This is a genomic window from Acidovorax sp. GW821-FHT09A11 (assembly GCF_059418365.1).
The window spans coordinates 281,511-337,235 of sequence record NZ_JBWKPS010000006.1 but is presented as its reverse complement, the minus strand read 5'-3'; the positions used below and the strand labels follow the sequence as shown (position 1 = coordinate 337,235).

The window sequence follows — 55,725 nt, the reverse complement described above, 5'->3', positions numbered from 1 at the left end:
TTGGTGCGCAGGGGGTTCTTGAGCACCACGGTCATGAACATCTCGGGCGCGAAGAACGGCAGGCCGGTGAACTGCAGGTTGGCGCCGTCGGTGATGGTGTCCCCGAGCTGCACGCCGCCGTGGGTGGTGAAGCCGATGATGTCGCCCGCGTAGGCTTCTTCCACCGCCTCGCGGCGCTGGCTCATGAAGGTCACCACGCTGGTGGGGCGCAGTTCCTTGGCGGTGCGCTGCACCTTGAGCTTCATGCCCGGCATGTACTTGCCCGAGGCCACGCGCACGAAGGCGATGCGGTCGCGGTGGTTGGCGTCCATGTTGGCCTGCACCTTGAAGACCACGCCGGCGAAGCCCTCGTCCTCGGGCTGGATGGTCTTGACCACGGGCTGCTTGTTGACCTCGAGCGTGCTCACGCGCGGGCCGGGCGGCGGGGCCATGTCCACCAGGGCGTCGAGCACTTCCATCACCCCGAAGTTGTTCACCCCCGAGCCGAAGAACACGGGCGTGAGCTTGCCGGCCAGGAAGGCCTCGTGGTCCCAGGCGGGCGATGCGCCCACGGCCAGTTCCATGCTCTCCAGCGCCGCATCGAACTCGGCGCCGAAGCGCGCACGCAGCGTGGCCTCGTCGGACAGCGGGATGGCCTCGAAGTCCTGCGGGCGGCGCTCGCTGCCGGACTCGAACACCGTCATCGTCTGGGTGCGCAGATTGATGATGCCGCCGAAGGCCTTGCCCTGGCCCACGGGCCAGGTCATGGGGCAGCAGGGCATGCCCAGTTCGCGCTCGACCTCGTCCATGATGTCCAGCGGGTCGCGCACCTCGCGGTCCATCTTGTTCACGAAGGTGATGATGGGCGTGTCGCGCTGGCGGCAAACCTCGATCAGGCGGCGTGTCTGCGCTTCCACGCCGTTGGCCGCGTCGATCACCATCAGCGCCGAATCGACGGCGGTGAGCACGCGGTAGGTGTCTTCCGAGAAGTCCTTGTGGCCGGGCGTGTCGAGCAGGTTGATCACGTGTTCGCGGTACAGCATCTGCATCACCGACGAGGCCACCGAGATGCCGCGTTGCTTTTCGATCTCCATCCAGTCCGAGGTGGCATGGCGGCTGGCCTTGCGGCCCTTGACGGCACCGGCGATCTGGATCGCGCCCGAGAACAGCAGCAGCTTTTCCGTCAGCGTCGTTTTACCGGCGTCGGGGTGGGAAATGATGGCAAAGGTGCGGCGGCGCCGGGTTTCTGAGGCGTAGGACACAGGGGGGTTCCAGAAGGGGGTCAGGGCGCGCTGCGGCAGGACTCTGCGGCAGTCGGCGCGGCAGGCGCAGCGGCGCCCGGAAGCGGCGATTTTACCGGCGCCCGCTGCGAACCCTCTTCCGGCCGTTCTTCAACGCCCGTTTCCGTTCAGTTGGCCTGTGCCTGCGCCTGGGCGTGCCGGGCATACATCTTCTGCATGCCGCCCAGCCAGCGCTCGTAGTCCTGCCCCTTGTTGCGGAAGTATTGCGCCACTTCGGGGTGGGGCAGCACCAGGAAGCGCCCGTCCTGCATGGCGGCCAGCACGTCGCCCGCCACCTGTTCGGGCGGCAGGATGCCGTCGTGCGAGGCCGAACCGCCATCGCCCGTCACCATGGCGGTCTGCACCGACTGCGGGCACAGGCAGGCCACACCCACGCCCCGGCGGCCGTAGGCGATGCGCAGCCACTCGGCGAAGGCCACGGCGGCATGCTTGGTGACGGCGTAGGGGGCGGACTCGACGATGGTCAGTAGCCCCGCCGCCGAGGCCGTGACGAGGAAGAAGCCCTCGCCGCGCTCCACCATCTCGGGCACCACGGCGCGTGCGGCCCACACGTGGGCCATGCCGTGGATGTTCCACATGGCGTCCCACAGTGGGTCCTCGAGTTCGATGCCGCCCGGGCGGCCCAGGATGCCGGCGTTGGAGATGTAGGCATCGACCCGGCCGTAGCGCTCGCGCGTGGTGGCCACCAGCGCCTGGATGTCGGCTTCCTTCGACACATCGCAGCGCACGGCCAGGCCACCGATCTCGTCGGCCACGGCCTGCGCGGGCGCGAGGTGCAGGTCGGCCACGACCACGGCGCGGGCGCCTTCCTGCGCAAAACGCCGCGCGATGCTGCGGCCGATGCCGCTGGCGCCGCCGGTGACGATGATGACCTTGTCCTTGGGGTCCATGCAGTGCTCCGTCTGTGTTTTTTGGTGAGGGCGCCAGTGTCGGGCGGCCCGCGGGGCAAGGCAGCCGCGCAGGTGACAGGGCTTCAGCCCGGCGCGCTGGCGGCCTGCAGGATGGCGGCGCAGCACAGTTGCTCCACACCGTCGGCCCACTGCCGCATGGCGGCGGGATCGAGCTGCAGCAGCAGCGCATAGCGCCGCCCACCCCAGGCCGAGAGGTGCAGCGCCTGCAGCAGTGCTTGCCCGGGCGGGCGGGGCAGGTCGGTGCAGGCGGCAATCACCCGGCCCCAGGCGGCGGCCAGCTCTTCGTGCACGCGGCGGTGGTGCCGGGGCTCGGCCATCTGCGCCTCCAGCGCCAGCATGTCGGGGTGGAAGGGCGGCAGCCCGGGCGCATCCACGCCGCCCACCAGGCGCACGAGATGGTGGATGCGCTGCGTCCATGGCAGGCCCTCGGGCTGCACGGCCTCGCGGTCGATGGCGGCGAGCAGGGCCTCGACGCAATGGCGCACATAGCCCGACAGCAGCGCTGTCTTGTTGGGGAAATAGTCGTACAGCGTGCCGACGGAAATGCCGGTTTCCAGCGCCACGTTGCGCGTGGTGAGCTTGTCCCAGCCGTCGCGTTGCCAAATCCGAACAAAGGCGTCGTAGATGGCCTGCACCGTGAAGCGCGCCCGGGCCTGGCGGGGGCGCTTGAGCGGCCTGGGGGCCGCGCTGGAGCTGGCGGCAAGGGTCTTGCGCGGCGGGTTCACCGGTTTCCGAACCCACGCGGCGGCAGGGCGCCATACAGTGCCCTGAGTGTTTTCTCACCCTTGAAACGGAGACTTCCCATGACGCTGCTCACCCGCCTGTTGACCGACAGGAATGCATTGAATCACACCCGCACCGAGGAGCTCCCCCTTGCTCCACTGCAGCCCGGCGAGGCCCTGCTGCGCGTGGACCGCGTGGCGGTGACCACGAACAACATCACCTACGCCGCCTTTGGCGACGCGATGAAGTACTGGGACTTTTTCCCCACGGGGGAGGCAGGCTGGGGCCACATGCCCGTGTGGGGCTTTGCCGACGTGGTGGCCTCCGGCGTGCAGGGCGTGGCCGTGGGCGAGCGCTTCTACGGCTACTGGCCCATTGCGAGCCATGTGCGCATGGCGCCGGTGCGCGTGACGGCCCGGGGCTTCTACGACGGCGCGGAGCACCGCCAGTCGCTCACCTCGGCCTACAACCAGTACACGCGCACCAGCGCCGACCCGGCATACCGGGCAGGCGATGAAAACTACCAGATGCTGGTGCGGCCGCTGTTCATCACGTCGTTCATGCTGGCGGATTTCCTGCAGGACAACGGATTTTTCGGCGCGCGGCGGCTGCTGTTCTCCAGCGCATCGAGCAAGACGGCCTACGGCACCGCGTTCTGCCTGGAGGGGCCCGGGCAGATCGAGCGCCTGGGGCTCACCGCGCCGCGCAACAGTGCCTTCGTGCAGGGCCTGGGCTGCTACCAGCGCACGGTGGCGTATGGTGAGCTGGAGGCCCTGGATGCCGGTGTGCCCACGCTGTATGTCGATTTCTCGGGCGACGAGGATCTGCGCTCGCGCGTGCACCACCACCTGGGCGATGCCCTGGTGTACGACTGCTATGCGGGGTCGGCGCAGAACACGCACTTCCTGCGCGACACGGCCCTGCCGGGGCCCGCGCCCGTGTTCTATTTCGCGCCGGTGCAGATCAGGAAGCGCAATGCGGACTGGGGCCCCGAGGTGGTCAACCAGAAGTTCAATGCCGCCCAGCGCGCGTTCATCGACCGCGTCGGCAGCGCGCACCAGCCCTGGATGCGGGTGCGCGAACACCAGGGTTTCGCGGCGGCGCAGGCCCTGGTCGAAGACCTGCATGCGGGCCGCATCGATCCGCAGGAAGGCCACGTGGTCGTGCTGGCGCCGTAGCGCGGCCCAAGGCATCGAGGCGGGGCGCTCCCTCGCCTCCCGCACTTGCTTTTATAATCCGCCGATCCGAGGAGCGTTGCAGCGTCCCCAGCACTGGCGGGGCGTGAGGCTCGGAGTCATCTAGCAACGACGCTCATCCACTTCTCGTGTGGTGAGCCTTCCGTCTCATCCCCGCGCTGAATGTGGTCTTTCAAACATGCTTTGGAGCACACCATCATGAACGCACGCGTCAACGCCCCGGTCAACACCGACTGCATCATTGCCGACATCGGCCTGGCCGCCTGGGGCCGTAAAGAGATCCGCATCGCCGAAACGGAGATGCCCGGCCTGATGGCCATCCGCGAGGAATTCGCCGCCAAGCAGGCGCTCAAGGGCGCCCGCATCACCGGCAGCCTGCACATGACGATCCAGACCGCCGTGCTGATCGAGACGCTGCAGGCCCTGGGTGCCGAGGTGCGCTGGGCTTCGTGCAACATCTTCTCCACGCAGGACCACGCCGCCGCCGCGATTGCCGCCAGCGGCACGCCCGTGTTCGCCGTGAAGGGCGAGACCCTGGCCGAATACTGGGACTACACCCACCGCATTTTTGACTTCGGCCCCGCCGGCACCGAAGGCGAAGGCCCCAACCTGATCCTGGACGACGGCGGCGACGCCACGCTGCTGATGCACCTGGGCAAGCGCGCCGAAAAGGACGCATCGCTGATCGCCAACCCCACCAGCGAAGAAGAAACCTGCCTGTTCGCCTCCATCAAGGCCAAGCTGGCCGTGGACCCGACCTGGTACAGCCGCAAGAGCGCGCAGATCATCGGCGTGACCGAAGAGACCACGACCGGCGTGCACCGCTTGAAGGAAATGTCGGCCAAGGGCTCGCTGATGTTCCGCGCGATCAACGTGAACGACTCGGTGACCAAGAGCAAGTTCGACAACCTGTACGGCTGCCGCGAGTCGCTGGTGGACGGCATCAAGCGCGCCACCGACGTGATGATCGCCGGCAAGGTGGCCTGCGTGGCCGGCTACGGCGACGTGGGCAAGGGCTCTGCCCAGGCCCTGCGCGCCCTGAGCGCCCAGGTCTGGGTGACCGAGATCGACCCCATCAACGCCCTGCAGGCCGCGATGGAAGGCTACAAGGTCGTGACGATGGAATACGCCGCCGACAAGGCCGACATCTTCGTGACCACCACCGGCAACAAGGACGTGATCACCCACGACCACATGAAGGCCATGAAGGACCAGGCCATCGTCTGCAACATCGGCCACTTCGACAACGAGATCCAGGTCGCGACGCTCGAGCAGTACGAGTGGGAAGAGATCAAGCCCCAGGTGGACCACGTGATCTTCCCGGACGGCAAGCGCATCATCCTGCTGGCCAAGGGCCGCCTGGTGAACCTGGGCTGCGGCACGGGCCACCCGAGCTTCGTGATGTCGTCGAGCTTCGCCAACCAGACCATCGCCCAGATCGAGCTGTTCACCCACAGCGACTACTACGAGAACGGCAAGGTCTACGTGCTGCCCAAGCACCTCGACGAGAAGGTGGCGCGCCTGCACCTCAAGAAGGTGGGCGCGATGCTCACGGAGCTTTCCGACGAGCAGGCCGCCTACATCGGTGTGCCCAAGCAAGGCCCGTACAAGCCCGACACGTACCGCTACTGATCGTGCGGGTGGCTGTTGCTGCTCCTTTTTTGGGAGCGGCCAGCGCTTGTGGATAAAGCGGTAGAAGCCATTTTGGCTATGAAATCCATCGTCGATTGACGAGAGAGTGACGCATGCGCGCAGATGTTTTTTTGGTGGAGTCCGGCCATGCGGCCACGCGTTCGCAGGCACAGCGGCTGATTGCTGCAGGCGTCGAGTGGCGCCTGTCGCCGCTGGCGCCCTGGCAGAAGGTGGCCAAGAACGGCGATGACATCCCGTCCGTGGCCGAGGTGAAGCTGCTGGACGATGCCGAGGCCAAGTACATCTCGCGCGGCGGGCTCAAGCTGGAAGGCGCCTTGCGGGCCACGGGCCTGCCCGTGGCCGGGCTGCGCTGCCTGGATGTGGGGCAGAGCACCGGTGGGTTCACCGATTGCCTGTTGCAGCAGGGCGCGGCGCAGGTCGTCGGCGTGGACGTGGGCCATGGCCAGCTGCACGAGCGGCTGCGCAGCGATCTGCGGGTGGTTTGCGTCGAGGGCGTGAATGCGCGCTCGCTGACCGCCGAGGCGCTGCAGCAGGCGTGCGAGGACGCGCTCTCCGAAGCCGTCGATGTGGACGAGGACAACGAGACCCAGCCCGAGGCGCCCTACAGCTGGATGCGCAACGGCGGGCTGGTGGACGACGCCTACGATGACAGCGGCGACGCCAAGGACCAGGACATCGAAGCCTTCAAGTCCGAGCGTGCGCAGCGTGCCGAGGCGCGCGCGCTGGGCACGCTGCCCGTCCAGCGCCGGCGCCGCGCCGAATGCGCGGGCGTGGACACGACCCCGTTGTTCGACGTGGTGGTGGGCGACCTGTCCTTCATTTCGCTGACCCTGGTGCTGCCTGCCATCGCCGCATTTCTGCGGCCCGACGGCCACCTGCTCATGCTGGTCAAGCCGCAGTTCGAGCTGCAGCCCGGCCAGGTGGGCAAGGGCGGCATCGTGCGCGACGAGGCGCTGTACGCCGTGGTGGAAAAGCGCATCCGTGACTGCTGCGCCGAACTGGGCCTGGCGGTGCACGCCTGGCTGGACAGCCCGATCCAGGGCGGCGACGGCAACCGTGAATTTTTTGTTTATGCGAGGAGGGCCACATGATTGCTGCCAATGCCCAGGGCATCGGTTTCCCGGTGAGCTTCGAGTTTTTCCCGCCCAAGACGCCGGAGGGGGCCGACAAGCTGCGCACCGCGCGCCAGCAGCTGTATGCGCTGCACCCTGATTTCTGTTCGGTGACCTACGGCGCGGGCGGTTCCACGCAGGAGGGCACGTTTGGCACGGTGCGCGAAATCCTGGCCGAGGGGGTCGGCGCAGCCTCGCACTTCTCGTGCATTGGCGCCACGCGCCAGTCCGTGCGCGAGCAGCTCGCCATGCTCAAGGACATGGGCGTCAAGCGCCTGGTCGCGCTGCGCGGCGATCTGCCCAGCGGCTATGGCGCGGGCGGGGAGTTCCACTACGCCAGCGACCTGGTGGCCTTCATCCGTGCGGAGACCGGCCGGGACTTCCATATCGAGGTGGCGGCCTACCCCGAGGTCCACCCCCAGGCCAAGTCGCCCGAGGCGGACCTCAAGGCGTACATCGCCAAGGTGCAGGCCGGAGCGGACTCGGCGATCACCCAGTATTTCTACAACAGCGATGCGTATTTCCGCTTTGTGGAAGACGCGCAGCGACTGGGGGCCAATGTGCCCGTGGTGCCCGGCATCATGCCCATCGGCAGCTCCACCCAGCTGATGCGCTTCTCGGACGCCTGCGGCGCCGAGATTCCCCGCTGGATACGCCTGCGCCTGCAGTCTTTCGGCGACGACACGGCGAGCATCAAGGCCTTTGGCCTGGATGTGGTGACCGACCTGTGCGACCGGTTGCGCAGTGCCGGCGTGCCGGCCCTGCACTTCTACACGATGAACCAGAGTGCCGCGACGCTGGAGATCTGTCGCCGGCTGGGGATCTGATGCGCCAGCCGCGCGGCGATGCCGCGCTGACGGGCCCGGTGGAGGGCCGCCGGGCCGCCCTGTGGTGGAAGGTGCTCGGGGTGGTCTGCTGCGGTGTTTCGGTGTGGGGCTGCTCGTCCTGGGGGCGTGCGCAGGGGCTGTCCGCCGAGGCCGACGCACTGGCCCCGCACCTGCTGAGCGTGCCGGGCGAGGCCATGCTGATCGACCCGCCGTCGCGCCCCGGTGGGCGGGAGGATGGCACCGAAAGCCCGCAGGCCCCGCAGCTGCGCCTGCCCGCCGACGAGGTGGGCCTGGCCTCCTGGTACGGCGCGAAGTTCCACAAGCGCCGCACGGCCAGCGGAGAGCCCTTCGACATGAAGGCGCTCACCGCGGCGCATCCCACCTTGCCGTTCGGCTCGCGCGTGTGCGTGCGCAGCCAGGCCACGGGCCGTTCGGTCGTGGTCCGCATCAACGACCGGGGCCCGCACACGGGCAACCGCGTGATCGATCTGAGCCGGGGGGCCGCCGAGGTGCTGGGGATGGTGGGCCTGGGGCTCAAGCCCGTGGAGCTTTTTGCGCTGGACGAGGGCGAGCGGGACTGCCCCGCCCCCTGACCGCCGCCGTCAGCCGCCGGATTCGAGCGTGTGCGTGGCGTGCTTGTCTTGCGCCAGCAATTCCACCATCTGCGGCAGCGCGGTCTTCAGCGCCGCCTTCAGGGTGAAGGGCGGGTTGATCAGGAACATGCCGCTGGCCGGCAGGCCGGGGCGCTTGACGTCGCCCGCGGCGTTTTCAGTGAGCTTGCTGTTCTTGACCGTGAGCGTGGCATGCAGCCAGCCCTTGCCGGCCTTGGTGGCCAGCGTCTTGAGGCGGCGCGGCAGGTCGTGGGCTTCCGGGCGCGGGATGATGGGGTACCAGAACGCATAGGTGCCGGTGGCAAAACGCTTGAGCGAGTCGGCGGCCATGTCGAGCACCTTGGCGTAGTCGCTCTTGATTTCATAGCTGGGGTCGCAGAGCACAAGCGCGCGGCGGGCCGGCGGGGGCAGGAATTTCTTGATCCCCTCAAACCCGTCTTCGTGCAGGACGGCCACCTGGCGGCCTGCCTCCAGCTGGGCCACGTTGCCCGCCAGCGCCCGCAGGTCCGTGGGATGCAGCTCGAAGAGCTTGAGCTTGTCGTGGCCGCGCAGCAGGCGCTGGGCGATGAACGGGGAGCCCGGGTACACGCGCAGCGCACTGCCCTGGTTGAAGGCGCGGACCATGTCCACATAGGCCTGCAGGGCGGGCGTGAGGGCGGGCGCGGTGGGTGCAAAAAGCCGGACGATGCCGTCCGCGGCCTCGCCGCTGGTGCTGGCATAGTCGCCATCGAGCCGGTACAGTCCCGCGCCCGCGTGGGTGTCCAGCACGGTCAGTGCCGCGTCTTTCTCGGTAAGGTGTTGCAAGGCGGCGATCAAGACCGTGTGCTTGAGCACATCGGCATGGTTGCCTGCGTGGAAGGCGTGGCGATAACTGAACATGGCCCTATGGTAACGAGTGCGCCCCCGGCGCAGCGCAGTCGATGGGGCCATGGCCCGGCGGCAGGCCCCGGGCGCGCGGTCATGATCCGATGCGAATTTGTCATGGGCCCGGGCGCTGCCTGTCCCCACGGCGCGGCACAATCGGCGCTTGTCTGACCAGGGTGTGTAACTTTTTTGGCAGACCGGAAGCCTTTTGTTTCTGTCATGCATGCTGGCATGCTTCATGATTGCGATGAAAACGGCCTTGGCACCCGTTCGCTCACAATCCCCCGCCGAAGCCCGCATTCACGCCCCATTCTCTTCACCATGATCGCAAGTTCCAGCCAAGCCTCTGCCAGTGGTGTCAGCCATGTGGATGCGCTGCCCCCCGGCACCCGCCTCGCGGAATTCGAGATCCTGGCGCTCCTTGGCGTGGGCGGGTTCGGCATGGTCTACAAGGCCTTCGACCATTCTCTGCACCGGGCGGTGGCGATCAAGGAGTACATGCCTTCGGCGCTGGCGGGCCGTGCGCAGGGCCAGTCGCTGTGGGTGCGGTCGTCGTCCGACCAGCAGACCTTCCATGCCGGGCTGGCGTCTTTCGTGGGAGAGGCGCGCCTGCTGGCCCAGTTCGACCATCCCTCGCTCGTGAAGGTGTTCCGCTTCTGGGAGGCCAACAACACCGCGTACATGGTCATGCCGCTGTACACCGGCATGACGTTCAAGCAGGCCCGCGCCCAGATGCGCACCCCGCCCCCCGAGATCTGGCTGCGCAAGGTGCTGTGGTCGGTGCTCGGCGCCCTGCGGGTGCTGCACGACGGGAAAACCCTGCACCGGGACATTTCGCCCGACAACATCTTCCTGCAGGACAGTGGCCCTCCGGTGCTGCTGGACCTGGGCGCCGCCCGGCATGCGATCAATGACCAGGACCGCAAGCACACGGCCGTGCTCAAGGTGAACTACGCACCCATCGAGCAGTATTCCGATGGCGACGAGGAACTGCGCCAGGGCCCCTGGAGCGACCTGTACTCCCTGGCCGCCGTGGTGCATGGCTGCCTGTGCAACGACACCCCGCTGCCCGCGACCCTGCGTTCCATCCGTGATCGCATGGTGTCGTTCTCCCGGGTGGCAAGAACCGTCAAGCGCCAGTTCGGCGTGGAATATTCCGCGCCCTTCGTGGCGGCGATCGCGCAATCCCTGGCGCTCAAGCCCGAGGACCGGCCGCAGAGCATCGATGCGTTCCTGCAGCTCATGGAGATGACGTCCGCGCCGGAAGGAAGCGAACATTTCGATTTCCGCGCCGATCTGGGCGACATCTGGGTCGAGCCCGCCGACCAGCCCGGCCCGGGCCTGCTCACGCCCACGGTGGATGTGACGTCCGCGGCCAGCAGCGTGGTGGAGATACCGCCCCAGGCGCCGCGCGCCGCGGTGCAGGCGCCCGCCCGCGATGCGCGCGAGGACGCCCCCTCCGGGGAGGAGGCCGCGGCCGGCGGCGACACCGTGATGCTCGGGGGGCCGGACACGGTGGCCGCCGAGGCTGGAGACACAGTCTTCATCGACGCCGGGGATACCGTCGTGGCCGACGACTCCCGCTATGACGACCCTGCGGCCGGCCACCGGCACGGGGCCGCCGCGCGGCATGCGCACGATCACCGGCCGCGGCCGATGGAGCGTGAGGTTCCCCGTGCCGCAAGCAAGACGGCCAGAACGGCGCGGCGCTCCCCCGTGGTGGTCTGGCTGGGCGTGGCCGTTTTTGCCGTGGTGGCCTCGGCGGCAGGACTGCGCTGGGCCCAGAGCAGCAAGGCGCCGCACGACGACATCATCACCGAGATGGCCGAGCGGCCGGCTGCCACGCCGCCCGCCCTGGTGGAGACCGCGCTGGCCGACATGGCTGCGAGCGCGCCGGCTGCGGTGGCTTCCCTTGACGGCGCGGCGGGCGCTGCGGTGGCTGCATCCCTGCCTGCGCCTGCCTTTGTTCCGGCCTCCGCGCCGCGCACGCCGCCCCGGACCGCGAAGCGCGCGGCGCCCGAGCCCACACCCGTGCAGGCCGTGGTGCACGAGGAACCCCCGCCAACGCCGCCCCCGGTCGTGGCCGAGCCCAAGCCTCGCCCGCTGCCGCCGCGCGTGCCCAGTCCGCAGGAGGCCTGTGCCGACGCCAATTTCCTGGCGCGGCCCATGTGCATCCACCAGGAATGCCAGAAGCCGTCGCAGGCGGGGCAGGCCGTGTGCGTGGAAAACCGCCGCCGCTACGAGGCCGAGGAGCAGCGCCGCCGCCAGACCCCCAACTGAGGGTGGCCGCCGGGGCCTGGAGCACTGTGCGCACGGGCGGCTTGCGCCCCTGGCACGCAAATTCGTATAATCGAGGGCTTCGCAGCGCTTTGTGGTCCCGCGGCGGAGACATTTTCGCCACCTAAGAGGCTTCCTTCAGAGAAGCACCGACCGTGGAAAAGGACCCGCCAAACCCTCTTCATAAGAGAAAACTCATGACTACTACTTTCAGCGCCAAGCCCGCTGAGGTTGTGCACGAGTGGTTTGTGATTGACGCGACCGACAAGGTCCTCGGACGAGTAGCCAGCGAAGTTGCTCTCCGTTTGCGCGGCAAACACAAGGCCATTTACACGCCTCACGTCGATACCGGTGACTTCATCGTCATCATCAACGCTGCCCAGCTCAAGGTCACCGGCACCAAGTCCCTGGACAAGGTGTACTACCGCCACTCGGGTTACCCCGGCGGCATCACGGCCACGAACTTCCGCGACATGCAAGCCAAGCACCCCGGCCGCGCGCTGGAAAAGGCCGTCAAGGGCATGCTGCCCAAGGGCCCCCTTGGCTACGCGATGATCAAGAAACTCAAGGTGTACGGTGGTGCTGAGCATCCCCACACCGCCCAGCAGCCCAAAGTGCTGGAAATCTAAGGAGCCTTGAGATGATTGGTGAATGGAACAATGGCACCGGCCGTCGCAAGTCCAGCGTCGCCCGCGTGTTTCTGAAAAAAGGCTCCGGCAAGATCACGGTGAACGGCAAGGACATCCAGTCCTACTTCGGCCGCGAAACCTCGATCATGATTGCCAAGCAACCCCTGGCGTTGACCAACCATGTCGAAACCTTCGACATCCAGATCAACGTCCACGGCGGTGGTGAATCCGGCCAGGCCGGCGCTGCCCGCCACGGCATCACCCGCGCCCTGATCGATTACGACGCATCCCTCAAGCCCGTCCTGAGCCAAGCCGGCTTCGTGACGCGCGATGCACGTGAAGTCGAACGTAAGAAGGTCGGCCTGCACTCCGCACGCCGCGCCAAGCAGTTCTCCAAGCGTTAAGCTGGCTGGGCACTGCCGGACACCCGCCCCTGGGCGGATGTCCAACCCCTGCAAAGCGCTCCGTCCTGAATTGCTTTACAGAGCAAAAACCGCCTCCGGGCGGTTTTTTCGTTTAAGGTGCGCTCTTTTCTCCCGGGCCTCCCCGATGACTCCCCTGTTTTCACCATGCGCCTTCGCCTTCTGCGCCGCCGGCTGACGATCAGCGCCCCCCGGGTGGCCATCCGCAGCGCCTTGCCCTGGCCCCTGCGCTGGCTGGCCTTGGCGGTGGTTTTCGGGTTCTGCGCGGCGGTGGCGCTGTGGGCCTTCGAGTTCGGCAAGTCGATCGCGGGCCTGGACTCCGTTTCCCGGGACGAACTGCTCCAGCTGCGCGCGGAGGTGGCCCGCCTGCGCGGCGTGGGCCAGGAGCAGCAGACGGTGGCCCATACGGCCGAGAGCCTGCTCGTGACCGAGCGGGCCGCCAAGGAAAGCCTGATGGCGCAGGTGCGACAGCTCGAGGCGGACAATCGGACGCTGCGCGAGGACCTGGGGTTTTTCGAGAAGCTGATTCCCGCGGCAAAGACCGAAGGGCTCGCGATTCGCAGCCTGCAGGCCGAAGTGCTGGGAGGGATGCAGCTGCGCTGGCAGGTCCTGGTGATCCAGGCCGCGCGCAATGCGCCCGAGTTCAATGGCCGGCTGGAACTGGTGCTGGCAGGCACCCAGGACGGCAAGCCCTGGACGCAGACCCAGCCGGCCCAGGGGCAGCCCCTGCAGGTCAAACAGTACCGGCGCATCGAGGGGGTCCTCGATCTGCCGCCCAGTGCCGTGGTAAAAACCGTGACCGCCCGCGTGCTGGAAGGCACGACAGTGCGCGCCGTGCAGGCCATGGCCATCGACTAGTAGGAGCACCCGCAAGGCGCCCGCGATGGCCCCGGCCAGGCTGTCGTCGTCGAGAGAGGCCCCCGCCGCAAGCGCCGGGCCCGCGCAGAGGCCGCGCCGGTACGCCGTGGGCCTGGCATCCCGTTGTTTCCCATCCGCACGCTCCTTTCGGCCGGAGCGTGTCCTTTCAGGAGTTCTCACCCATGTTTTCCCGCAAAAAGCAGCCACCGATCAAAAGCCTGGTCGCCCAGGGCACCCGGATCGAGGGGGATGTGCACTTCGCAGAAGGGATGCGCATCGATGGCGAGGTGGTGGGGGACATCCGCGCGGGATCGGAGCAGTCCAGCATCCTGGTGATTTCCGAGACGGCCCGGGTGGAGGGTGCGGTGCACGCCGACCATGTGATCGTCAACGGGCAGGTGGTGGGCCCCGTGCATGCCGCGGAATTGCTGGAACTGCAGCCCAAGGCCAAGATCACAGGCAATGTGCACTACAAGGCGCTGGAGATGCACCAGGGCGCTGTGATCGCCGGGCAGATGTGCCCTGTGGCCGTGCTGGTGGAGGAAAAGCCCCCACTGAAGTTAGCGTCAAACAGCCAGTGAACTGAATTCCCGAGCGGTCTGAAGTACTATTCACCGCAAACATTGAACCCGGAGTACCCCATGAGCGCTGTTGCCGAAAACATCCAGACCGAAATGCCCGCCCCCATTCTGTTCACGGACAGCGCGGCGGCCAAGGTGGCGGACCTGATCGCCGAAGAGGGCAATCCTGACCTGAAACTGCGCGTTTTCGTGCAGGGTGGCGGTTGCTCGGGGTTCCAGTATGGCTTCACCTTCGATGAAATCACCAACGAAGACGACACCACCATGACCAAGAATGGCGTGTCGCTGCTGATCGATGCCATGAGCTACCAGTACCTGGTCGGCGCCGAGATCGACTACAAGGAAGACCTGCAGGGCGCCCAGTTCGTCATCAAGAACCCCAACGCCACCACCACCTGCGGCTGCGGCTCCAGCTTCTCCGCCTGAGGGTGTGCCTCTGCGCCGCGCCAGCGGCACGGAATGAAACGACAAGCCGCCCGGACGGGCGGTTTTTTCATGGGGATACCCCTTTTCGTTTTCCTGGAAAAGCCATCCTGGCGTGCCATGCAGCAAGACAGATCCCTGAAAGTGCTCCTGTGGCTGGTGGCCATCGGCTTCTTCATGCAGACGCTGGACGCCACCATCGTCAACACCGCGCTGCCCGCCATGGCCCGCAGCCTTGGAGAAAGCCCGCTGCGCATGCAGTCGGTGGTGGTGGCCTATTCGCTGGCCATGGCCATGCTGATACCGGCTTCCGGGTGGCTGGCCGACCGTTTTGGTTCACGGCGCGTCTATCTGTCCGCCATCGTGCTGTTCGTGCTGGGTTCGGTGTGCTGCGCGCTCGCGCAAAGCCTGACCCAGCTGGTGGCGGCGCGCGTGGTGCAGGGGCTGGGCGGGGCGTTGCTGCTGCCGGTGGGGCGGCTGGTGGTGCTGCGCACCTTTCCGCGCGAGCAGTTCCTGCAGGCCATGAGTTTCGTTGCCATTCCGGGCCTGATCGGGCCACTGATCGGCCCCACGCTGGGCGGCTGGCTCGTGGAGGCGGCGTCGTGGCACTGGATCTTCCTCATCAATGTGCCGGTGGGGCTGGTGGGCTGCATCGCCACCCTGCGCTTCATGCCGGGCGAGCCCGTGACCTTCGTGCCCCGCTTCGACCTGGCGGGCTACCTGATGCTCGCCTTCGGCATGGTGTCGCTCTCGCTGGCGCTGGACGGCCTGGCCAGCATGGGGTTGCGCCAGGCGGGCGTGCTGGTGCTGATGGTCTTCGGGCTGGCCAGCCTGGTGGCCTACTGGCTGCACGCGGCGCGGCGGGCCGACCCGCTGTTCTCGCCGCGGCTCTTTTCCATTGACACACTGCGCATCGGTCTGCTGGGCAACCTGTTCTCGCGCCTGGGCAGCTCCTGCATGCCATTCCTGGTCCCGCTGCTGCTGCAGGTCACCATGGGCTACTCGCCCCTGCAGGCCGGCATGATGATGCTGCCCGTGGCCATCGCCGGCATGTCGATGAAGCGCTTCACCACGCCGCTGATCACCCGTTTCGGCTACCGGCAGGTGCTGGTGGGCAACACCCTGCTCGTGGGCGTCACGATGGCCAGCTTTGGCCTGGCCGCTCCCACGCAGCCCCTGTGGGTGCATGTGGCGCAGCTGGCGGTCTTTGGTGCCGTGAATTCCCTGCAGTTCACCGCCATGAACACCGTGACGCTCAAGGACCTGGAACATGCCATGGCAAGCAGCGGCAACAGCCTGCTGTCGATGGTGCAGATGGTGGCCATGGGAATGGGCGTGGCGGCCGCAGGGGCGGTGCTGGCTGCGTTCACTGATTTCTTCCCTGCCGGCGGCGCCCAGGAGACGCTGAGGGCGTTCCAGGCCACGTTCGCATGCATGGGGCTCATCACCGTGGCCTCGGCGGGCATCTTCTGGCAGCTGTCGCCCCAGGACCGCGCCGGCAGCCGGGCCGCCGCCACGGCGGACGCCACGGACCACGGCTGAAGGGGGTTTCGGGGAAGGGGTCGCCAGGCCCGGCCCGGATCAGGCCGGGTAGACCGCGCCCAGCACGCGGGCGCCCACGGCCCCGGTGACGCTGGCCAGGTTGCCGGGCTGCCCGTGCAGCGCCTGCCGCGCCAGCCAGGCAAAAGCCGCGGCCTCGACCTGCAGGGCCGGCAGGCCCAGCGCATCGGTGGCGACGACCCGCACGGCGGGGCATGCGGCCTGCAGCCGCGCCATCAGGTGGGTGTTCAGGGCGCCGCCACCGCACACCGCCAGGGTGTTGCTATTCTCTTGATAGCTATTGGCACTGATGGCGCAAGCGCGGGCGGTGTATTCCGTCAGGGTGGCCTGTACGTCCACGGGGTCCGCCGATGCCCATGGCTGCAGATGCCGCGCGAGCCAGATGGGGTTGAACAGGTCGCGCCCCGTGCTCTTGGGCGGGGGCTTGTGCAGAAAGGGTTCGTCAAGCAGCGAGGCCAGCAGCGCCGGCAGCACCTGGCCGCTTGCGGCCCATGCACCGTCCGCATCGAAAGGCTGGCCGGTATGCTGCTGGCACCAGTGGTCCATCAGCGCGTTGCCGGGGCCGCAGTCAAACCCCAGCACGCTGGCCCCCCCGGCACCCAGCACGCTGAGGTTGGAGATGCCGCCGAGGTTGAGCACCAGCACGGTCTCGTCCGCGCGGCCGAACACGCCCTGGTGGAACGCGGGCACCAGGGGCGCACCCTGGCCGCCGGCGGCCACGTCGCGGCTGCGGAAATCCGCCACCACGGTGATGCCCGTGCGTTCCGCCAGCACGGCGGGGCTGCCCAACTGGAGGGTGTAGCCCGTTCCGTCGAATTCCTGGGGGCGGTGGCGCACCGTCTGCCCGTGGGCTCCGAGGGCGCGGATGGCGCTGGCCGGCTGTCCGCTGCGCTCCAGCAGCGCGTGCACCACCTCGGCATACGCGCGCGACAGCGCATTGCCCGCCAGCGCTGCGCGGTGCAGCTCGTTGCTGCCAGGGGTGTTCAGGGCGAGTAGTTCCGCCCGCAGCTCCGGCGCGAACGCCATGCTGGCGTGGTGCGTGACCACCATGCGGGGGCCGGAAAAATCCGCCAGCACCCCGTCGATGCCATCGAGCGAGGTGCCCGACATCAGGCCGATGTACAGATCAGACATGGCCCGGGGGATGTGCGCGCGGATGCTGCCAGCGGCTCAGTCTGCGCTGGCCTGTTCGACAAGCGCCGCAGCGGACAGCTGGATGCGCATGTTGGACGCCAGGCGCTCGAACGCGGGTCGCCCGGCCGCCGAGACGGGGGCCGCCGCTTCGCTCTGGGCGACGATGGTCTGCGGATCCTGGTGCACGCCGTTCACGCGGAATTCGAAGTGCAGGTGGGGGCCGGTGGCCCAGCCGGTGGCGCCCACTGCGCCCAGCGTCTGGCCCTGTTCTACGGACTGGCCCTGGCGCACGTCGATGCGGCTCAGATGGGCGTACACGGTGACGTGCTGGTTGCGGTGCTTGACGAAGACCACGTTGCCAAAGCCGTTCTGCACGCCGGCAAACTCGACCACGCCGTCGCCCACGGTGCGCACGGAGGTGCCGGAGGGGGCCGCGAAATCGGTGCCCAGGTGAGCGCGCCAGGTCTTCAGGATGGGGTGCATGCGCATCTTGAAGCCGCTGGTCACGCGCGAGAACTCGACCGGCGAGGTCAGGTAGGCGCGGCGCATGCTCTCGCCGTCGAGCGTGTAGTAGGCGCCCTTGGCGGCGCCCGGCTCCTGGAACCACAGGGCCTGGTGGGTCTTGCCGTTGTTGACGAACTCGGCGCTCAGCACCCGGCCGCTGGACAGGGGCTCGCCGTCGGCTTCCAGGGTTTCATACACCACCGAGAAGCGGTCGCCCTTGCGCAGCGAACGGCGAAAGTCGATGTTGCCCGAGAAGAGTTCGGCCATCTGCACGGCCACGCCGTCGGGGATGTTGGAGGCATCGGTGGCGGCGAACAGCGAGCTGTGGATGATGCCGCCCGCCAGGCGGCTGCCCACCGTCATCTTGGCGGTTTCGATGCGGGAGCTGAATTTGTCGCCGTTGCGCTCGACGATGAGCCGGCGGAAGCTGCCGCTGTCGTCGGGCACCCAGCGCACGGTCAGGCGGGTCAGGCGGTGGTCGTCGGTGGTCTCGGCCGACACGGCACGGCCGGTGCGCCCGAGCACATTTTGTCGCACAGGAGTGTCACCGCGCATGAACGCGGCGGCGGCCGGGTCGGCCACGCCCAGGCGCTGCAGCAGCGATTCGGGGGTGTCGCTGCTGCGCACCTGTTCGGAGCGGAACAGCGAGAAGCCCGGGGCGTCGAGCTCGCCCAGCACGAGGTTTTCGGCCAGCGATTCGACGGGGTAGCTCACCATGCGCACCGGCAGCTCGGCCGGGTCGGGCGCAAAGGACGCCACGGCGAACGCGCCGCCGCCGCCCGTCAGCAGCAGGGCTGCGACAGCGGCGGTGATGCGTTTGGGATGTTGTTGGATCGTGCGGGACAGCCGGTCAAGCAAAGCGGTGCTGGCGGTGCGGACCGTAGTGAGGCCGTGAATCAAAGGTCTATCCCCAGGGTGAGCGTGACTTCCTGAAACTCCCCCGTTGCGACGGCGGGGCGAGGCCAGGAACACAGGCTGCCAGGCATGTGGCCATGCGACAGCGTGAAAACAGGTCGAAACGGCGGGCCTACTAGAATCCGCCTCAAGCAATGTGGGCTGAAGTATAGCGGTGCATGCTGTCTAGACATCCCAAAAAACCCTTATGAATCAATCTGCTGTTACAACAACCCCGGTCTCTGATGGTGTAAGACAGGCCCTTGAAATCTCGCTGCGCGGCGTGCAGGAACTGCTGCCGCAGGACGAATGGGTCAAGAAGCTGGCGCGCTCGGAGGCCACGGGCCAGCCGCTGCGCATCAAACTGGGACTCGATCCCACGGCACCCGACATCCACATCGGCCACACGGTGGTGCTGAACAAGATGCGGCAATTGCAAGATCTGGGCCACCAGGTGATCTTCCTGATCGGGGACTTCACGAGCCTGATCGGCGACCCTTCCGGCCGCAACAGCACGCGCCCGCCGCTCACGCCCGAGCAGATCAAGGTGAACGCCGAGACCTACTACAAGCAGGCCAGCATGGTGCTGGACCCCGCGCGCACCGAGATCCGCTACAACAGCGAATGGAGCGAGCCCCTGGGCGCGAGCGGCATGATCCAGCTCGCCTCCCGGTACACCGTGGCGCGCATGATGGAGCGCGACGATTTCCACAAGCGCTTCACCACCGGCCAATCCATCGCGGTGCACGAGTTTCTGTACCCGCTGATGCAGGGCTACGACTCGGTGGCCCTGAAAAGCGACCTGGAGCTGGGCGGCACCGACCAGAAGTTCAACCTGCTCATGGGCCGCCACCTGCAGCAGGAATACGGCCAGGAGCCGCAGTGCGTGCTCACCATGCCGCTGCTGGTGGGATTGGACGGCGTGGACAAGATGTCCAAGTCCAAGAACAACTACATCGGCATCGCCGAAGAGCCCAACACCATGTTCGCCAAGGTGCTGTCGATCAGCGACACGCTGATGTGGGACTGGTACACGCTGCTGTCGTTCAAGAGCCTGGCCGAGATCGCCGCGCTCAAGGCCGAGATCGCGGGCGGGCGCAACCCCAAGGACGCGAAGGTGATGCTGGCCAAGGAAATCACCGCGCGCTTCCACAGCGCTGCGGCGGCCGATGCGGCCGAGCAGGATTTCATCAACCGCAGCAAGGGCGGCGTGCCCGATGAGATCCCCGAAGTGTCCCTGTCGGGTGCGCCGCTGGGCATCGGTGCCTTGCTCAAGCAGGCCAACCTGGCGCCGTCCGGCAGCGAGGCCAACCGCCTGATCGACGGCGGCGGCGTGCGGGTGGATGGCAGCGTGGTCAGCGACAAGGGCCTGAAGCTGGCCGCCGGCACCTACGTGGTGCAGGTGGGCAAGCGCAAGTTTGCACGGGTGACCTTGGCCTGATTTTCAGTCAAATTGGCCGCTGGCGCTTGATGAATAAGCGCGAGTAGCTATCAAAATAAAAGCGCTGACCCAGCCGGGTTCAGCGCTTTTTTTGTGGTCAGTCCAGGTTGTCGTTCAGGTCCGGGTCCGGCACATCCCCGATCGCCTCGCGCGTGGCCTGGGCCTGCACCTGCAGCCAGGCGCAAAACGCCTTGATCTCCGGCCGCTGCGCGCTGCGGGGCCCCACCATCAGCCAGTAGGCCAGCGGGGAGTCGATGCGGTGGCCGGGCAGCACCTCCACCAGGTCGCCTGCGGCCAGTGCATCGGCAATCAGCGGCATGCGCGCCAGCGCCAGGCCCTGGCCGGCGAGGGCGGCCTGCACGATCTGGTGGGCGTAGTTGAAATACAGCCAGCGCTCGGGCTGCAGCTTGGCCAAATCCCGCGCGTCGAACCAGCGGCGCCAGCTGAGCCATTCCAGGTGCTGGCTGCGGTGCGCGTCGCCCGCCTCGATCAGCGTGAACTGGGTGACATCGGCCGGCGTGCGCAGGGGCTTGCCGCTCTTGAGTAGCCAGGGGCTGGCCACCACGGCCAGCTGCTCGCCAAACAGGCGCTGTCCGCCCAGGGTGCCCGCGCCCGGCATGCTGTAGCGCAGGGCCAGGTCCACGTCCGAGGTTTCCAGGTCCACCGGCACGTCGCTCGCATCAATGCGGATGTCGATGCCCGGGTTGTCGCGCTGGAACTCCTCCATGCGCGGGATCAGCCACATCGATGCGAAGCTGGCCCAGGTGGTGATGGCCACGCTGCGGCGCCCGGCCGTCTGGCGCACCAGGCGCACGGCGGCGTCCATGCGCTCGAGCGCCGGGGCCACGGCGCGCTGCAGCTGCGCGCCCGCGCTGGTCAGCTCCACCGCCCGCGTGTGGCGCAGGAACAGCGCCACGCCCACTTCTTCTTCCAGTGCCTGGATCTGGCGGCTCACGGCGGACTGGGTGAGCGCCAGCTCGTCGGCGGCGGCGCGGAAGTTCAGGTGCTTGGCCACGGCGAGAAAGGCGCGCCAATGGCCGGTGGCCACGGGGCGGGTGCGAAGGACGGCAGGGGAGTATTCGGCAGAGGCCATGGCAGGTGTCCTGGATGCGATTCATGCGTTGGCGGAATGAATAGCGTACCGCGTTTTCATTGGACTGTGTGTGCCGCCGAGCGCACTATCCAGTCTCCGAAACACCTTTTCATCGAAGCCAAGGAGCCTGTCATGTCCCCCCGCAACGTTCTGGAATCGCAACAATCCGTGCACGCCAGCCTGGCTGGCGGATCTGCGGCCGGTTGCTGGAAACTGGCCACGGGCCAGGCGCTGTCGCTGCGCCCGCACACCCATGGCGTGCTGCAGATTGCCCAGGGGCAGGTCTGGCTCACCCTGAGCGGGTCTTTGGCGGACCTGCCCGGTGCCACGGCCGACCATCTGCTGCGGGCGGGCGAGCAGCTGGCTGTCGCGCCCGGCCAGCATGTGGTGATGGAGGCCTGGAACCCCGGCGGTGGCACCGAGCCCGTGGCCTTCCACTGGGATGGCGCGGCCGCCCCGGCGACGACCCTGCCCCACAGCCTGGCCGCCCGCGACTGGGAATGTGGCGTGGTGCAGCCGCTGCGCGACCTGGGGCATGCCCTGGGGCAGGGCGGACGTGCCCTGGGCGCTGCGTTGGAGGAGGTGACGGGCGCGGGCGGGCGGTTTGCTGCTGGCCTGGCTCGCTTTGCTCTCAATCGGATAGCGCCACAGGGACAGCGCAGGCCCGCTTGAGGACTACATGCAGGAAAAGCATCAATCGGTGCCGTGCTTTTCATTGGACGTTGTTCTGCAAGCCGCGCACCATACGGTCTTACTAGGGTTAACCCGGAGAATGCCATGACAACCTCTCACGCTCTTCATCTGTTCGCATCTTCCCGCGCCGTGGGCGCTTCGGCCGCTGGCGCCGGCACCGTGGCCGCTGGCGCCGCCGTCAGCCTGGCCCCCAGGGCCGCGATGACCTTGCGCATCGCCGAAGGCCAGGCCTGGGTGACGCTGGGCAAGGGCCTGGGCGACAGCAGCGATGTGTTTCTGTGCGCCGGCCAGTCGCTGCAGGTCGCCGCGGGCCAGTCGGTGGTGGTGGAACCCCTGAACGGCCGCCGCCTGCAGTACCGCTGGGTGCGCGGCGAGGCTGCCAGTGCCCGCCCTGCATCGTGGTGGCGCCGCGCATCCGTGGGCAACGGGGCTCCCGCCTGGGGCGACGCCGCCTGCTGCGCCTGAGGGCGCCGGCCTGATCCGGAGAGGGGCCTGCCCCGCCGGTGTTCGGGTGTGCAATAGAGCTTCAAAGAGCTGCTGGCGCTTGACCATCAAGCGCCAGCAGCTCTTTTTTTGATAGCAATGGGTGAGCGCCAGGTTGTCAGCGTGCGTCGCCGTCGCCCAGCAGCCCGATCAACTGGGCCTGCAACGTCGTCAATATTTCATCCGACAACGCCGGCCGCGCCGCGGCGGTGGCGCGGGCCAGCACCAGCCCGCCGACCATGGTGGCCAGCACCTGCATGGCGCGGGCGCGGTCTTGGGGCTGCACGGTGGCGTCACCACCGCAGAGCAGCTGGGCAAAACGCCCGATGTTGCGCTCGATGCCCTGGGCGAACACTTCCGACAGCTCGCTGCCCGCCCGCGCGGCGTCCACCGCCAGCGCGGCGGCCGGGCAACCTGTGCCCGGCGAGTCGCGGTGCTGGGGCGAGAGGTAGCTCTTTATGCGCTCGCCGATGGTGGTGTTCGGAGTGGCGCCGTCCAGCGGGGCGATGGACCAGTCGAACGCCCGCGCACAGGCCTCCTGCACCAGCGCATCCTTGGAGGCGAAATGCCGGTACAGCCCGCCATGGGTGAGCCCCGCGTCGCGCGTGATGTCGGCCACGCCCACGCCGGTCAGCCCCCGCTCGCGGTACAGGCGGGATGCCGCGTCCAGGATGCCCTGCCGGTTCTCGGCGGCCTGTGCTTTGGAAACCTTCATGCTGCCTCTTATTGATTGCGATCGTACGCAAAAAAGTGGTGATGCCTTTATGATGACGGCTGCAATCATAAAGGCGCGGATCGTTTCCGCGTGTCGCCGCAGTGCCCTGGAGCCGGTTCCTGGTGCTGTGCCCAATCTGTCTGACGAGGTGAATCCATGAAGAAGATGATCCATGGCGGCCGTGGTGCCAAGGTGTGGAGTGGTGTGTGCTGCGACAAGGCGGTGGCCTGATGCGGCGCGTCGTGGTCACGGGCATGGGCCTGGTGTCGCCGCTGGGCTGCGGTGTGGAACTGGTGTGGCGGCGCCTGCTGGCGGGGCGCTCGGGCCTGTCGCGCCTGCCGGACGCTGTCACGGACGGCATTGCCGCCAAGGTGGCGGGGCAGGTGCCGGATGTCGCTCAAGACCCCGAAGGTGGCTGGGACGTGGATGCCGTCGTCTCGTCCAAGGACCAGCGCAAGATGGACCGCTTCATCCCCTTTGCGCTGGGCGCGGCGCAGCAGGCGCTGGCGCAGGCCGGCTGGCCGCCTGCCGATGAGCGGGCGCGCGAGCGCACGGCCACGGTGATCGCCTCGGGCATTGGTGGTTTTGGCGCGATTGCCGAGGCAGTGCGCACCACCGACGCGCGCGGCCCGCAGCGCCTGTCGCCGTTCACTGTGCCGTCGTTCCTGGTCAATCTGGCGGCGGGGCAGGTGTCGATCCGCCACGGGCTCAAGGGGCCGCTGGGTGCGCCGGTCACCGCCTGCGCCGCCAGCGTGCAGGCGATTGGCGATGCCGCGCGCCTGATCCGTAGCGGCGAGGCCGATGTGGCCGTGTGCGGCGGCAGCGAGGCCGCTATCGACCGTGTGAGCCTGGGCGGCTTTGCGGCGGCCAAGGCCTTGGGTACGGCGTTCAACGACATGCCTGAGCAGGCATCGCGCCCGTTCGATGCGCAGCGCGACGGTTTCGTGATGGGCGAGGGCGCAGGCATGCTGGTGATCGAGGCGCTGGACCATGCACTGGCGCGCGGCGCACAGCCGTTGGCCGAGCTGGTGGGCTACGGCACGTCGGCCGACGCGTACCACATCACCTCCGGCCCCGAAGACGGTGACGGCGCCGCGCGCAGCATGTGGGCCGCCCTGGCGCAGGCAGGCCTCACGGCCCAGGACGTGCAGCACCTGAACGCGCACGCCACGTCCACCGGTGTGGGCGACCGTGGCGAGCTGGCCGCCATCCGCCGTGTGTTTGGCGCGGGGTCACAGGTGGCCATCAGCTCCACCAAGTCGGCCACGGGCCATCTGCTGGGAGCGGCGGGCGCGGTGGCCGCCATCTTCACGACGCTGGCGCTGCGCGACCAAGTGGTGCCGGGCACGCTGAACCTGCACACGCCCGATGCGCTGGCCGAGGGGCTGGACATGGTGGCGTTGCGGCCCCGGCCGATGGCGCTCACGCACGCCATGCTCAACGGGTTTGGTTTCGGCGGGGTGAACGCCAGCCTGCTGCTGCGGCGCTGGCCGGACGCCGCATGACGCGGCTTCAGCCCCCGCAGGGGCCCATGGGGGCCGGCGCGTGGGCGCGTGTCAGAGGACGAGCTGGCTGCGCATGGACTCGAACGCGGCCAGCGCTGCTTCGCCGTCGAGCCGTTCCATGCGCGCGAGCGCATCCACGTCCTCCACCGTGCTGAAGGCCAGGCTGAACTGCTGGAAGCGGCGCGCCGCCAGCGGGCCGTTGTGCAGCACCTCGACGTTGATGTGGCGGGGGTCGTTGCGGATGCGCTCGATGAGCTTGAGCACGGCCTTCTGCGGGCCTTCCAACTGCTGGCAGAAGCGCTGGCCGTCGAAGATCAGCAGCCCCGTGATGTCAAGCTGCGCGTTCACCAGGCGCGCGCGCCCGGCGACCTCGGCCACCACGCTGGTGGGTTGATCGGGTGCGAGGGTGCTCACGTAGAGCACTTCGTAGAGGTCGGGGCTGGGTTTCATAGACGATCCCAATGTAGGGAGCGCCCGGTGGTTGTGCAATGTCAAAAGACATACATGTAACTATCGCGCCACCGGGCGGGGCCGTGGCATCGTGGAGCCCTTGGAATGCCGGCCGCAGTCCCTAAAATCTCCCCACCCTCCGCCACGCCATGAACCCCAGCCTGCCCACCCATGCCTGCCCGCCCACCTGCCATGAATGCAGGCTGCGCGCAACGGGGGCATTCACGGCGGTCAAGCCCGAGGTGCTGGACTTCATAGAAGGCTTTCGCACCACCACCCTGGCCGTGGAGGCCGGTGGCGCGCTGGTGCGCGAGAACGAGGTCAATGCCAGGCTGTTCACGCTGTATGCGGGCTGGGCGTTTCGCTACAAGACGCTGAGCGACGGGCGCCGCCAGATCCTGAACTTCCTGCTGCCGGGCGACCTGGTGGGGCTGCAGCAGGAGTTTGGCGAGGTGTCCACCCATGGCATCGAGGCGCTCACCGACTGCGCGCTGTGCGTGTTCCAGAACGACAGCCTGTGGGCGTTGTTTCGCGAGCACCCGCGCCTGGGCTACGACATCACCTGGCTGTCGGCGCACGAGGAGGGCCATGTGGACGACAACCTGCTGACCGCCGGCCGCCGCAACGCCACCGAACGCGTGGCCATGCTGCTGATGCACCTGTACCGGCGGCTGGACCGCATCGGGCTGGTGGAGGCCGACGGCACCGTGGCGTTTCCGCTGAACCAGCAGCACATCGCGGATGCGCTCGGGCTGTCGCTGGTGCACACCAACAAGACCCTGCGGCGGCTGGCCACCCTGGGCCTGCATGAAATCAGGAACGGGCGGCTGCGCCTGCTCAACACCCGGGCGCTCGCGCGCATCGCCGAGTACTACGACAGGCCGCCCCGCCTGATGCCGCTGCTGTAGCGGATTGCCCGGCACGGGCGGGCGCAGCCGATAATCGTGGCCCAGCCTGCGCGGGGCTTCCCGCCCGGTATCGAATCTCCCCCAGAAGATCCATGACGCAACTCGACATCCTCATCATGGCGGCCGGCAAGGGCACGCGCATGAAAAGCCGGCTTCCCAAGGTGCTGCAGCGCCTGGCCGGGCGCCCGCTGCTGCACCACGTGCTCGACCAGGCGGCGCACCTGCAGGCGCGCAGCGCCATCGTCATCACCGGCCATGGTGCTACAGAAGTGGAAGCTGCCAGCGCAGGCGCAGCAAGCGCTGGGGGTACTTTGGATGTGAAATTCGTGCGCCAGGAACCCCAGCTCGGCACCGGCCACGCGGTGCTGCAGGCCGTGCCGCACCTGCGCGACGACGGCACGGCGGTCGTGCTGTCGGGGGACGTGCCGCTCACGCAGGCCGACACGCTGCGCGCGCTTGTCGCGGCCTCGGCCGGCGGGCAGCTCGCGCTGCTCACCGTCACGCTGCCCGATCCCACGGGCTACGGCCGCATCGTGCGCGATGGCCAGGGCCGGGTGCGGGGCATCGTCGAACACAAGGACGCGAGCGAGGCCCAGCGCGCCATCACCGAGGTCTACAGCGGCATCATGGCCGTGCCCGCGCGCCTGCTGCGCGGCTGGCTGGCCCGCCTGACCAATGACAACGCGCAGGGCGAGTACTACCTCACCGACATCGTCGCGATGGCCGTGGCCGATGGCGTGCCCGTGGCGGCCCACCGCATCACCGATGCGCTGCAGGTGGCGGGCGTGAACAGCCCGCTGCAGCTGGCCGAGCTGGAGCGTGCGCACCAGTTGCGCCAAGCCCGGGCCTTGATGGAGCAGGGCGTGCGCCTGGCCGACCCCGCGCGGTTCGATGTGCGCGACGACACCCGCACCGGCGCGCGCGGCGAGCTGGTGTGCGGGCAGGACGTGGAGATCGACGTGAACTGCGTCTTCACCGGCCGCGTGGAGCTGGGCGAGGGCGTGAGCATCGGCGCCCACTGCTGCATCGCCAACGCGCGCATCGCTGCGGGCGCGGTGGTCCATCCCTTCACCCACATCGACGGCGAAAAGGCAGGCGCCACGGTGGGCGAGGGTGCGCTGATCGGCCCGTTCGCCCGCCTGCGCCCCGGCGCGCAGCTGGGCCGCGAAGTGCACATCGGCAACTTCGTCGAGGTGAAGAACAGCACCCTGGCCGACGGCGCCAAGGCCAACCACCTGGCCTACCTGGGCGATGCCACGGTGGGCGAGCGCGTGAACTACGGCGCGGGCGCCATCACCGCCAACTACGACGGCGCCAACAAGCACCGCACGGTGATCGAGGCCGACGTGCACGTGGGCAGCAACTGCGTGCTGGTGGCGCCCGTCACCATTGGCGCGGGCGGCACCGTGGGCGGCGGCAGCACCATCACCAAGAGCACGGCCCCGGGCGCCCTCAGCGTGGCGCGCGGCAAGCAGGTGAGCATCGCCAACTGGGCGCGCCCCGCCAAGCTGCCCAGGTCATGACACCCTCCGACGCCACCGCCGGGCAGGAGCTGCAGCTGTTGCGCGCCGAGCTGGCACGCAGCCAGCAGCAGGTGGCCGGCATGGCGGCAGCGCAGGAAGAGTTTCTGCGCGCCGTCTCGCACGACCTGCGCGCGCCGCTGCGGCACGTGACCTCGTACGGCACGCTGGTGCGCGAAGTGCTGGGCGACCTGCCGCCGGACGTCGCGCAGTCGGCTGCGGTGCAGGAGGCTCTGCGTTTTCTGGGCACCATGGACCAGTCCGCGCGGCGCATGGGGATGATGATCGACGGCCTGCTCGCGCTGGCGCGTGCCCAGCGGGCGCCGCTGAACCTGCAGCCGGTGCCGCTGGCGGACGCCGTGGCCCGGGCGCGTGCCGCCCTGGCCTCCGCCGAGGCGGGCCGCGCCATCGACTGGCGCACCGCGGATGCCACCCGCCTGCCCACGCTGCAGGCCGACCCCGCCCTGCTGCAGGAGCTGCTGGTGCAGCTGCTGGGCAATGCCCTCAAGTTCACGCGCCACAGCGCGCGGCCGTGCATCGCGGTGCAGGCCGAATCCGACCCCGCGGCGGCGCAGGCGGGGCAGGTCGTGTTCACCGTGCAGGACAACGGCACGGGCTTCGATCCTGCGCGCGCCGACGGCCTGTTCGGCGTGTTCCATCGCCTGCACCGCGAGAGCGAGTTCGAGGGCGTGGGCGCGGGGCTGGCGCTGTGCCAGGCCATCGCGCAGCGCCACGGGGGCGCCATCACGGCCACCGCATTGCCCGGGGCGGGTTGCACGGTGCGGGTGGCGTGGCCGGGCTCGGCGGCTGTTGCTGCCGTTGCCGCGCCATCGCGCGCCTGAGGCCGCGGTTGTCCGTGGGCAGGCCGCGGGCCCGGCGCTACGCGGCGGGCACCAGTGGCGCGGCAGCGTCCGGGCCGCCCGAGACGCGGTTGCGCCCGGCGTTCTTGGCGGCGTAGAGCGCGGCGTCGGCCGCATCGGTCCATTCGCGCACGCTGGCGTGGCCGCGCTGGGCAGGCGCCACGCCGATGCTGCTGGTAAAGCGCAGCTGCGGCAGGTTGCGCAGGCGCGTGCCCTCGGTCTGCTCGCGGATGCGCTGGGCGATGGCCATCGCGTCCCGGGCCTGCAGCCCGGGCAGGATGATGGCGAACTCGTCGCCGCCGTAGCGGCCCGCGCAGTCGCCAGCGCGCACATTGCCCCGCACCACATGGGCCAGCGCCCGCAGCGCCTCATCGCCCACGGTGTGGCCGTGGGCGTCGTTGATGTGCTTGAAGTGGTCGATGTCCATCATCAGCATGCAGGCCGGTTCGCCGGTCGCGTGGTGGTGGCGCAATGCGGCCTCGGCCTGTTCCTCCCAGTGGCCGCGCCGGTACAGGCCGGTCAGCGAGTCCACGCGGCGCAGCTCGTCCAGCTGCTGGTTCTGCCGCGCGGTCTTGCGGATCAGCCGGTAGCTCACCACGCTGACCGACAGCGTATGCAGCATCATCACCGGCAGGCACGCCACGATCACCCGCATGGAGGTCTCGGGCGCCCAGTGCATGCCGGTGGCCACCGCGCTGGCCACACCGGCCGCGAGCATCACCGGGATGGACCGGGCCCAGAGCCCGCCGATGCCGGTGGTGATCTTGTCCACCATCGTCAGCGTGACCAGCAGCGCGCTGGGCAGCAGGTTGAAGTGCATCAGCGGCACCAGCGCGGCCGTCATGGCCGAGTCGGCAAGCAGGTTGCGGATTTCAGCGCGGTAGGGGTCGGCGCTGCGCCGCGCGAGCAGGTAGGCCCCATGGGGCCAGACGAGGGCGGCCAGCACCAGCGCCGCCCAGGCCGGGAACGAGGCCTGGCGCTCCCACAGCACCACACCCACCACCATCCCGCCCAGCCCCATGCCCAGGACCCGGAGCGGGTAGATACGGCGGGGCATCTGGCGTTCGGGTGTGGGCATGGGTCCTGGTGTGCCTCTGGCGGACCCGCCGGCATGCGGTACCGCGCGAAGCCCGGCGGGCTGGAGGGTGGAAGTCTGGGGCAGCTTACCTTGCCGCGGGGCAAGAGGCCAGCAAGGCATGGCGCCCAGCGGGGGAACTGGCGGGGGATGCGCCAAGCAGGCGGTTGCTATGAAAAATATAGCTTACAGTGCTTGTCAATCCAGCGATAGCGGCACTTTTGTATCAAATTTTGCCCTGCGGGTGGCGAAAAAAGCCTTGACGTTGCGCACATTGGCGTCGCCGGTGAAAAGCCGCTGCGACAGCGCCAGGTAGCCGGGCATGTCCCGCGTGTGCACCACCAGCACGAAGTCCGGCCCCGGCGAAACTCGCCAGCACTGCTGCACGGCGGCATCCGCCACCGCGCGGGCCTCGAACGCGTCGAGCTGCTCGGCCCCCTGCCGGTCCAGCGACACCTCGACGATGCACGCCAGCCCGTGGCCCTGGAGGGCGGCCAGCCGGTCGGGCTGCAGGATGGCGACCTGCCGCTCGATGAGTCCGGCATCCTGCAGGCGCTTGACCCGGCGCAGGCAGGTGGGCGGGGAGACATGCACCCGCTCGGCCAGGGACTGGTTGCTTTGCGCGGCGTCGGTTTGCAGGAGGTTGAGCAGCTGCAGATCCACGAGGTCGAGTGCGATGGATTCCATGTTTTAAGTAAAATTGATTGAAAATTTCATTAATGATTGATGATGAAATTAAAGTTCAAAACAATATGAATATCAATCATTAATTTCTTTCTGTGCCGCCTACCATCGCCCCCATCGCTTTCCAACCAGGGCAACCACCATGTGCGGCATCGTCGGCGCGGTCTCCACGCGCAACATCGTTCCCATCCTCGTGCAGGGCCTGCAGCGGCTCGAATACCGGGGCTATGACTCTTGCGGCGTGGCCGTGCACGCCTCCAGCCTGGACGCGGCGCGCCCCGCCGGCCTGCAGCGCGCGCGCAGCACGGCCCGCGTGGCCGAACTGCTTGAACAGGTGCAGGCCGACCATGTGGATGGCGCCACCGGCATCGCCCACACCCGCTGGGCCACGCACGGGGCACCGGAAGTGCACAACGCCCACCCCCATTTCAGCCACGGCGCGGGCGATGCGGCGGGCACCCCGGGGCGCGTGGCGCTGGTGCACAACGGCATCATCGAGAACCACGAGGAGCTGCGCGCCGCCTTGCAGGCGCGCGGCTACGTGTTCACCAGCCAGACCGACACCGAGGTCATCGCCCACCTGGTGGACAGCCACTACAGCGGCGACCTGTTCGATGCCGTGCAGGCCACGGTTGCCCAGTTGCATGGCGCCTACGCCATCGCCGTGATGCACAAGGACGAACCCCACCGCGTGGTGGGCGCACGCGCGGGCTCGCCGCTGATCCTGGGCGTGGGCAAGGATGGCTCAGAACACTTCCTGGCCAGCGACGCCATGGCCCTGGCGGGCGTCACCGACCAGATCGTGTACCTGGAAGAGGGCGACCTGGTGGACCTGCAGCTGGGCCGCTACTGGATCGTGGGCAAGGGCCGCGAGGCGCTCACCCCGGCGCAGCGCCCCGTGCGCACCGTGCTGGCCCACAGCGGCGCGGCCGAGCTGGGCCCCTACCGCCACTACATGCAAAAGGAAATCTTCGAACAGCCGCGCGCCATCGCCGACACGCTCGAAGGCGTGGAGGGCATCGTGCCTGAGCTGTTCGATGGCGCGGGCCAGCACGGCCAGCCCGGCGCTGCCGCCTGGCGCGTGTTCAAGGAGATCGACAGCGTGTTGATCCTGGCTTGCGGCACCAGCTACTACAGCGGCTGCACGGCCAAGTACTGGCTCGAGGAGATCGCAGGGATTCCCACCCAGGTCGAGGTGGCCAGCGAGTACCGCTACCGCACCAGCGTGCCCAACCCGCGCACGCTGGTCGTCACCATCAGCCAGAGCGGAGAAACCGCCGATACCCTGGCCGCCCTGCGCCATGCGCAAAGCCTGGGCATGGCGCACACGCTCACCATCTGCAACGTGGCCACCAGCGCCATGGTGCGTGAATGCAAGCTGGCCTACATCACGCGCGCGGGCGTGGAGATCGGCGTGGCCAGCACCAAGGCCTTCACCACGCAGCTGGCCGGCCTGTTCCTGCTGACGCTGGCACTGGCCCAATCCAAGGGGCGCCTGACCGAAGCGCAGGAAACCGCCCACCTCAAGGCCATGCGCCACCTGCCCGTGGCCCTGCAGGCCGTGCTGGCGCTGGAGCCGCAGCTCATCAGCTGGGCCGAGGACTTCGCGCGCATGGAGAACGCGCTCTTCCTGGGCCGGGGCCTGCACTATCCCATCGCGCTCGAAGGCGCGCTCAAGCTCAAGGAAATCAGCTACATCCACGCCGAGGCCTACCCGGCGGGCGAACTCAAGCACGGCCCCCTGGCCCTGGTCACCAGCGCCATGCCCGTGGTTACCGTGGCCCCCAACGATGCGCTGCTGGAAAAGCTCAAGAGCAACATGCAGGAAGTGCGCGCCCGCGCGGGCGTGCTCTACGTGCTGGCCGATGCCGACACCCGCATCGAGAGCAGCGAGGGCATCCACGTGATCCGCATGCCCGAGCACTACGGGCCCTTGAGCCCGCTGCTGCACGTGGTGCCGCTGCAGCTGCTGGCGTATCACACGGCCTGCGCGCGGGGGACGGATGTGGACAAGCCCCGGAACCTCGCGAAGAGCGTGACGGTGGAGTGAGTGCGGGGTGTTGGCCGAAGCTCCGGCGCTGGTAGACCAGCTCGACGATGCGCGCCCTCAGCCAGGCAGCTGCCTCGGTCATCTTGGGCGGTTCCCGGTAGCTCGTTGTGGACAACCCTGCATGGCGACCGGCGCGGGCTCGCCGATGAACAGTTCCTCAACCATCCTGGCCGGTGCAGGTCACCTTCACCCCATTTCCCCCGCATCGCGCTGGCCTATGGTTTTTCAGCGCAGGTGTTGCGTCGCGCCGCGGTCAGTGCGGCCGACAATACATCACGCTTTCCTACATGGTTAGCGAGCAATAGCACGAGCTTTGTGTTTAGTTCGTGGCTCTGCGTCAGGTCGAGCTCGCGATGCGTCTCTATCAAGCTTTCATAGAATTCGTCCGCGGCTTCGAAGTTCGGTGTCGTGATGAGATTCATATCAGTCCTGGATGGGGCTTCCGAGAGCTCGCAGCAATGCAGCCCCGACGTCTGCGGCTCGAGGTGCACGCCAGCGCGCGCATACATGCTGGTCGGGGCGTATCAACCATGCGTTGCCAGGGCGCGCGTCGTAGCGGCGGGCGAACAGACCTTCGTTGTCGCAGATCACCCTGAGACCTGGACCGTCCTGCAGTGATGTCACGCCGGTCACCACCAGTACCTTGTCAACTTCAGTTTGAGCGAGGTCGGCAGGTATTTGATCCGAATAGACCACCAATGTGAAGTCTTGACCCAATTGCCGCAGAAACCATTCTGTCTTTCCTGCGTGGGTTATCGGGGCATCTGCGGCAGGGGCACCCGGACGGATCGGCGAGTCGAATTTCTCGCTGTCTGGAGTGTTCAGAGGCGAGGTCTCCAAAGTAGCCGGAACAGACAGTCTCCCGCTGTTGACCAGTTGACGCGCGAATGGAAATTCGGTTGCGAGATCAAGGGTCGCATCGCGAAACTGCTTGCTGATTTCGCTTTTGGGGGTGATGAAGTCGGTGGCGCGGGTTGAGTTCAGCAGGTTCTCGTCTGCGGCGTATTCACGTTCGGTGCCGTAGCTGTCCAGGAGGGCCTCAGCCGCCAGCGCTGTCGCTTTCCCTTTGAGGACAGCGTCCAGTTTCCAGGCGAGATTCTCCGCATCCTGAATGCCAGAGTTCGCGCCGCGGGCTCCGAACGGCGAAACTCCGTGGGCGCTGTCTCCTGCAAAGATCACTCTGCCATGACGAAAGCGCTCCATGCGTAGACAAACAAACGTGTAAACGCTCGCCCATTCCAGTTCGAAGGGGACTTCTCGGCCAAGCGCCTGACGCATCATTGCGTTGATGCGCGGAGTGATTCGCTCCAACTTCTTCTCTTCGTCTGGATCTGCATCCCACCCGAGCTGGAAATCGATTCGCCAGACGTTGTCGGGTTGGCGATGTAGAAGGACGCTCTGGTTCGGATGGAAAGGTGGGTCAAACCAGAACCAGCGTTCGGCGGGGAAGTCCGCAGTCATCTTGACATCGGCGATCAGGAACCGGTCCTGGAATACCTGCCCCTTGCTCTCAAGACCCATGAGCGCGCGAACGCTGGACCGTCCACCATCACACGCGACGACATAGTCGGAAGTCGCTTGATACGGGCCATCTGGCGTATCGACTCCCACAATGACTTTTCCGTTTTCGCCCTCTATCTGATCCAAGGCGACCACAGCGTTCTTCCAGCGGATTTCCAAATTGGGAAGCGCGGTTGCTCGTTGCAGCAGGTACGCTTCTGCGTAGTACTGTTGAAGATTGATAAAGGCGGGGCGTTCGTGGCCCTGTTCCGGCAGCAGGTCGAATTGGTATACCTGCTCGCTACCGCGGAACAGCCTGCCCACATTCCACGAGACGCCCTTGTCGACGCAGGCGTCGCCCACGCCCAATCGATCCCAAATTTCCAGCGTGCGCTTGGCAAAGCAGATGGCGCGCGATCCGTTCGACAGCCGATCATCGTTGTCCAGCAGCAGGACCTTCTGTCCGCGTTGAGCGAGGTCTATGGCTAGGCTGAGACCCACTGGCCCAGCGCCGATGACAACGACAGGGTGGTGCGTAGGATGCTCATTGCGCTGGTCGGGCGAAGGCTCGTAGGCAAACTTGAGTGCCTGTATCTCATGCCCTGACATGTCGGGCCGAAGTTCGAGGATGTTCATTGGGTGCTTCTGCGGGGGACTGAATTCCAGTGGCATCGCGCCTAGGCGCGATAAGCCAATCGAAGGCGGAGGCCCCAGCAAAGCAGCTGCCGATGGGGCCTGCGACGGCATCTAGCGCTTGAAATCAGGCGATTGCAGCAACTTGGTCGTTGCATCGTTCACCTGAGTGAGCTTGCCCCCTGTCCATTTGACGAAAGCGAAGTCGCTAGCGGTCAGTGCTTCATGACTTGTCGGCGAGAAGGGGCGTTCATAAGTCTTCTTGATGCCATCGATCGGCGCTTGCAGGTTTTCCAGTGCCTCGCGCATCTTTGCTCCATCGGTGGAGCCCGCTTGCTTGATGGCGGCTACCAGCAGCAGCGTTGCGTCGTATCCATGGGCGACGAACGGAAATGCACTTGCTGCGGCCAATTTTTCCTTGGTGCGCTCAAAGAGGGCCTTCTGCTTGGGGGCGACGGCATCAACCATGGTGCGCATGAAAATTGGCTTTTCGGCCAAGGCTTGGCCCGCCGCGTCATAAAACGTGATGTTGTCTGCGGCCCAGGATGACAGGACATTCGGGAAATAGTTGACCTTCTCCATGCTGCGGACCAGCTGGCCAGTGGGCGTTCCCTGAGCCCAAACCACGAGCGTGTCCACACCTGCTGCTTTGAGTTTGCTCAGCTGTGAGGTCATATCTGTGTCACCAACAGCGAATCTCTCCGTGGCAACGACATCCAGGCCTTGCAGCTTTGCGATCTCGGTCATGTCCTTGAGCCCACCTTGGCCATAACCCGTGGTCTCCGCCACCAGGCCGAGCTTCTTGGCTCCCGCTTTTTTCGCATAGGCCATCAAACCCACCACCTGCTCCCTGTCAACGATGGAGACGCGGAACATGTAGTTTTCAGCACCCGGGCTCATCGGTTTGGTGATGTCGGTTCCGCCGCCGATCATGCCCATGGAGACAACTTTTTTCTGATTGGGAATGTGTTTCCAGGCCATCGCGTTCCCAGAGTTGGTGGGGCCAAGCACGGCTACCACCTTCTCGTTGTCGATCAACTCGCTCATGTTCTGGATCGATTTGGGTGGCTGGGATTGATCGTCACGGATCACCAGTGTGAGCTTGCGGCCAAGCACGCCCCCTGCAGCGTTGATGTCGTCAATAGCGGCGCGAATTCCGAGCACGCCTGCCGCCCCGCTTTGTGCAGATGGCGAGGCAGACAGGTCACCGTTGAACCCCAGCTTGATGTCTTGCGCTGCGGCTGCCAGTGAAACGAATGCAACTGCCGCAAGGGCCAGTCGACGTGCTGTCAGAAGGTTTCTCATGTTTGTCTCCGAGTGAAAAAGGGCGGATGCGGCGAGTTGGCGGATGTGAGTCACGCACTCCGCGCTGTCAGTCGCTAGTATTTATCTAGCTCGCTAAACTATAACTAGTATTTACCCTATGCAAGTGCGTTAGTCATTGTTGAATTTCACCTGCTTGTCTGATTGGGCCTATGATTTCGCCCTATGAAACTGACTGCCCCGCAAGATGACGATTTGAGTCCGTCGCACCCTAGTGGCCGTGAGCGCCGTGGAATCCAGTCAATAGAGGTGGGGGGGGAAATACTGAGGGTGTTGGCTTCTGAGCCAAGGCCTATGGCCCTCAGGGACCTGACCAAGGCTGTCAGCATGCCTTCCGGGAAGATCCATCCCTACTTGGTGAGCTTTGGGAAGATCGGGCTCGTGGCACAGGACCCCGTAACTGGTCAGTACTTGCTGGGACCTATGGCGATCCAATTGGGGCTCACCGGGCTTCAGACTCTCAATCCCATTCGCGAAGCGACGCCCATGGCGGAGGCGTTGGCTGCTGAAACCGGGCACACGGTTGCGATCGCGGTCTGGGGAAACCTCGGGCCCGTCATCGTTCGCCTGATCGACGCCGCGTACCCGATCAACACCAACATCCGTACCGGAACGGTGATGTCGCTGGCCAATACAGCAACCGGCAGGGTGTATTCAGCTTACTTGCAAAGGCCATTGATCGACCGGATGCTTCAGGATGACTACATCCGTTTGGGCCCTGACATTGCCCATCCGCTTGATGGCAAGGCGGTTGAGGATCTGATCGAGGAGGTGAGGGCGCGGGGAATGTCGCGAGGGGTGAATCATCCAACGCCGGGGATTGTTTCGTTCTCGGCACCAGTCTTTGACTACTCCGGCGCGATTGCCCTGACTATCACGATGATGGGCCCTACGGGTACCTTTGACCCTGATTGGAATGGTCCGATGGCCGTGGCCCTGCGCACCTGTGCCCTCGCTATCTCGCAGAGGCTCGGATTCAGGAAGGCGTAGGTGAACCTCGCCAGCGGCAGGCCATCCCGGCCAATGGATGTCAGCGCGGATCCAGAGAGGCTCTTGAAGGTCCGCCTAGGCGTTTGGATACCTCTTGGCCGCATGCGCGCACGGCTGTGGCTTGGGTGCCATTCCAGTCCGTGTCGAAAGACCTTGAGCGCCCCATGAGCGTGACGCCCAGGACGATGTTGCCTGAATAGTCAAAGACGGGCGCGGCAAAGGAGCAAACACCAGGGGTGGGGTTGTTGACCGAGCGCGATACCCCATGCTTGCGCACCTCGATCAACATTCTCTGCAGTTCTTCCGTGTCGACGGGTTTCGCAATGTCCGGCCCTAAGCGCCGCTCGTCTTCCAGCAACGATTCTTCGATCAGTTTCGCGGGAAGGTATGCGGCGAACAATCGACCAGTCGCAGTACCGGCAAGGGACATTACCGTTCCAGTACGGATGTTGGTGTGCAGCGGATAGATGGCGTCAAAGAGGAAGACCATCGTCGGGCCTTGATTTCCCCAGACGGACAATCCGACGCTGTGCCCAGTTTCCCGCGCCAGCTGCTCGGCGAAGGGAGTGGCTTCGCGTACTGGATTGAGCATGCGGAGGGTCACAAGGCCTAGTTGCATTGCCGTGGGGCCTAGCCAATAGAACCCCGTCGAGGCTTCCTGGGTCACAAGCCCCAACTTGGCAAAGCTCACGAGATAGGGGTGCGCCTTTCCTGGAGCCATGTCGGCAGCTCGCGCCAGTTCTCTCAACGGCAACGGGCGACCTTGCGCACCCAGTGCGAGAAGCAACTGACCGCCGGCTTCAATAGACTGAATTCCTCGGCGCTCCTTCTCGGAACCACCTTCATTGCCGTCTTCATCAAGTGCGCCCATGGTCTTGTCCTTGGAGTTAAATTTGGCGGTCTCGTTTGCCATAGATGAATTTTTAGTCTAGTGCTTATGCATTAGGATGTCTGTGACCAGGCGCAATACGGCGCTGAATCGGGAGCCATGGGGCTTTTGTTTCCGTCTGTTCATTTTTTTGCTCTGCACTCAGGCGCCGCGCCGGAGGCTCCCGAGCCGCGTGGAGATCGCTGAGCCGCATGCTCTTGCCGCCTTTGCCTGGTTTCCGCTCCAAGCTGTGTCAAATGACCGGGTACGCCCCAGGAGTGTGACCGCCATCACAACATTGCCCGAATAGTCGAAAACCGGGGCTGCAAACGAGCTGACCCCCACGGTAGGCATATCCACGGAACGTGAGAGTCCATGTTCGTGCACCAAGCTGAGCATATCTTGCAGTTCGCTCGGCTCAACGGTTTTTGCGATATCTGGGCCCAGGCGACGGTCATCCTCCAGCAGTGACTCTTCTATGAGTTGTCGAGGTAGATAGGCCACGAACAAGCGCCCCGTTGCTGTTCCGGCAAGAGACATCACCGTCCCCACACGCATGTTGGTATGAAGGGGATAGGTCGCATCGAAAAGCGATACCACTGTCGGCCCTTGATTTCCCCAAACAGACAGTGCAACGCTGTGCCCTGTTTCTTGCGCGAGCAGTTCCGCAAGCGGTGCGGCTTCGCGCAAGGGATTGACGGTGCGAAGCGTCAGGAGACCCAGTTCCATGGCGGTACGACCGAGCCAGTAGTGGCCGGTTGAGGCGTCTTGAGTCACCAGACCGAGTTTTGAGAGGCTCACCAAGTAGGGGTGTGCCTTTCCCGGAGCCATGTTGGCAGCCCAGGCAAGCTTCTTGAGGGGAAGAGGGTGCCCGTGGGCCTCCAGCGCAAGAAGCAGCTGCCCACCAGCCTCTATGGCTTGAATGCCTCGGCGCGCCTTGTCTGGGGCCACGTCAATTTCTTCCATCACAGATGTCCCCGTAGTCGATGCATGGTATCTGATCCATTCAATTGCATTTGATTGGGGTAAACCATTAGTCTATAAAAAATGCATTAGCACCATACTAACGTCATTGGGTCGCTAAAGGCGGCCCCTACGTCCAAGGAGTGATGACCATGAGTGAGCTGGAAACGAGCTATGACGTTTTGGTAGTTGGAACTGGAGCGTCCGGCATGTCCGCGGCCGTGACGGCTGCGTACGAGGGGTTGAAGGTACTGGTTGTCGACAAGGCGCCTGTCTATGGGGGCACCACGGCCCGGTCTGGTGGCTGGTTGTGGATTCCCGGGACAAAGCTCGCCAGGGAGCAAGGCATCAGCGAACCCCCAGGGGCGGCACGGGCATACCTGCAGCACGAAACCACTACGCATTTCGATCCCGCGCGCGTAGACGCCTTTATCGAGAACGGGCCAAAGGCCATTGATTTCTTCACGGAAAAAACGTGCGTGCAATTCGACATGCCGCCAGTGTTTCCGGACTATCACGCAGAGGCCCCCGGCGGCCAGCCAGGTGGCCGCTCCATGGTGACCCGCCCATTCGATGCCCGTGAACTCGGAGCCTATGTTTCAAAACTCGCCCCCCCCGTGCCCGAGTTGACGGTTTTCGGGATGATGCTTGGATCAGGTAAGGAGCTGTGGCACTTCTTGCGTGCCTTCAAGTCGCTCGAGTCATTCTTGTATGTTGCCAAGCGCTTCGGCGGACATCTCATGGATGTTGTCAGGTACGGCCGTGGGATGACGCTGACCAACGGCAATGCACTGGCCGGTCGGCTGGCCAAGGCCGGCATGGACCTGAACATCCCCGTGTGGCTGAATGCTCCGGTCAAAAAACTCATCGTGGAAGGCGATGCGGTCGTGGGTGCAACTGTGGTGCGGGACGGCAAGTCAGTAGAAGTTCGAGTGCGCAGAGGCGTCGTTCTTGCCTGTGGTGGCTTTCCCTACGACATCGAGCGTCGCAAGCAGTTGTTCCCACATGCGCCAACCGGCCGAGAGCACTTCACTCCGTCCCCTGCGCTGAACACCGGTGACGGGTTGCGCCTCGGCGAATCCGTAGGGGGCTGGGTCGATCCCAGCATCCCGAATGCGGCCGCCTGGTGTCCAACCTCGGTGGTCCAGCGCAAGGATGGCACCCAGGGAGTTATGCCGCACTTCATCGATCGCGCGAAGCCCGGTGTGATCGCCGTGACTTCAAGGGGGCGGCGATTTACCAACGAGGCGATGTCTTACCACGACTTCATTCAGGACCTCGTGAAAGCTTGCAAAGGGTCCGCCGAAGTGACCTGCTGGCTCGTCTGTGATCACGAGCACCTGCGCGAATATGGGTTGGGGGCGGTAGCTCCATTCCCTCTGCCCATTGGCAAGCATCTCAAAAGTGGCTATTTGAAGCGAGGCAGCAGCCTTCAGGAACTGGCGAGCCTCATCGGCGTTCCAGCCGCCGCCCTCCAAGAAGAGGTCGAAGCCTTCAATCGGGATGCCGCGTCTGGAGTGGACACAAAGTTTGCCAAGGGAAGCACCGCCTATAACCGGTATCAGGGCGACTCGCTGGTCAAGCCCAACCCCTGCATGGCCCCGATCCATAGAGGTCCGTTCTATGCCATCAAGATAGTTGTGGGTGAAATCGGGACGTTCGCAGGGCTGGCAACCGATGAGTCCTGCCAAGTCCTTTCAAAGGACCGGCAGCCAGTCAAGGGCTTGTATGCAGTTGGCAATGACGCCGCCAGCATCATGGGCGGCAACTACCCAGGCGCAGGCATCACCCTCGGTCCAGCGCTCACTTTTGGCTATGTCGTCGGTCAGACGCTCGCAAGGAAAACAAGTGAACCGACAGCCAGTCCGAATCGGACCTCTGCTGGGCGCCTGCAACCCCAAACAGCATAGATCGAATACATACCAAGAAAGACCGCAATGGAAATCTCTGAACTCATGGCGCCCAAGGTCCTCCATGGACGCATCGCGCTTGTGACCGGCGCAGGACAAGGCAATGGCAGGGCTATCGCCAAGGGCCTTGCAAAGGCAGGGGCTCGGGTCGTCGTGACGGACTTGAACGAAGAGAACGCCAAGCTTGTTGCCGCAGAAATCAGGGCCGCTGGCAGTGATGCAATCGCGTACAAGTTGGACGTGACCTCCAATGATGCTTGCCAAGCCTTGGCAAAAACTGTGGCCACTGAAATCGGCAATATCGACATCCTGGTCAATAACGCGGGCATCATCATTCGCGAGGGGCTGGACAGCCCCCAGGTGGCGTCCAACCTCGAGCGCACTCTGAATGTCAACGTGATGGGATCTTTCCTTCCATCGCATGCATGGCTGGATGCGCTGAAGCAGACCAGGGGAGTGATCATCAATGTGGGGTCTATTGCCTCGAGCACTGGAATCCCCAACGTGGTGGGCTATTCACCATCCAAGGGCGCCGTCAAACTCATGACGCAAGCCCTCGCCGTCGAGCTTGCCAAGGACGGAGTTCGGGTGAACGCAATCGCTCCCGGAGTCATCGAAACTCCGATGACTTCCTACACACGGGAGGCTCCTGAGCGACTCGACAAATTCATGCTGCGCACGCCCATGGCACGCGTCGGCCAGCCCGAAGAATTGGTCGGTCCCGTGGTTTTCCTGGCATCCGGCATGGCCTCCTATGTGACGGGGGTCACGCTTCCTGTGGATGGCGGGTTTCTCGCCTCCTGAGTCCTTGAGTCGTTTCCATCCAGATTTCCAACCCAGAACTCACCGAGTTCACCATTCCAAAAAGGAGACAGCCATGAGTATTCCTAAGCTCTTCAAGCGAGCCATCCTGGCAGCCGGCGTTGTCGCTGCTGCCACCGCAAGCGCGCAAGACATCAAGCTTGGATACAACGGAGATTTGTCCGCATCCCCATCGGCGCAAAGTGGGCAGGCAGCGGTTCTGGGCATGGAGGCCGCAATCGCCGACATCAACGCTGCAGGCGGCGTTCTGGGCAAGAAGCTGACGCTGGTTACGCGGGACGATACCTCTGCGCCTCCAAAGTCGATCCAGAACATGAGCGAATTGATCGACAGCGAGAAGGTCTCTGCGGTCTTTGGTCCGACCAACTCTGGCAATGCGATGGCCTGGAAGCACATCGCCAACCAAAAGAAGATCCCTGTGATCGGCAACGTGGGTTCGGGCACCGATATCACCAAGCCCATGAGTCCTGGTGCGGACAACTATATGTTCCGAGTCTCGATGGTGGATCGTGAGCAAGTAGCGGCCTTGATGGCCTACGTGAAAAAGAATGCGGGCCAGTCAAAAGTAATCGGTCTGATGGCGGAAACCACGGGCTATGGCCAGGGCGGTCTCAAGGACATGGAGGAAATCGCGAAGCTGCAAGATATCAAGATTGCAGCGACTGAGCGTTTCGGTGTGGGCGATACCGATATGACGTCTCAGCTGAGCAAGATGAAGTCCGCGAACGTGGACACTGTGGTGGTCTGGGCTCAGGGGACGCCCATCGCGCAGCTTGTTCGCAGCATGGAGAAGACAAATTACTTCCCCTTGGTGCTGACCTCCTGGGCTGCCGACAACATCACTTTCTATGATGCGGCAGGCAAGGCGCTTGCCGAGAAGCCAATCTTCATGCGCACGGTGAGCGAGACGCGTACACCTTCCCAGCAGAAGCTGTTTGATCGCATCGGGGCCAAACTCAAGGCGCCCGGCTCGTTCTCCTTTGCATTGCATGGCTACGACTCGGTGCAGCTCTACGCTGCGGCTGCCAAGCAAGCCAACAGCTTTGATGGCTCGGCTGTACGTGTCGCGCTGGAAGATCTGAAAGCACCGGTTCAAGGCGTACTCAAGACTTATGACAAGCCGTTCAGCAAGGCCAACCATGAGGCTCTGACAGCCAAAGACCTGGTCTGGATTCGCTGGAAGGACGGCAAGCTGATGCCCTATGCGGATCCGATCGTGAACTCGCTGAGCAGCGCGGACTTCAAGCAATAACGCGCAACGCTTGTCTGGACTGCGCGAAGCAGTCCAGGAAATCATCTCGGAGATAACAATGACAGAGGCGCTCTTGCAGGCGATTCTCAGTGGCTTGGCCGTGGGCGGTGCCTACGCCCTGGTAGCCCTGGGTTTCAGCATCACATTTACAACCACCAAGACCTTGAATTTCTCCCATGGGGAATTCGTGTCCGCGGGTGCATTCATCGGCATGAGCGCGCTCTTCCTCGTCCTCGGTCTTCCTGTGACTTCCACTACGTTCGGCCAGGCCCAGCCTGGTGCCGGTGCCCAGCTGCTGGCGCTTGTTGCAGCCCTTGGAGTGATGGGCTTCTTGGGATGGCTGCTCTATGTGATTGGCGTACGTCCTTTCGCTGGGCGGCCTGGCATGGCATGGGTCATGAGCACCCTGGGCTTTGGCGTCATCCTCCAGAGTATCGGCTTGGCCATTTGGGGCCCCAAGCCGGTGGTCGTCCCGGGACCGGTGGGCGACACTGTCATACGTCTCATGGGAGTCGGTGTGCGACCGCAGGAGCTGCTCACGTTGGGGGTCGCCGTTGTCATCATGATCGGCTTCGACTTTGTGATGAACCGAACGATGGTGGGCAAGGCCATGCGGGCTGTTGCGGCTAACGGCAACGTCGCGAGCCTCATGGGCATCAATACCAACGCAGTGATGATTGGCGCTTTCGTTGTCAGTTCTGCGCTGGCTGGCCTTTCAGGCTTCCTTCTCGCTCCTATTGCGCAGGCATCCCTTTTCATGGGCCTCACCGTGGGGCTGAAGGGATTCTCCGGCGCCATGATCGGTGGGTTGAGCAATCCACGTGGTTGTGTGATTGGCGGGTTCGTTCTCGGCGTCCTTGAGTCCCTGGTGAACCTGTGGTCGGCGCAGTGGCGCGAGGTCGCTGTTTTTGCCCTTGTCATTCTTGTTCTTGCGTTCCGGCCGACCGGTCTTTTCGGCAAGCAGATGGTGGAGAAGGTATGAAGCGCGGCCAGCATCTTTTCGGGGTCATGCTTGCCGTCGCTGTTCTCGCAGGCCTGGTTTCCTTTCTGGGAAATGACTACTACCTGCGCATCGTTTTCATGATGTGCGTGTATTACCTCTGTGCTGCAGGCATGAACGTGCTTGTGGGCTATGCAGGGCAGAAGTCACTGGGCCAGGCTGGCCTGTTCGCAGCCGGGGCATATGCGGTGGCGTTGATCACAACGCGCACGGAGATCAACCCGTGGTTCGCGCTGTCGTTGGCAGCTGTTGTCTCCGGCATCTGCGGCGTGCTGATCGCGCTGCCGTCCTTGCGGGTCAAAGGACCCTATCTCGCGATGGTGACGCTGGCGTTCGGCATCGTTGTCGAAAAGCTCGTCGGAGAATGGACTGACGTTTTTGGGGGCGCCCAGGGTATCTACGGCATCAAGCCACTGACCTGGAACGGACAGCCCCTTACGTCCCTGCAATGGGTGTGGCTGGGCATCGCCCTGTGCGCGGTGACGCATCTGCTGCTGCGCAATCTTTTGCAGGGCCGTTTTGGCCGGGCGCTGCTCTCACTGCAAGCCGATGAGATCGCTTCATCTTCGGTGGGCGTCCGTGTCTATCGAGCCAAGGTCATAGCCTTTGTGGTTGCGGCAGTTACCTGTGGCATTGCTGGCGCGCTGGTGGCACAACAGAACCAGTACATCAACTCCGACTTCATCACATTCCATCTGTCGATCTTTATTCTGCTGTTGGTGCTGTTTGGTGGTGCCGGCTCGCAGTACGGCCCTTTGGTTGGAACAGTGGTTCTGACTGTGATCGACGCTGCTCTGGCCCGTTGGCCGTCAGCCCAGCACTTTCTCTATGGATTTCTGCTGCTGTTTGCGCTCTACATCATGCCGGGAGGGGTCATGGGGCTTCTTTCGACGTGGTTCCGCCGGCCGGCGGCTGCCCCTGGCATGCCTATCAAATCCGCAGCTCCGACGCGCATTGGTCCGCAGGGAGAGGGCGAGTTGCTGGTGGCCCAAGGTGTCACCAAAAACTTCGGTGGAGTACGGCCTGCTCAAAACGTGTCTTTCCGACTTCAGCGTGGGCATATCCACGCGCTGATCGGACCCAACGGTGCGGGTAAGAGCACGATGATCAACATGCTCACGGGTCTTCTGGATCCAAGTGAAGGCTCGATCAAGTTTCTTGGCCAGGAGGTATCGAGCCGACCGGTGCATGCGATCTGTCGTATGGGAATGGGGCGCACCTTCCAAAACCTGCGGCTGTTTGCAGATCTGTCGGTTCTGGACAATGTCATGCTGGGCCGCCATACGCGCATGACGAATGGGTTTCTCGCATCCTTGTTTGCGCTACCCAGCGCTAGAAAGCAGGAAGCCGCCACCCGCGCCCGCGCCTTGCAACTGCTGGATTTGGTCGGTCTGCTGCATCTGGCCTATCAACCGGCCGGCAGCCTCCCCTATGGCCTTCAGCGCCGTGTCGAGCTGGCACGGGCGCTAGCCACTGAGCCTCAACTGCTGTTGCTTGACGAGCCAGCTGCAGGTCTCAATCCACAAGAGACAGCGGAGTTGGGCGATCTTCTTGTCCGTATTGGCAAGTGCGGTGTGACCATCTTGATGGTGGAGCACCACATGGATCTCGTCATGTCGATCTCCGACCACGTGATCGTGTTGGACTACGGGATCAAGATCGCAGAGGGAAAGCCCTCTGAAGTGCAAGCCAACCCCCGTGTCGTCGAGGCCTACCTAGGCGTTGACGAACCGGTGGACGCTCTTGTCGCCCCCTGATCTGGAAAGCACCCTATGTTGAAACTCGATTCAGTGAAGGTCGCCTATGGCGCGATCCAGGCCGTCAAAGGCGTGAGCTTGGAAGTGCGGGAGGGCGAAGTGGTCACCATCATCGGTGCGAATGGCGCGGGCAAAAGCACTCTTCTCAAAAGCATCTGCGGGCTGGAACCCGTTGCCGAAGGCAGCATACAGATTGATGGGAAGGACGTCTCGAAAGTCAGAGCACACGAGCGCGTCGCGCTGGGGGTAGCCATGTCGCCCGAGGGCAGAGGTGTCTTTGCCGACCAGACAGTTCGCGAGAACCTGATGTTGGGCGGCTACTCCCGCCGGCGCAATCCAGCAGCGATTGAAGCGGCGATCGAGCGAGAGTTCAACCGCTTCCCAAGATTGCGTGAGCGTCAGAACCAGTTGTCCGGAACCATGTCGGGCGGTGAACAGCAGATGTTGGCGATCTCGCGTGCGCTGATGAGTGAGCCACGGCTCCTGTTGCTGGACGAGCCGTCTCTCGGATTGGCGCCTTTGATCATCAAAGACATCTTCAATGCCATCCGCCAGCTGCGCGAGTCGGGTCTGACGATCCTGCTGGTTGAGCAGATGGCCAAGCAGGCTCTCGGTGTCGCAGATCGTGCCTACGTGCTCGAGACTGGCCACATCACTTTGGAGGGGACTGGTAGTGCACTCCTTAACGATCCCAAGGTCAAGGCCGCGTACCTCGGCTCACATTGACCGTCATCAACCTATTTCAGAAGGAATATCCCATGAGCCAAGAATCCAAGAAGTTTGCCTCGCAAGCCGACCTTGAAGAGAAGAAGGTCACCTTTAGCCAGATATCCGAACACGCGTGGGCCTACACAGCAGAAGGCGATCCAAACACCGGCATCATCATTGGCGACGACGCAGTGCTCGTGGCTGATACACAGGCCACGCCGGCCATGGCGCAAGACGTCATCCGCCGTATTCGCGAGGTGACCGACAAGCCGATCAAGTACGTCGTTCTGACGCACTACCACGCTGTGCGCGTGCTCGGTGCCAGTGCATACGGCGCAGATCACATCCTTGCGAGCCAGGACACCTACGATTTGATCGTTGAGCGTGGCGAGCAGGACAAGGCCAGCGAAATTGGTCGCTTCCCTCGTCTCTTCGCGGGAGTTGAGACCGTACCCCCTGGCATGACTTGGCCCACGATGACTTTCACCGGAAAAATGACGCTGTGGCTTGGCAAGGTGGAAGTCCAGTTGTTGCAACTCGGCCGTGGTCACACCAAAGGCGATACCGTCGTGTGGCTGCCTGGTGAGGGTGCTCTGCTGTCTGGCGATCTGGTCGAGTTCGGCGCCACACCCTATGCGGGCGACGCCTACTTCAAGGACTGGCCGCAAACCCTGAAAAATCTTGCTGCCCTCAATCCAAAGGCGTTGGTGCCAGGACGCGGAGTGGCTCTGACCACTCCTGAAGAGGTCGCCAAAGGTCTTTCAGAGACAGGTGAATTCATTGCCGACGTGTATGCGAATGTGCGAAAGGGCGTCTCTGCGGGCAAGGATCTGAACACGATCTACAAGGAGACATTCGCAGCGCTGAAGCCCAAATATGGTCACTGGGTCATCTTTGACCACTGCATGCCGTTCGATGTAACCCGTTGCTACGACGAGGCGACTCAATACGCTGATCCACGCATCTGGACTGCAGAGCGCGACATCGAAATGTGGAAGACGCTGGAAGGCTGAGGTTTCTCCTTCAGTCCCCAACCATCTGTTATCTCGGCTCGGACCGACCTTTGGGACGGTGCGGACGGGTCGGTCCGTCCCTGCATTCTGGGGATTTGCCGGCCCGCAATACCTGTCAAGGAGCAAAGCGTGATTGACCACTTGAATTCGGAACGCCGCTATCAAAGTGGCTTCGGCAACGAGCATGCCACGGAGGCCGTGCCTGGCGCGCTGCCTCAGGGGCGCAATAGCCCGCAAAGGGCTCCGTTTGACCTGTATCCCGAGCTTATTTCTGGAACTGCGTTCACCGCGCCGAGGCATGAAAACCGCCGTACATGGATGTACCGACGCCAGCCCTCGGTGGTGGCGGGGCGCTACAAGGCATACCACCAGCCGTTGTGGACCACGGGTGGCGATCGCGGAACGCTCCTCGTACCAGAGCCAATGCGCTGGCATCCCATTCCTTTCGAGGAGGGCGTGGAAATCGACTTCGTTGATGGAATGAGAACCCTGGCAGCCAATGGCGACGCGGATGCGCAAGCGGGTGTGGGTTCTTTGGTGTACCTCGCGAACAAGTCCATGGACAGGCGCGCATTTGTCAATGCGGATGGTGAATTGCTCATCGTCCCCCAGCAAGGGCGGTTGGTCATCACAACCGAATTGGGAGTCCTGGATCTCAGGCCCGGGGAGATTGCAGTCTTGCCTCGTGGCTTGGCCTTCAAAGTTGCAGTGCCGGATGGACCATCGCGGGGGTATGTGTGCGAGAACTACGGTGCGCAGTTTCGCTTGCCTGAACTGGGGCCCATTGGGTCGAACGGGCTTGCGAATGCGCGAGATTTTCTGGCTCCTGTTGCTGCCTTCGAAGAGCAAACAGGTTCTTGCGAGCTGATAAAGAAATTTGGTGGGCACTTCTGGATTGCACCTGCGAAGGGTTCGCCATTTAACGTTGTGGCGTGGCATGGAAACTTGGCGCCGGTGAAGTACGACACGGCCAACTTCATGACCATCGGTTCCATCAGCTTCGACCACCCAGATCCGTCCATCTTCACGGTGCTTACTTCGCCCAGCGATACGCCTGGCACGGCGAACTGCGACTTCGTGATATTCCCGCCGCGATGGCTGGTCATGGAAGACACCTTCCGACCGCCTTGGTACCACCGCAACCTGATGAGCGAGTTCATGGGCCTGGTCTACGGCGAGTACGACGCCAAGCCTGGTGGGTTCAAACCTGGCGGTGCCAGCCTTCACAACGCGATGGTGCCGCACGGCCCTGATGAAGAGGCCTTTGAAAAGGCCTCAAGCGTGGAGCTGACACCACAGAAGCTGGACAACACCCTGGCGTTCATGTTTGAAAGCCGGTATTGCTTCATTCCTTCCGCCTTCGCACTCGGCAAGGCGCCTTTGGATCATGACTATGCGGACTGCTGGGCGGGTCTCAAGGATCAGTTCAAGCCTGCCGGAAGGAGTTGAGAGACTATGTATGACATCGACGCTACCCACGACCCGAAGCTAAAGAGCTGGGTCGATTCGGCCAATCTTGCAGGCTGCGATTTCCCAGTGCAGAACTTGCCTTTCGGGCGATTCAAGCGAGTGGATAGTCAGGGCGACTGGAAGATCGGCGTGGCCATTGGTGATCAGGTCTTGGATCTTCGGGCCGCTGGTTTGATTGACACCGACGACATGAACCTCGTCATGGGCGCTTCGATGAGCGATCGGCGGGCCCTGCGTCACAAGATTTCCGAAGGCTTGCGTGACGGAAGTCCTCAACGTGCGACCTGGTTGGGCGCCCTGGTGCCGCAGGTTGAATGCGAGTACACAGTGCCTTGCCGTGTGGGCGACTACACCGACTTCTACACGAGTGTTCACCACGCGACCACGGTGGGCAAGCAGTTCCGTCCAGACAACCCATTGCTGCCCAACTACAAATGGGTACCCATTGGGTATCACGGCCGCGCATCTTCGATCGGTGTGAGCGGCGTCACCTTCAAGCGGCCCCGTGGCCAGATCAAGGCTCCCGACATGTCTGTACCTGGTTTGGGGCCGTCCAGGCGCCTGGACTATGAGCTGGAGCTGGGTTGGCTCGTAGGGGCAGGCAATCAGCAGGGAGAGTCCATCGAGATTGGAGATGCTGAGTCTCATCTCTTTGGAGTGGCCCTGTTCAACGATTGGTCCGCGCGTGATATCCAAGGCTGGGAATATCAGCCTCTGGGCCCCTTCCTCTCCAAGAATTTTGCAAGTACCTTGTCCCCTTGGATGGTGACCATGGAGGCATTGGCTCCCTTTCGCGTAGCGTTCGAGCGGCCCCCCGAAGACCCGCAACCCCTCCCGTACCTTGACGGTGACGGCAATCGCAAAAGGGGAGCATTCTCAATATCTCTTGAGGTTCTTCTGCAGACCCAAACGATGCGCGACGCGGGCGAGGGCCCTGTGCCCCTTTCAAGAACCAATTCCAGTCGAGCGGCGTACTGGACCCCCGCGCAATTGGTAGCGCACCACACTGTGAATGGGTGCAACTTGCAGGCTGGCGACTTGTTGGGTTCTGGGACCCTGTCTGGCCCAGATCCGAGCGAGGCGGGCTCGTTGATGGAGCTGACGACAAGTGGAAAGCACCCGGTCAAACTACCCAACGGAGAGGTCCGCAGCTTCCTTGAAGATGGAGATACGCTGATCCTGCGCGGGTGGTGCGAAGCCGAAGGTGCGGTGCGCATTGGGTTTGGGGATTGCGCTGGCACGGTCGCGGCGTCATGAAGAAGCGCGGAACCCATGCATCCTGAAAGTCCGCGCACTGTGAGTCGCCGGGCACTTGGGGTGCAGGTGACCCTCATCGCCGCGATGGCGATCTGGGGGCTCAATGTCACCGTGGTGAAGCAGCTGACCCTCAGCTTCGAAACTTCCATGCTCGCAGCCTTGCGGATGGTTGTCGCGCTAGCTGTCTTGTCAGGAATTCTGGTCTGGAAACGCCAGATAGTTACCGGCCTGGATTGGAAGCAAGTTCGTACACTGGTTGGGTGCGGCGTACTGATGGTCTACCTGAATCAACTGCTCTTCGCAGAGGGGTTGCAGCGGTCTACTGCGACGAACGGCGCTCTCATCATGGCTCTCAGCCCCTTGGTGTCTGCAGTGCTTGCCGCGATCATGTTCCGTGAGCGCCTGACCCCGCAACGTCTGCTCGGTGTTGCTTTGGGCTTTGGCGGTGTTTCTGCTGTAGTGCTTAGTCACCCCGGCGCCGGACTGTCTAGTGCGAGCATTGGCGATCTGATGCTGGTGGCGGGGGTGGTGAGCTTTGCGGCCGGGGGGGCGCTGGTGCAGCGCCTTGCCCGCTCTTTACATCCCTTGACCATCAGCTGGTCCATTTACCTCGTTGGTACTTTGATGCTAGTGCTGCAGGCGGCAATCAGAAGTCCTTCCTTGGCCCCTGAAGCGATTTTCCCTGGATGGTGGCAATGGGCGCTGATCTTGTTCTCCGGGGTGATGGCCACGGCCTTGAGTAATCTGCTTTGGAACCGCGCCATTGCCTCTATTGGTGTAGCACGCACAGCGGTCTTCCTCTACTGGGTTCCTGTTTTCGGCGTGCTCTTTGCTGCGATGTTGCTGGACGAGCGTTTGACTACGTGGCACCTCGTGGGCTTTTTCGCAGTCATGGCCGGCACTTTCCTCGGCACTAGACCGCCAGTGCCGCCTTCATCGAACTCTTAAGCCTTTCAAATCTCATCATGACTATCCATGAGCCGCTGTTGTTTCAGCCTTTGAGGCTTCGAGAGCTGCAGCTGAAGAATCGCGTTGTCATATCTCCGATGTGCCAGCATGCCGCCGAAGCGGGTCGAGCCACTCCCTGGCATATGGTTCACCTCGGGAAGTTCGCACTCGGTGGCGCAGGTCTCATCTTGACGGAAAGTACTGCTGTCGACGCGCGTGGCCGTATTGGAACCGCGGATTTGGGTTTGTGGGATGACAGCCAAATCGAGCCGCTGAAGGCAGTGGTCGATTTCGTGCACGCAAACGACTGTGCAATTGGCGTCCAGCTGGCTCACGCGGGCAGAAAGTCGGGTAGCCAGCCGCTGTGGGAGGGAGGTGCGGCATTGAGTGACACGGAAATGCAAGCCGGCACAGAGCCTTGGCAGCGGCTCGGCCCCAGCGCGCTCGCTGCAGGTCCAGGTTGGTCCCCGCCCCGAGCTATGGATGCTCAGGAGATTGAGGACGCGATTCAACGCTTCGTCGATGCAACAGTGCGGGCGGACAAGGTGGGCTTTGACGTCGTGGAGTTGCACTTCGGTCACGGCTATCTAGTCGCCAGCTTTCTGTCCCCGAACTCAAACCACCGAGACGATGAGTGGGGCCGCAGCCTCGATGGCCGCATGAGACTTGCGGTCGAACTGGCAACCCGAGTGCGGGCTGTCTGGCCTGCCAGCAAGCCTCTCTTCTGCAGGCTGTCCGCAGTGGATGGCAGCGTTGACGGGTGGAGCTTGGAGGATTCGGTTGTCCTCGCACGCGAGTTGGTCAAAGTCGGCGTGGACGTCATCGACTGCTCATCGGGCGGGTTGACTGAGGAAACGCGCGCACTTCCGGTGCCACGTGGACTGGGCTTTCAGGTGCCGTTCTCTGAACGCATTCGGCATGGCGCCAATGTGCCCACGCAGGCGGTTGGAATGATCGTCGATGCGGTTCAGGCAGAGGCCGTACTTCAAGAAGGCAAGGCTGATCTGATCGCTTTGGGTCGAGAGGCCTTGTTCGATCCGTACTGGGCTCACCACGCGGCGGGTGCATTGGGTATGGATTCGAACTACCAGCGCTGGCCCATTCGCCATGGCATATGGCTGGCAAAGCGTGCACCCGGGCTGGTACGAGCACGTGCGGAGGCTGCCGAGCAGCAGAGCTGACATAAAAGGGAAGGACACGCTTATGACGGTACGCATGGGGCTCATCCGAAAAAAAGTCGGCTGGACTTTTGAGGATTTCAATTCATATTGGCGCGATAGCCATGGAGCGCTCGCCAGTCAGTTGCCCAATTTGCGCGAGTATTGGCAAAACCCCGTCGTGGATCGACTGCAGCGAGGTATTGACTTCGCGAGGGGACCATGGGATTTCGATGGATTTTCGCAACTGTCTTTTGACGACGCAAAGCAGTCTGACCGAGCTTTCAGCGATAGCGATTTGGCGAACGACCTCATCCAGGACGAGCAGTATTTCCTTGGTGACTTGCACATCGTGACCGCCGAGCAGTCCGTGGTCATTCCGGTGCCTCCACAGAAAGAGCGCTCCCAACTCCTAAAGCGCATGTCGGTCATCAAGCGTCTGCCGACCCTGAGCGAAGAAGAGTTCCGTCGAGAATGGAAGACTCACGGCGACTTGGTTCGCAAGATGTCTGGCGTCAGCGCCTACCGCCAGAATGTGATCACTGGACGGGAAAGATTGAAAGGGCGCCCCTGTGCCTACAGCGATCTTCCTATCGACGGGATCGTCGAGCTTTGGTTCAAGGACGCGGAGACGCTTGGTGCAGCGTTCGGTTCAGACGCTGGCAAGGAAACAATGGCTCATGCCAAGACTTTTTTGTCTGAAATCACGGCGTTTGTGGTGGCCGAGCGGCAAATTCTCTGACGGTAAGGGCTTCAGATGATGAAACGTATGACGCTTCTGGCCAAGAGGGAAGGGATGGCCACGAGTGACTTCCGTGCATATTGGGCGGGGCCTCATGCGCAGCTTGCACTCGGGATGAATGGAATTGTCAAATACACGCACAACCGGGTGGACAAGGTTTTGTGGGCGAGCGATGGTGAGCCGGCCTTCACCGTGGATGGTGTCGTCGAACTGTCTTTCTCCGACGCCGAGGCCATGCGGCAGGCCCAAGCGTCAGTTGTAGGGGCCAAGTTCATTCCGGCCGACGAGCCGCAATTCCTCAGGGGTTGGACGTTGTGCGTTGTGGAGGAGCAGGGCGACGAACCTCAAGAGCAATGCACCAAGGTGCTCATTCCGTTCCATGCGCAGCCAGAGACGCGCAATGCGTTGTGGTCTGAACTGCAAGACCTGGATAAGGCTTCAGGGATGCGTTCGGTGCTGAACTGGACGGTGTCGACGGCACGGCGCGAGAGACTCTGGGCGGAGCCTGTACCTCCCACAGGGGTCATTTCCGCTTGGCTCGCCAGTGTCGCGAAGGCTCATGAAGCTTTCGAGCCCGAGTCCAGGCTCCGCCGTGTGGTCGAGAAGTACACCACAGATGGCGTAGCCTATCTCGTCGACCGGCTCCATATCAGGTAAGGCGCCACCTGTCCGTGCCGGTGCGCGAATCCTTGCTTCCTTGCCGCATTCCTGGTGGAACTCTGACCGCTGTGATTGCGTGCCGCACAAGTGCGAAGGTGAACTCGGCGGTGTTTCCGACTCTAGGACAACAACCCATTTGATCAACCATGGAAAAAGCCGCATGGATGATGGGGTCCTGTTATCGACTTTCATTGGCCCGCATACGGGTTGATTCCAACCATAAAGTCCGTCGGAAGAATTCCGTGTCGCGAAATGCCAAGCGCCTCGGTTGAGGCGCTTTTGGGGTCAAGATCGCAAAGGTCTGCGGGGAGTCGGATGGGCTGCTTCAGGCTGGTTGCAGCCGCTTGTGCCCCATCTGACATACGACAGCTTTATGCGCTCAACGGGCAATCTACCAGGCAGCGCCTTGGGCCTCCCTGCAATAGCGGAGGTCCACCGTTCAAGGTTGATCGCATGCGAACGCGAACACTCGGACGAGGAGAGTGGCCATCGTGCTGCGAAAATGCGCTGCATGACGACGCCCCCTTCGCACACTGCCAATGCACAGCCCGGAAAAGCTCCCAAAGATTCCGGGAGTAACGCGACACCGCCTTCCAGGCGCGATGGCGAACAAGCCCGTCAGTTGCTGGCTGCGGCGGGTCAGCATGTGCTGACGCATGGCTTCGGGGACTGGTCATTGCGGGCCATCGCACCGCACCTTGGTACCAGCCACCGCATGCTCATCTACTACTTCGGTTCGGCCGATCATTTCTGGGAGCGTGTGCTACACGAAATCCGCCGCGACGAGGTGGCCAAGCGCCGTGAGATCCTGGGCAACGACCTCGGCATGGCAGGCAACATCGAGCGCGCATGGGACCGCTTCTCGACCGAGAGCTACTTGCCCGTGATGCAACTGCTGTTCGAGCTTTATGGCCGAGCAGTGCGAAACCCTGAGCGCCATGCGGATTTCCTACAGGACGTAGTGGCAAGTTGGCTGGAACCCCTGGAACGCCAGATGATCCACCAACTGGGTCTGCGCCCGAAAGAGGCCCGGCTGCGTGCGAGGCTGCAGCTTGCGACATTTCGTGGCCTGATGCTGGACCTGCTGGCGACAGGGGACCGCAAGGAGACCACTGCTGCCCTCAAGTACTTCGCCCAACTCATCGCGCAGCCGCCTCATCCTGACTGACTGACTGCCACCCGGACCGCCTTCTGCTTAGCGCCCGCGCCTTCTGGCTCGGGCGCTTTTTTTTGCACTTGCGCTTTCCCTTGATTTCTGTACCATGCGGTTCATTGCAACCTGTACCAAGCGGTACATACTCTTTGAAAGGGGCTGATGATGAAGCCGTTGAACCGTCGTCCGGGGTTGAAAGTGCTCGTCGCCTTGGGCGTTTTGCTGGCGCTGCCAGCGTGGTCGCAGACCTGGCCTGTGCGGCCGATCAAGCTCATCGTTCCCCAGGCCGCAGGATCGGGCAATGACGTGCTGGCGCGCACCCTGGCCGAGCAGCTCGGCAAGGGCCTGGGCCAGAGCGTGGTGGTGGAGAACCGGCCCGGCGCAAATGGCAGTGTTGCTGCGAGCTACACCGTGGGACAGCCGGCCGACGGCTACACGCTTTTTCTCGCTGGGGTGTCCAACCTGGCCTGGAATCCCTATCTCTATCAGCGTCTGAGCTACAACCCTGCGCGCGACTTCGCCGGGGTGGCCGTGTTTGCCAACACGCAGTTCGTCACGCTGGCCTCGCCCACGCTGCAGGTGCGCAGCTTTACCGAGCTGGTGAAAAAGGCCAAGGAAGCACCGGGCCAGATCAGCTATGCATCGGCAGGCATCGGCAACTCGACCCATCTGTCGATGGAACTCGTGGCCGAGCGCAGCGGCATGAAGCTACAGCATGTGCCGTTCAACGGCGCGGGCGCCACCACCAGCCTGATGGCTGGCGACACGCCGGTCATGACGACCGTGCCCGGCGGCATTACGGAGCTGGTGCGCACCGGCAAGCTGTTGGCGCTGGCCGTGACAGGTGACAAGCGCATGGATGCATTTCCAAATGTGCCTACCTTCAAGGAGCTTGGCTATGACGTAGCTGTGCCGGGCTGGTACTCGATCGTTGCCAAGACAGGCACGCCACCGGCCATCGTGCAGAGGCTCAACACTGAGATAAACAAAGCGATCCAGACCCCTGAGGTGCGCGAGCGCCTGGCCGCGCAGACGCTGGAGCCGATCTCGGCGCCTGCCTCCGAGGTCGAGCGGCTGATGCAGCGTGACGCTGCAGCCTGGGGGCCATTCATCAAGAAACTCGACATCGCGCAATAAGCGAGCAACCCGAAGAAGGAAAAGAACGCCATGCCCCGCCTCACCACCACCGTGCGCGACGCCCGTACGCAAGCCATGCAGGCCCTGATGGACCGCTTGCGCGTTGATGCGTTGGTTTTCACCACTGCGGATTTCTTTCAGTATGCGAGCAACTTCCAGCTTGACGTCTGGCCCTGGGAGCGCCCGGTGTTCCTTTTTGTGCCGCGCCACGGCGCACCGTTCGCGGTGATGAACGAACTCTCCACCCACCACCTGCGCTTTTGCCTGGAAAAGCAGAGCTTGTGGCTGGACGCTGACCGCATTCACTACTACAGCGAGCACCCCCGCATCACGAACAGGCTGCCCTTGCCAGCGCAATTGCCCGAGGTGGTGGCCGGCCTGCTGCACTCGAACGGCTTGGCCGGTGCGCGGCTAGCGGTGGATCTCCCGCACCCGGTGCTGGCGCTGGCGCAGCGCCATTTGCCTGAGCTGGTGGTGCGCCCCTCCCACGGCGAGATGCGTGCGCTGCGATGGGTCAAGCATGCCG

General features: G+C 64.3%; 53 protein-coding genes and 1 riboswitch (2 of these 54 running past the window's edge). Of the genes, 37 read left to right on the top strand and 16 right to left on the bottom strand.

All coding sequences use genetic code 11. From position 1 onward, the window contains the following. The 3 genes from AC07PV_RS17905 to AC07PV_RS17895 form a co-directional block, all read right to left on the bottom strand. A protein-coding gene (locus tag AC07PV_RS17905) for a peptide chain release factor 3 (RefSeq protein WP_218296249.1) crosses the window boundary here: on the bottom strand, nt 1–1,241 show its 5' portion. Its footprint begins 388 nt before the window's first position; only the first 1,241 of its 1,629 coding nucleotides appear in the window; it begins with the start codon at nt 1,239–1,241; the stop codon falls past the left edge of the window. 146 nt (nt 1,242–1,387) lie between these two features. Next, the gene (locus AC07PV_RS17900) at nt 1,388–2,170 is read right to left on the bottom strand and encodes an SDR family oxidoreductase (protein WP_494596422.1); all 783 of its coding nucleotides are present in this window, start codon (nt 2,168–2,170) and stop codon (nt 1,388–1,390) included. Nucleotides 2,171–2,253: 83 nt separating this feature from the next. Beyond that, nucleotides 2,254–2,916 (bottom strand): TetR/AcrR family transcriptional regulator, encoded by a 663-nt coding sequence (locus tag AC07PV_RS17895; protein WP_494596423.1) that lies wholly within the window; start codon nt 2,914–2,916, stop codon nt 2,254–2,256. A 78-nt stretch (nt 2,917–2,994) separates the two neighbouring features. On the opposite strand from AC07PV_RS17895, the gene AC07PV_RS17890 reads away from it, so the two are divergent. The 5 genes from AC07PV_RS17890 to AC07PV_RS17870 all read left to right on the top strand — a co-directional run bounded on the left by AC07PV_RS17890 (nt 2,995) and on the right by AC07PV_RS17870 (nt 8,295). After that, nucleotides 2,995–4,092 (top strand): DUF2855 family protein, encoded by a 1,098-nt coding sequence (locus AC07PV_RS17890; RefSeq protein ID WP_492244661.1) that lies wholly within the window; start codon nt 2,995–2,997, stop codon nt 4,090–4,092. A 62-nt stretch (nt 4,093–4,154) separates the two neighbouring features. Further along, a riboswitch (S-adenosyl-L-homocysteine riboswitch) is annotated at nt 4,155–4,234 on the top strand. A 74-nt stretch (nt 4,235–4,308) separates the two neighbouring features. Beyond that, nucleotides 4,309–5,742, top strand: coding sequence for an adenosylhomocysteinase (gene ahcY, locus AC07PV_RS17885; protein ID WP_218339859.1), 1,434 nt, complete (start codon nt 4,309–4,311; stop codon nt 5,740–5,742). Nucleotides 5,743–5,855: 113 nt separating this feature from the next. Then, nucleotides 5,856–6,854 carry a TlyA family RNA methyltransferase gene (locus tag AC07PV_RS17880; RefSeq protein WP_369643455.1) on the top strand — a complete coding sequence of 333 codons (999 nt, stop codon included), beginning with the start codon at nt 5,856–5,858 and terminating at the stop codon, nt 6,852–6,854. Further along, nucleotides 6,851–7,702, top strand: coding sequence for a methylenetetrahydrofolate reductase [NAD(P)H] (gene metF, locus AC07PV_RS17875; RefSeq protein ID WP_494630938.1), 852 nt, complete (start codon nt 6,851–6,853; stop codon nt 7,700–7,702). The genes AC07PV_RS17880 and metF overlap by 4 nt, the downstream gene beginning before the upstream one ends. Next, nucleotides 7,702–8,295 carry a septal ring lytic transglycosylase RlpA family protein gene (locus AC07PV_RS17870; protein ID WP_218296242.1) on the top strand — a complete coding sequence of 198 codons (594 nt, stop codon included), beginning with the start codon at nt 7,702–7,704 and terminating at the stop codon, nt 8,293–8,295. The genes metF and AC07PV_RS17870 overlap by 1 nt, the downstream gene beginning before the upstream one ends. Nucleotides 8,296–8,304: 9 nt before the next feature. On the opposite strand, the gene AC07PV_RS17865 is transcribed toward AC07PV_RS17870, so the two are convergent. Further along, nucleotides 8,305–9,192, bottom strand: coding sequence for a 23S rRNA (adenine(2030)-N(6))-methyltransferase RlmJ (locus AC07PV_RS17865; RefSeq protein WP_218296241.1), 888 nt, complete (start codon nt 9,190–9,192; stop codon nt 8,305–8,307). A 306-nt stretch (nt 9,193–9,498) separates the two neighbouring features. On the opposite strand from AC07PV_RS17865, the gene AC07PV_RS17860 reads away from it, so the two are divergent. The 7 genes from AC07PV_RS17860 (at nt 9,499) to mdtD (ending at nt 15,909) form a co-directional block, all read left to right on the top strand. Beyond that, nucleotides 9,499–11,457, top strand: coding sequence for a serine/threonine protein kinase (locus AC07PV_RS17860; protein WP_494630936.1), 1,959 nt, complete (start codon nt 9,499–9,501; stop codon nt 11,455–11,457). A gap of 194 nt (nt 11,458–11,651) precedes the next feature. Further along, nucleotides 11,652–12,083 (top strand): 50S ribosomal protein L13, encoded by a 432-nt coding sequence (rplM, locus tag AC07PV_RS17855; protein ID WP_008907237.1) that lies wholly within the window; start codon nt 11,652–11,654, stop codon nt 12,081–12,083. An 11-nt stretch (nt 12,084–12,094) separates the two neighbouring features. Further along, complete coding sequence (gene rpsI / locus AC07PV_RS17850) at nt 12,095–12,487, top strand: 30S ribosomal protein S9 (RefSeq protein ID WP_005798582.1); 393 nt, start codon at nt 12,095–12,097, stop codon at nt 12,485–12,487. Between the two features lie 165 nt (nt 12,488–12,652). Further along, nucleotides 12,653–13,363: a DUF6776 family protein gene (locus AC07PV_RS17845; protein ID WP_218296239.1), complete on the top strand. Its 711-nt coding sequence runs from the start codon at nt 12,653–12,655 to the stop codon at nt 13,361–13,363. Nucleotides 13,364–13,545: 182 nt separating this feature from the next. After that, nucleotides 13,546–13,944: a bactofilin family protein gene (locus AC07PV_RS17840; RefSeq protein WP_218296238.1), complete on the top strand. Its 399-nt coding sequence runs from the start codon at nt 13,546–13,548 to the stop codon at nt 13,942–13,944. Between the two features lie 60 nt (nt 13,945–14,004). Then, entirely contained in the window at nt 14,005–14,370 is a 366-nt protein-coding gene (gene erpA / locus AC07PV_RS17835) for an iron-sulfur cluster insertion protein ErpA (protein WP_008907234.1), read from the top strand. A gap of 117 nt (nt 14,371–14,487) precedes the next feature. Then, nucleotides 14,488–15,909 carry a multidrug transporter subunit MdtD gene (gene mdtD, locus AC07PV_RS17830; protein ID WP_218296237.1) on the top strand — a complete coding sequence of 474 codons (1,422 nt, stop codon included), beginning with the start codon at nt 14,488–14,490 and terminating at the stop codon, nt 15,907–15,909. 39 nt (nt 15,910–15,948) lie between these two features. On the opposite strand, the gene AC07PV_RS17825 is transcribed toward mdtD, so the two are convergent. Further along, nucleotides 15,949–17,061, bottom strand: coding sequence for an anhydro-N-acetylmuramic acid kinase (locus tag AC07PV_RS17825; RefSeq protein ID WP_492253962.1), 1,113 nt, complete (start codon nt 17,059–17,061; stop codon nt 15,949–15,951). A gap of 36 nt (nt 17,062–17,097) precedes the next feature. Next, nucleotides 17,098–18,465, bottom strand: coding sequence for a M23 family metallopeptidase (locus tag AC07PV_RS17820; protein ID WP_218339853.1), 1,368 nt, complete (start codon nt 18,463–18,465; stop codon nt 17,098–17,100). Nucleotides 18,466–18,667: 202 nt separating this feature from the next. Between AC07PV_RS17820 and tyrS the strand changes: the two genes are divergently transcribed. Further along, entirely contained in the window at nt 18,668–19,900 is a 1,233-nt protein-coding gene (tyrS, locus tag AC07PV_RS17815) for a tyrosine--tRNA ligase (RefSeq protein ID WP_218339852.1), read from the top strand. A 97-nt stretch (nt 19,901–19,997) separates the two neighbouring features. Here the strand turns inward: tyrS and AC07PV_RS17810 are convergent, their stop codons facing one another. Then, nucleotides 19,998–20,993 (bottom strand): LysR substrate-binding domain-containing protein, encoded by a 996-nt coding sequence (locus tag AC07PV_RS17810; protein WP_218296233.1) that lies wholly within the window; start codon nt 20,991–20,993, stop codon nt 19,998–20,000. Between the two features lie 132 nt (nt 20,994–21,125). Between AC07PV_RS17810 and AC07PV_RS17805 the strand changes: the two genes are divergently transcribed. Further along, nucleotides 21,126–21,665 (top strand): DUF2917 domain-containing protein, encoded by a 540-nt coding sequence (locus AC07PV_RS17805; RefSeq protein WP_494630935.1) that lies wholly within the window; start codon nt 21,126–21,128, stop codon nt 21,663–21,665. A 105-nt stretch (nt 21,666–21,770) separates the two neighbouring features. Then, the gene (locus AC07PV_RS17800) at nt 21,771–22,151 is read left to right on the top strand and encodes a DUF2917 domain-containing protein (RefSeq protein WP_369643449.1); all 381 of its coding nucleotides are present in this window, start codon (nt 21,771–21,773) and stop codon (nt 22,149–22,151) included. A 136-nt stretch (nt 22,152–22,287) separates the two neighbouring features. Here AC07PV_RS17800 and AC07PV_RS17795 read toward each other — a convergent pair whose 3' ends face one another. Further along, entirely contained in the window at nt 22,288–22,884 is a 597-nt protein-coding gene (locus AC07PV_RS17795) for a TetR/AcrR family transcriptional regulator (RefSeq protein ID WP_492244653.1), read from the bottom strand. 230 nt (nt 22,885–23,114) lie between these two features. Between AC07PV_RS17795 and fabF the strand changes: the two genes are divergently transcribed. After that, nucleotides 23,115–24,389 carry a beta-ketoacyl-ACP synthase II gene (gene fabF, locus AC07PV_RS17790; RefSeq protein ID WP_494630945.1) on the top strand — a complete coding sequence of 425 codons (1,275 nt, stop codon included), beginning with the start codon at nt 23,115–23,117 and terminating at the stop codon, nt 24,387–24,389. A gap of 51 nt (nt 24,390–24,440) precedes the next feature. Here fabF and AC07PV_RS17785 read toward each other — a convergent pair whose 3' ends face one another. Continuing rightward, nucleotides 24,441–24,839, bottom strand: a complete 399-nt coding sequence (locus AC07PV_RS17785; RefSeq protein ID WP_218296229.1) for a BLUF domain-containing protein — start codon at nt 24,837–24,839, stop codon at nt 24,441–24,443. Between the two features lie 149 nt (nt 24,840–24,988). On the opposite strand from AC07PV_RS17785, the gene AC07PV_RS17780 reads away from it, so the two are divergent. The 3 genes from AC07PV_RS17780 to AC07PV_RS17770 all read left to right on the top strand — a co-directional run bounded on the left by AC07PV_RS17780 (nt 24,989) and on the right by AC07PV_RS17770 (nt 28,109). Then, nucleotides 24,989–25,747, top strand: a complete 759-nt coding sequence (locus AC07PV_RS17780) for a Crp/Fnr family transcriptional regulator (protein ID WP_218296228.1) — start codon at nt 24,989–24,991, stop codon at nt 25,745–25,747. Nucleotides 25,748–25,839: 92 nt separating this feature from the next. Continuing rightward, nucleotides 25,840–27,270, top strand: a complete 1,431-nt coding sequence (gene glmU, locus AC07PV_RS17775) for a bifunctional UDP-N-acetylglucosamine diphosphorylase/glucosamine-1-phosphate N-acetyltransferase GlmU (RefSeq protein ID WP_369643446.1) — start codon at nt 25,840–25,842, stop codon at nt 27,268–27,270. Further along, nucleotides 27,267–28,109 (top strand): sensor histidine kinase, encoded by an 843-nt coding sequence (locus tag AC07PV_RS17770; protein WP_369643445.1) that lies wholly within the window; start codon nt 27,267–27,269, stop codon nt 28,107–28,109. The genes glmU and AC07PV_RS17770 overlap by 4 nt, the downstream gene beginning before the upstream one ends. Nucleotides 28,110–28,146: 37 nt before the next feature. Here the strand turns inward: AC07PV_RS17770 and AC07PV_RS17765 are convergent, their stop codons facing one another. Next, nucleotides 28,147–29,205, bottom strand: a complete 1,059-nt coding sequence (locus AC07PV_RS17765; protein WP_369643444.1) for a diguanylate cyclase — start codon at nt 29,203–29,205, stop codon at nt 28,147–28,149. Nucleotides 29,206–29,400: 195 nt separating this feature from the next. Further along, nucleotides 29,401–29,889 (bottom strand): Lrp/AsnC family transcriptional regulator, encoded by a 489-nt coding sequence (locus tag AC07PV_RS17760; RefSeq protein WP_218339845.1) that lies wholly within the window; start codon nt 29,887–29,889, stop codon nt 29,401–29,403. 139 nt (nt 29,890–30,028) lie between these two features. On the opposite strand from AC07PV_RS17760, the gene glmS reads away from it, so the two are divergent. Then, the gene (glmS, locus tag AC07PV_RS17755) at nt 30,029–31,936 is read left to right on the top strand and encodes a glutamine--fructose-6-phosphate transaminase (isomerizing) (RefSeq protein WP_369643442.1); all 1,908 of its coding nucleotides are present in this window, start codon (nt 30,029–30,031) and stop codon (nt 31,934–31,936) included. A gap of 215 nt (nt 31,937–32,151) precedes the next feature. Here the strand turns inward: glmS and AC07PV_RS17750 are convergent, their stop codons facing one another. The 3 genes from AC07PV_RS17750 to AC07PV_RS17740 all read right to left on the bottom strand — a co-directional run bounded on the left by AC07PV_RS17750 (nt 32,152) and on the right by AC07PV_RS17740 (nt 35,374). Then, nucleotides 32,152–32,358 (bottom strand): DUF2783 domain-containing protein, encoded by a 207-nt coding sequence (locus AC07PV_RS17750; protein WP_369643441.1) that lies wholly within the window; start codon nt 32,356–32,358, stop codon nt 32,152–32,154. Between the two features lies 1 nt (nt 32,359). Next, complete coding sequence (locus AC07PV_RS17745; RefSeq protein ID WP_494630933.1) at nt 32,360–34,072, bottom strand: FAD-dependent oxidoreductase; 1,713 nt, start codon at nt 34,070–34,072, stop codon at nt 32,360–32,362. 111 nt (nt 34,073–34,183) lie between these two features. After that, nucleotides 34,184–35,374: an ABC transporter substrate-binding protein gene (locus AC07PV_RS17740; protein ID WP_494630931.1), complete on the bottom strand. Its 1,191-nt coding sequence runs from the start codon at nt 35,372–35,374 to the stop codon at nt 34,184–34,186. 183 nt (nt 35,375–35,557) lie between these two features. Here AC07PV_RS17740 and AC07PV_RS17735 point away from each other — a divergent pair, with 183 nt between their 5' ends. Next, nucleotides 35,558–36,382 (top strand): IclR family transcriptional regulator, encoded by an 825-nt coding sequence (locus AC07PV_RS17735; protein WP_218339811.1) that lies wholly within the window; start codon nt 35,558–35,560, stop codon nt 36,380–36,382. Between the two features lie 40 nt (nt 36,383–36,422). Here AC07PV_RS17735 and AC07PV_RS17730 read toward each other — a convergent pair whose 3' ends face one another. Next, the gene (locus tag AC07PV_RS17730) at nt 36,423–37,253 is read right to left on the bottom strand and encodes an IclR family transcriptional regulator (RefSeq protein WP_218296328.1); all 831 of its coding nucleotides are present in this window, start codon (nt 37,251–37,253) and stop codon (nt 36,423–36,425) included. Nucleotides 37,254–37,412: 159 nt separating this feature from the next. Beyond that, complete coding sequence (locus AC07PV_RS17725) at nt 37,413–38,216, bottom strand: IclR family transcriptional regulator (protein WP_218296218.1); 804 nt, start codon at nt 38,214–38,216, stop codon at nt 37,413–37,415. A 149-nt stretch (nt 38,217–38,365) separates the two neighbouring features. Between AC07PV_RS17725 and AC07PV_RS17720 the strand changes: the two genes are divergently transcribed. From AC07PV_RS17720 to AC07PV_RS17645, 16 genes are all read left to right on the top strand, one after another. Continuing rightward, nucleotides 38,366–40,123 (top strand): FAD-dependent oxidoreductase, encoded by a 1,758-nt coding sequence (locus AC07PV_RS17720; protein WP_218296217.1) that lies wholly within the window; start codon nt 38,366–38,368, stop codon nt 40,121–40,123. 27 nt (nt 40,124–40,150) lie between these two features. Continuing rightward, a complete protein-coding gene (locus tag AC07PV_RS17715; protein WP_255594778.1) occupies nt 40,151–40,927 on the top strand; it encodes an SDR family NAD(P)-dependent oxidoreductase in 777 nt (258 codons plus the stop codon). A gap of 73 nt (nt 40,928–41,000) precedes the next feature. Then, on the top strand, nt 41,001–42,197 hold the full coding sequence (locus tag AC07PV_RS17710) for an ABC transporter substrate-binding protein (RefSeq protein ID WP_218339808.1): 1,197 nt from the start codon (nt 41,001–41,003) through the stop codon (nt 42,195–42,197). A 58-nt stretch (nt 42,198–42,255) separates the two neighbouring features. Beyond that, a complete protein-coding gene (locus AC07PV_RS17705; protein WP_218296215.1) occupies nt 42,256–43,179 on the top strand; it encodes a branched-chain amino acid ABC transporter permease in 924 nt (307 codons plus the stop codon). After that, nucleotides 43,176–44,954 carry a branched-chain amino acid ABC transporter ATP-binding protein/permease gene (locus AC07PV_RS17700; protein WP_218296214.1) on the top strand — a complete coding sequence of 593 codons (1,779 nt, stop codon included), beginning with the start codon at nt 43,176–43,178 and terminating at the stop codon, nt 44,952–44,954. Before AC07PV_RS17705 ends, AC07PV_RS17700 begins: the two co-directional genes overlap by 4 nt. A 15-nt stretch (nt 44,955–44,969) precedes the next feature. Beyond that, nucleotides 44,970–45,680, top strand: coding sequence for an ABC transporter ATP-binding protein (locus AC07PV_RS17695; protein ID WP_218296213.1), 711 nt, complete (start codon nt 44,970–44,972; stop codon nt 45,678–45,680). 32 nt (nt 45,681–45,712) lie between these two features. Further along, nucleotides 45,713–46,675: an MBL fold metallo-hydrolase gene (locus AC07PV_RS17690; RefSeq protein ID WP_494630929.1), complete on the top strand. Its 963-nt coding sequence runs from the start codon at nt 45,713–45,715 to the stop codon at nt 46,673–46,675. Nucleotides 46,676–46,804: 129 nt separating this feature from the next. Next, on the top strand, nt 46,805–48,124 hold the full coding sequence (gene hmgA, locus AC07PV_RS17685; RefSeq protein ID WP_494630928.1) for a homogentisate 1,2-dioxygenase: 1,320 nt from the start codon (nt 46,805–46,807) through the stop codon (nt 48,122–48,124). A 6-nt stretch (nt 48,125–48,130) separates the two neighbouring features. Then, the gene (gene fahA, locus AC07PV_RS17680; RefSeq protein WP_494630927.1) at nt 48,131–49,402 is read left to right on the top strand and encodes a fumarylacetoacetase; all 1,272 of its coding nucleotides are present in this window, start codon (nt 48,131–48,133) and stop codon (nt 49,400–49,402) included. Between the two features lie 66 nt (nt 49,403–49,468). Next, nucleotides 49,469–50,350 carry a DMT family transporter gene (locus AC07PV_RS17675; RefSeq protein ID WP_492244642.1) on the top strand — a complete coding sequence of 294 codons (882 nt, stop codon included), beginning with the start codon at nt 49,469–49,471 and terminating at the stop codon, nt 50,348–50,350. Between the two features lie 17 nt (nt 50,351–50,367). Then, nucleotides 50,368–51,531, top strand: a complete 1,164-nt coding sequence (locus tag AC07PV_RS17670) for an NADH:flavin oxidoreductase/NADH oxidase (RefSeq protein WP_494630926.1) — start codon at nt 50,368–50,370, stop codon at nt 51,529–51,531. A gap of 22 nt (nt 51,532–51,553) precedes the next feature. After that, the gene (locus AC07PV_RS17665; protein ID WP_494630925.1) at nt 51,554–52,249 is read left to right on the top strand and encodes an EthD domain-containing protein; all 696 of its coding nucleotides are present in this window, start codon (nt 51,554–51,556) and stop codon (nt 52,247–52,249) included. 15 nt (nt 52,250–52,264) lie between these two features. Then, nucleotides 52,265–52,906: an EthD domain-containing protein gene (locus AC07PV_RS17660; protein WP_494630923.1), complete on the top strand. Its 642-nt coding sequence runs from the start codon at nt 52,265–52,267 to the stop codon at nt 52,904–52,906. A 718-nt stretch (nt 52,907–53,624) separates the two neighbouring features. Beyond that, nucleotides 53,625–54,077 carry a TetR/AcrR family transcriptional regulator gene (locus AC07PV_RS17655; protein WP_255594777.1) on the top strand — a complete coding sequence of 151 codons (453 nt, stop codon included), beginning with the start codon at nt 53,625–53,627 and terminating at the stop codon, nt 54,075–54,077. A gap of 150 nt (nt 54,078–54,227) precedes the next feature. After that, nucleotides 54,228–55,199 carry a Bug family tripartite tricarboxylate transporter substrate binding protein gene (locus AC07PV_RS17650; protein WP_494630922.1) on the top strand — a complete coding sequence of 324 codons (972 nt, stop codon included), beginning with the start codon at nt 54,228–54,230 and terminating at the stop codon, nt 55,197–55,199. Between the two features lie 30 nt (nt 55,200–55,229). Further along, nucleotides 55,230–55,725 carry the 5' end (the start) of a M24 family metallopeptidase gene (locus AC07PV_RS17645; protein WP_494630921.1) on the top strand. Its footprint extends 701 nt past the window's final position, so 496 of the gene's 1,197 nt are visible here — the first part of the coding sequence; it begins with the start codon at nt 55,230–55,232; its stop codon lies off the right edge, out of view.

Excerpts from the sequence above, each read along its gene's own strand:
- AC07PV_RS17900 (WP_494596422.1), bottom strand. The coding sequence starts at position 2,170 with ATGGACCCCAAGGACAAGGTCATCATCGTCACCGGCGGCGCCAGCGGC.
- AC07PV_RS17890 (WP_492244661.1), top strand. The coding sequence starts at position 2,995 with ATGACGCTGCTCACCCGCCTGTTGACCGACAGGAATGCATTGAATCAC.
- ahcY (WP_218339859.1), top strand. The coding sequence starts at position 4,309 with ATGAACGCACGCGTCAACGCCCCGGTCAACACCGACTGCATCATTGCC.
- AC07PV_RS17880 (WP_369643455.1), top strand. The coding sequence starts at position 5,856 with ATGCGCGCAGATGTTTTTTTGGTGGAGTCCGGCCATGCGGCCACGCGT.
- metF (WP_494630938.1), top strand. The coding sequence starts at position 6,851 with ATGATTGCTGCCAATGCCCAGGGCATCGGTTTCCCGGTGAGCTTCGAG.
- AC07PV_RS17870 (WP_218296242.1), top strand. The coding sequence starts at position 7,702 with ATGCGCCAGCCGCGCGGCGATGCCGCGCTGACGGGCCCGGTGGAGGGC.
- AC07PV_RS17865 (WP_218296241.1), bottom strand. The coding sequence starts at position 9,192 with ATGTTCAGTTATCGCCACGCCTTCCACGCAGGCAACCATGCCGATGTG.
- AC07PV_RS17860 (WP_494630936.1), top strand. The coding sequence starts at position 9,499 with ATGATCGCAAGTTCCAGCCAAGCCTCTGCCAGTGGTGTCAGCCATGTG.
- rplM (WP_008907237.1), top strand. The coding sequence starts at position 11,652 with ATGACTACTACTTTCAGCGCCAAGCCCGCTGAGGTTGTGCACGAGTGG.
- rpsI (WP_005798582.1), top strand. The coding sequence starts at position 12,095 with ATGATTGGTGAATGGAACAATGGCACCGGCCGTCGCAAGTCCAGCGTC.
- AC07PV_RS17845 (WP_218296239.1), top strand. The coding sequence starts at position 12,653 with ATGCGCCTTCGCCTTCTGCGCCGCCGGCTGACGATCAGCGCCCCCCGG.
- AC07PV_RS17840 (WP_218296238.1), top strand. The coding sequence starts at position 13,546 with ATGTTTTCCCGCAAAAAGCAGCCACCGATCAAAAGCCTGGTCGCCCAG.
- erpA (WP_008907234.1), top strand. The coding sequence starts at position 14,005 with ATGAGCGCTGTTGCCGAAAACATCCAGACCGAAATGCCCGCCCCCATT.
- mdtD (WP_218296237.1), top strand. The coding sequence starts at position 14,488 with ATGCAGCAAGACAGATCCCTGAAAGTGCTCCTGTGGCTGGTGGCCATC.
- AC07PV_RS17825 (WP_492253962.1), bottom strand. The coding sequence starts at position 17,061 with ATGTCTGATCTGTACATCGGCCTGATGTCGGGCACCTCGCTCGATGGC.
- tyrS (WP_218339852.1), top strand. The coding sequence starts at position 18,668 with ATGAATCAATCTGCTGTTACAACAACCCCGGTCTCTGATGGTGTAAGA.
- AC07PV_RS17810 (WP_218296233.1), bottom strand. The coding sequence starts at position 20,993 with ATGGCCTCTGCCGAATACTCCCCTGCCGTCCTTCGCACCCGCCCCGTG.
- AC07PV_RS17805 (WP_494630935.1), top strand. The coding sequence starts at position 21,126 with ATGTCCCCCCGCAACGTTCTGGAATCGCAACAATCCGTGCACGCCAGC.
- AC07PV_RS17800 (WP_369643449.1), top strand. The coding sequence starts at position 21,771 with ATGACAACCTCTCACGCTCTTCATCTGTTCGCATCTTCCCGCGCCGTG.
- AC07PV_RS17795 (WP_492244653.1), bottom strand. The coding sequence starts at position 22,884 with ATGAAGGTTTCCAAAGCACAGGCCGCCGAGAACCGGCAGGGCATCCTG.
- fabF (WP_494630945.1), top strand. The coding sequence starts at position 23,115 with ATGCGGCGCGTCGTGGTCACGGGCATGGGCCTGGTGTCGCCGCTGGGC.
- AC07PV_RS17785 (WP_218296229.1), bottom strand. The coding sequence starts at position 24,839 with ATGAAACCCAGCCCCGACCTCTACGAAGTGCTCTACGTGAGCACCCTC.
- AC07PV_RS17780 (WP_218296228.1), top strand. The coding sequence starts at position 24,989 with ATGAACCCCAGCCTGCCCACCCATGCCTGCCCGCCCACCTGCCATGAA.
- glmU (WP_369643446.1), top strand. The coding sequence starts at position 25,840 with ATGACGCAACTCGACATCCTCATCATGGCGGCCGGCAAGGGCACGCGC.
- AC07PV_RS17770 (WP_369643445.1), top strand. The coding sequence starts at position 27,267 with ATGACACCCTCCGACGCCACCGCCGGGCAGGAGCTGCAGCTGTTGCGC.
- AC07PV_RS17765 (WP_369643444.1), bottom strand. The coding sequence starts at position 29,205 with ATGCCCACACCCGAACGCCAGATGCCCCGCCGTATCTACCCGCTCCGG.
- AC07PV_RS17760 (WP_218339845.1), bottom strand. The coding sequence starts at position 29,889 with ATGGAATCCATCGCACTCGACCTCGTGGATCTGCAGCTGCTCAACCTC.
- glmS (WP_369643442.1), top strand. The coding sequence starts at position 30,029 with ATGTGCGGCATCGTCGGCGCGGTCTCCACGCGCAACATCGTTCCCATC.
- AC07PV_RS17750 (WP_369643441.1), bottom strand. The coding sequence starts at position 32,358 with ATGAATCTCATCACGACACCGAACTTCGAAGCCGCGGACGAATTCTAT.
- AC07PV_RS17745 (WP_494630933.1), bottom strand. The coding sequence starts at position 34,072 with ATGAACATCCTCGAACTTCGGCCCGACATGTCAGGGCATGAGATACAG.
- AC07PV_RS17740 (WP_494630931.1), bottom strand. The coding sequence starts at position 35,374 with ATGAGAAACCTTCTGACAGCACGTCGACTGGCCCTTGCGGCAGTTGCA.
- AC07PV_RS17735 (WP_218339811.1), top strand. The coding sequence starts at position 35,558 with ATGAAACTGACTGCCCCGCAAGATGACGATTTGAGTCCGTCGCACCCT.
- AC07PV_RS17730 (WP_218296328.1), bottom strand. The coding sequence starts at position 37,253 with ATGGGCGCACTTGATGAAGACGGCAATGAAGGTGGTTCCGAGAAGGAG.
- AC07PV_RS17725 (WP_218296218.1), bottom strand. The coding sequence starts at position 38,216 with ATGGAAGAAATTGACGTGGCCCCAGACAAGGCGCGCCGAGGCATTCAA.
- AC07PV_RS17720 (WP_218296217.1), top strand. The coding sequence starts at position 38,366 with ATGAGTGAGCTGGAAACGAGCTATGACGTTTTGGTAGTTGGAACTGGA.
- AC07PV_RS17715 (WP_255594778.1), top strand. The coding sequence starts at position 40,151 with ATGGAAATCTCTGAACTCATGGCGCCCAAGGTCCTCCATGGACGCATC.
- AC07PV_RS17710 (WP_218339808.1), top strand. The coding sequence starts at position 41,001 with ATGAGTATTCCTAAGCTCTTCAAGCGAGCCATCCTGGCAGCCGGCGTT.
- AC07PV_RS17705 (WP_218296215.1), top strand. The coding sequence starts at position 42,256 with ATGACAGAGGCGCTCTTGCAGGCGATTCTCAGTGGCTTGGCCGTGGGC.
- AC07PV_RS17700 (WP_218296214.1), top strand. The coding sequence starts at position 43,176 with ATGAAGCGCGGCCAGCATCTTTTCGGGGTCATGCTTGCCGTCGCTGTT.
- AC07PV_RS17695 (WP_218296213.1), top strand. The coding sequence starts at position 44,970 with ATGTTGAAACTCGATTCAGTGAAGGTCGCCTATGGCGCGATCCAGGCC.
- AC07PV_RS17690 (WP_494630929.1), top strand. The coding sequence starts at position 45,713 with ATGAGCCAAGAATCCAAGAAGTTTGCCTCGCAAGCCGACCTTGAAGAG.
- fahA (WP_494630927.1), top strand. The coding sequence starts at position 48,131 with ATGTATGACATCGACGCTACCCACGACCCGAAGCTAAAGAGCTGGGTC.
- AC07PV_RS17670 (WP_494630926.1), top strand. The coding sequence starts at position 50,368 with ATGACTATCCATGAGCCGCTGTTGTTTCAGCCTTTGAGGCTTCGAGAG.
- AC07PV_RS17665 (WP_494630925.1), top strand. The coding sequence starts at position 51,554 with ATGACGGTACGCATGGGGCTCATCCGAAAAAAAGTCGGCTGGACTTTT.
- AC07PV_RS17660 (WP_494630923.1), top strand. The coding sequence starts at position 52,265 with ATGATGAAACGTATGACGCTTCTGGCCAAGAGGGAAGGGATGGCCACG.
- AC07PV_RS17655 (WP_255594777.1), top strand. The coding sequence starts at position 53,625 with ATGCTCATCTACTACTTCGGTTCGGCCGATCATTTCTGGGAGCGTGTG.
- AC07PV_RS17650 (WP_494630922.1), top strand. The coding sequence starts at position 54,228 with ATGAAGCCGTTGAACCGTCGTCCGGGGTTGAAAGTGCTCGTCGCCTTG.